The 57671-nt window shown below is 35.3% G+C and carries 36 protein-coding genes (2 of these 36 running past the window's edge); 12 read left to right on the top strand and 24 right to left on the bottom strand.

Going from position 1 to position 57671, the window contains the following annotated elements; genetic code table 11:
- The 5 genes from GKZ88_RS19180 to GKZ88_RS19160 form a co-directional block, all read left to right on the top strand.
- Nucleotides 1-2232 carry the 3' portion of a histidine kinase dimerization/phosphoacceptor domain -containing protein gene (locus tag GKZ88_RS19180; protein WP_155103929.1) on the top strand. It extends 222 nt beyond the left edge of the window, so only the last 2232 of its 2454 coding nucleotides appear in the window; its start codon lies off the left edge, out of view; it ends in the stop codon at nt 2230-2232.
- Between the two features lie 109 nt (nt 2233-2341).
- On the top strand, nt 2342-2923 hold the full coding sequence (locus GKZ88_RS19175; RefSeq protein ID WP_155103928.1) for a Crp/Fnr family transcriptional regulator: 582 nt from the start codon (nt 2342-2344) through the stop codon (nt 2921-2923).
- Between the two features lie 81 nt (nt 2924-3004).
- Entirely contained in the window at nt 3005-3880 is an 876-nt protein-coding gene (locus GKZ88_RS19170) for a pirin family protein (RefSeq protein ID WP_155103927.1), read from the top strand.
- A gap of 564 nt (nt 3881-4444) precedes the next feature.
- Complete coding sequence (locus GKZ88_RS19165; RefSeq protein WP_155103926.1) at nt 4445-7243, top strand: outer membrane beta-barrel family protein; 2799 nt, start codon at nt 4445-4447, stop codon at nt 7241-7243.
- Between the two features lie 4 nt (nt 7244-7247).
- The gene (locus GKZ88_RS19160; RefSeq protein ID WP_155103925.1) at nt 7248-8051 is read left to right on the top strand and encodes a GLPGLI family protein; all 804 of its coding nucleotides are present in this window, start codon (nt 7248-7250) and stop codon (nt 8049-8051) included.
- 352 nt (nt 8052-8403) lie between these two features.
- On the opposite strand, the gene GKZ88_RS19155 is transcribed toward GKZ88_RS19160, so the two are convergent.
- The 11 genes from GKZ88_RS19155 to GKZ88_RS19105 form a co-directional block, all read right to left on the bottom strand.
- Nucleotides 8404-9021: a pyridoxamine 5'-phosphate oxidase family protein gene (locus tag GKZ88_RS19155; RefSeq protein ID WP_155103924.1), complete on the bottom strand. Its 618-nt coding sequence runs from the start codon at nt 9019-9021 to the stop codon at nt 8404-8406.
- 119 nt (nt 9022-9140) lie between these two features.
- Entirely contained in the window at nt 9141-10124 is a 984-nt protein-coding gene (locus tag GKZ88_RS19150) for a glyceraldehyde 3-phosphate dehydrogenase NAD-binding domain-containing protein (protein ID WP_155103923.1), read from the bottom strand.
- 132 nt (nt 10125-10256) lie between these two features.
- Nucleotides 10257-11273 (bottom strand): aldo/keto reductase, encoded by a 1017-nt coding sequence (locus GKZ88_RS19145; protein WP_155103922.1) that lies wholly within the window; start codon nt 11271-11273, stop codon nt 10257-10259.
- Nucleotides 11274-11679: 406 nt separating this feature from the next.
- Nucleotides 11680-11955: a hypothetical protein gene (locus GKZ88_RS19140; RefSeq protein WP_155103921.1), complete on the bottom strand. Its 276-nt coding sequence runs from the start codon at nt 11953-11955 to the stop codon at nt 11680-11682.
- 104 nt (nt 11956-12059) lie between these two features.
- Nucleotides 12060-12962, bottom strand: coding sequence for a glycerophosphodiester phosphodiesterase family protein (locus GKZ88_RS19135; protein WP_155103920.1), 903 nt, complete (start codon nt 12960-12962; stop codon nt 12060-12062).
- Nucleotides 12963-12970: 8 nt separating this feature from the next.
- Entirely contained in the window at nt 12971-14545 is a 1575-nt protein-coding gene (locus GKZ88_RS19130) for a calcineurin-like phosphoesterase family protein (RefSeq protein ID WP_155103919.1), read from the bottom strand.
- Between the two features lie 11 nt (nt 14546-14556).
- Nucleotides 14557-15990, bottom strand: a complete 1434-nt coding sequence (locus tag GKZ88_RS19125; RefSeq protein ID WP_155103918.1) for a SusD/RagB family nutrient-binding outer membrane lipoprotein — start codon at nt 15988-15990, stop codon at nt 14557-14559.
- A gap of 7 nt (nt 15991-15997) precedes the next feature.
- Nucleotides 15998-19396, bottom strand: a complete 3399-nt coding sequence (locus tag GKZ88_RS19120) for a SusC/RagA family TonB-linked outer membrane protein (RefSeq protein ID WP_230392558.1) — start codon at nt 19394-19396, stop codon at nt 15998-16000.
- A gap of 118 nt (nt 19397-19514) precedes the next feature.
- Nucleotides 19515-20453, bottom strand: coding sequence for a FecR domain-containing protein (locus GKZ88_RS19115; protein ID WP_155103916.1), 939 nt, complete (start codon nt 20451-20453; stop codon nt 19515-19517).
- A gap of 89 nt (nt 20454-20542) precedes the next feature.
- Nucleotides 20543-21130: an RNA polymerase sigma-70 factor gene (locus GKZ88_RS19110; RefSeq protein WP_155103915.1), complete on the bottom strand. Its 588-nt coding sequence runs from the start codon at nt 21128-21130 to the stop codon at nt 20543-20545.
- A gap of 266 nt (nt 21131-21396) precedes the next feature.
- Entirely contained in the window at nt 21397-22698 is a 1302-nt protein-coding gene (locus GKZ88_RS19105) for an epoxide hydrolase (RefSeq protein ID WP_155103914.1), read from the bottom strand.
- A 682-nt stretch (nt 22699-23380) separates the two neighbouring features.
- On the opposite strand from GKZ88_RS19105, the gene GKZ88_RS19100 reads away from it, so the two are divergent.
- From GKZ88_RS19100 to GKZ88_RS19085, 4 genes are all read left to right on the top strand, one after another.
- On the top strand, nt 23381-24127 hold the full coding sequence (locus GKZ88_RS19100) for a hypothetical protein (RefSeq protein ID WP_155103913.1): 747 nt from the start codon (nt 23381-23383) through the stop codon (nt 24125-24127).
- Nucleotides 24128-24205: 78 nt separating this feature from the next.
- Entirely contained in the window at nt 24206-24415 is a 210-nt protein-coding gene (locus GKZ88_RS19095; protein ID WP_155103912.1) for a DUF2798 domain-containing protein, read from the top strand.
- Between the two features lie 194 nt (nt 24416-24609).
- Nucleotides 24610-25899 (top strand): epoxide hydrolase family protein, encoded by a 1290-nt coding sequence (locus GKZ88_RS19090; protein WP_155103911.1) that lies wholly within the window; start codon nt 24610-24612, stop codon nt 25897-25899.
- Between the two features lie 187 nt (nt 25900-26086).
- Nucleotides 26087-26599 (top strand): GNAT family N-acetyltransferase, encoded by a 513-nt coding sequence (locus GKZ88_RS19085; RefSeq protein WP_155103910.1) that lies wholly within the window; start codon nt 26087-26089, stop codon nt 26597-26599.
- Nucleotides 26600-26713: 114 nt separating this feature from the next.
- Here the strand turns inward: GKZ88_RS19085 and GKZ88_RS19080 are convergent, their stop codons facing one another.
- From GKZ88_RS19080 to GKZ88_RS19060, 5 genes are all read right to left on the bottom strand, one after another.
- Entirely contained in the window at nt 26714-27364 is a 651-nt protein-coding gene (locus tag GKZ88_RS19080) for an NAD(P)H-dependent oxidoreductase (protein ID WP_155103909.1), read from the bottom strand.
- A 124-nt stretch (nt 27365-27488) separates the two neighbouring features.
- Nucleotides 27489-30386 (bottom strand): sugar-binding domain-containing protein, encoded by a 2898-nt coding sequence (locus tag GKZ88_RS19075; RefSeq protein WP_230392557.1) that lies wholly within the window; start codon nt 30384-30386, stop codon nt 27489-27491.
- A gap of 63 nt (nt 30387-30449) precedes the next feature.
- Nucleotides 30450-32897 (bottom strand): beta-galactosidase, encoded by a 2448-nt coding sequence (locus GKZ88_RS19070; protein ID WP_155103907.1) that lies wholly within the window; start codon nt 32895-32897, stop codon nt 30450-30452.
- Between the two features lie 19 nt (nt 32898-32916).
- On the bottom strand, nt 32917-36213 hold the full coding sequence (locus GKZ88_RS19065) for a DUF5107 domain-containing protein (RefSeq protein WP_155103906.1): 3297 nt from the start codon (nt 36211-36213) through the stop codon (nt 32917-32919).
- 11 nt (nt 36214-36224) lie between these two features.
- Nucleotides 36225-37571 carry a sugar porter family MFS transporter gene (locus GKZ88_RS19060; RefSeq protein WP_155103905.1) on the bottom strand — a complete coding sequence of 449 codons (1347 nt, stop codon included), beginning with the start codon at nt 37569-37571 and terminating at the stop codon, nt 36225-36227.
- 136 nt (nt 37572-37707) lie between these two features.
- Here GKZ88_RS19060 and GKZ88_RS19055 point away from each other — a divergent pair, with 136 nt between their 5' ends.
- Both GKZ88_RS19055 and GKZ88_RS19050 read left to right on the top strand, forming a co-directional pair.
- Nucleotides 37708-38589 carry an AraC family transcriptional regulator gene (locus tag GKZ88_RS19055; protein ID WP_155103904.1) on the top strand — a complete coding sequence of 294 codons (882 nt, stop codon included), beginning with the start codon at nt 37708-37710 and terminating at the stop codon, nt 38587-38589.
- 254 nt (nt 38590-38843) lie between these two features.
- Nucleotides 38844-41297, top strand: coding sequence for a glycoside hydrolase family 9 protein (locus tag GKZ88_RS19050; RefSeq protein WP_155103903.1), 2454 nt, complete (start codon nt 38844-38846; stop codon nt 41295-41297).
- 73 nt (nt 41298-41370) lie between these two features.
- On the opposite strand, the gene GKZ88_RS19045 is transcribed toward GKZ88_RS19050, so the two are convergent.
- From GKZ88_RS19045 to GKZ88_RS19010, 8 genes are all read right to left on the bottom strand, one after another.
- Nucleotides 41371-43551, bottom strand: a complete 2181-nt coding sequence (locus GKZ88_RS19045; protein WP_155103902.1) for a TonB-dependent receptor — start codon at nt 43549-43551, stop codon at nt 41371-41373.
- 33 nt (nt 43552-43584) lie between these two features.
- Complete coding sequence (locus GKZ88_RS19040) at nt 43585-44751, bottom strand: alpha/beta hydrolase-fold protein (RefSeq protein WP_155103901.1); 1167 nt, start codon at nt 44749-44751, stop codon at nt 43585-43587.
- A gap of 166 nt (nt 44752-44917) precedes the next feature.
- Entirely contained in the window at nt 44918-47443 is a 2526-nt protein-coding gene (locus tag GKZ88_RS19035) for a glycoside hydrolase family 9 protein (RefSeq protein ID WP_155103900.1), read from the bottom strand.
- 23 nt (nt 47444-47466) lie between these two features.
- A complete protein-coding gene (locus GKZ88_RS19030) occupies nt 47467-48765 on the bottom strand; it encodes a glycosyl hydrolase family 8 (RefSeq protein WP_155103899.1) in 1299 nt (432 codons plus the stop codon).
- A gap of 20 nt (nt 48766-48785) precedes the next feature.
- Nucleotides 48786-50345 carry a glycoside hydrolase 43 family protein gene (locus tag GKZ88_RS19025; protein ID WP_155103898.1) on the bottom strand — a complete coding sequence of 520 codons (1560 nt, stop codon included), beginning with the start codon at nt 50343-50345 and terminating at the stop codon, nt 48786-48788.
- A gap of 29 nt (nt 50346-50374) precedes the next feature.
- Nucleotides 50375-51337: a glycoside hydrolase family 43 protein gene (locus GKZ88_RS19020; protein ID WP_230392556.1), complete on the bottom strand. Its 963-nt coding sequence runs from the start codon at nt 51335-51337 to the stop codon at nt 50375-50377.
- A gap of 57 nt (nt 51338-51394) precedes the next feature.
- Nucleotides 51395-53332, bottom strand: a complete 1938-nt coding sequence (locus tag GKZ88_RS19015; RefSeq protein ID WP_155103897.1) for a glycoside hydrolase family 97 protein — start codon at nt 53330-53332, stop codon at nt 51395-51397.
- A 598-nt stretch (nt 53333-53930) separates the two neighbouring features.
- Nucleotides 53931-56045: a thioredoxin domain-containing protein gene (locus tag GKZ88_RS19010; protein WP_155103896.1), complete on the bottom strand. Its 2115-nt coding sequence runs from the start codon at nt 56043-56045 to the stop codon at nt 53931-53933.
- A 223-nt stretch (nt 56046-56268) separates the two neighbouring features.
- Between GKZ88_RS19010 and GKZ88_RS19005 the strand changes: the two genes are divergently transcribed.
- Nucleotides 56269-57671, top strand: partial view of an MFS transporter gene (locus tag GKZ88_RS19005; protein WP_155103895.1) — the 5' portion only. The gene runs 133 nt beyond the window's last position; the window shows 1403 of its 1536 coding nt (coding positions 1-1403); the start codon lies at nt 56269-56271; the stop codon falls past the right edge of the window.

Below are 57671 nucleotides of genomic sequence, written 5' to 3'. Positions count from 1 at the left end.
GAAGCTTATAGTGATGGAAAACACTTGCCTGGAGATAAATTAATTGATCAAAACAATATAACAGCAGCAAAAAAAATACTTCCAAAACTAAAAGAAACAGACCGTTTAAAATTACTGCTGCATCTGGGATACCATTTCCTTTATAAAGCAGGCGAAAAAAAAGAAGATCTTCAAAATACTTTTCAATTCTTTAAACAAGCGGATCAAATAAGTGAATCGCTTGGCATACCAAAATGGCAAAGACAAAGTACCATTTTGCTTGGAAAATATTATGTTCAAACTCATAACGTTGCTGAGAGCAAAAATATCTTTTCCAATATAGTGACGGAAAGCAGAAAATTAAACAATCGGAAAACTTTAGCAGATGCGTTAAATAATGAAGGAACATACCTTCCATTGTTTGAAGCAGATAAAGAAAAAGTATTGTCAGAGGCCATGTTGCTTTATAAATCAATAGGAGAAAAAGAACTTGAAATAGAAATGCAAATGAAGTTACTTACTGTTCATTTTTGGACAGGAAAAATGGAATTGGCAGAAAAAGAACTTTTCAATTGTTTCGCTCTTCAAAAAAAAATAGGATTTAAACATCTTCATTACACTACAGCACCACTTGCTTATATCTACACTGAAAAATTTAATCTAAATAAGGCGCTATATTATTCCATTGCAAGTATTAAAACAATGGAAGCTACAAATGACCTGATTTGTGGTGATAATTTCTATTTGCGATTAGGGAACACTTACGACCACATGGGGCATATTGACGAAGCAATTGAAATTTACAAAAAAGCCTTCGAGATAGGTCAAAAAAATATTAATAGCGGAAGTTACTATAAAGGTTTTATCTTAATTAATGAATGTCTTTCTAAAAATAAAAGATACAAAGAAGCACTCAATTATATCATAAAAACAACTGAATTGTATCCTCCTAAAAATGAATTAGATAATTATCTTGTTTTGTACACTAAAGCAACAACTTATGAGAAATTAGGCAATATGTCAGCTGCTGAAAAATATTACATCCAAATGGAAAAATATGCTGATAATCTCTTGTCGCCAAAAACTGCTGTGAACGCCTGCTTCGGTTATTTATCAATGTCAATATTTTATGTAAAAAAAGGAAATTCGGTTAAAGCTAAACTCCTTGCTGACAAAGTTCTTTCGTTCAATGAAAAAACAAAGCAGAACTATCAGCCTCAAATGTTAGAGTTAGCTTTATACAAACTTGATTCTCTAACTGGAAACTATCCTTCTTCTATTAGACATCATTTAAACTATACACGAATTAATGACTCATTATTTAATATAGGAAAGAACAGGCAGATTGAAGAATTAAAAATTCAGTATGAAACTTTAAAAGATAAAGAAAACATTCAAACTTTAGAGTTACAAACCAAATTACAGGAAACTAAAATAGCGAAATCAAAACTTTTAAACAATTTGTCGATAGGATCAATTTTCCTTCTCCTGATAATTATTATATTATTATACAATCAATATTTACTGAAACAAAAAAATCATAAGAAACTAGAAATTAAAGAAAAAGAAATTAATTTTCAGAATACAAACCTGAAGCACTTACTTGATGAAAACCGATTGCTGTTGAAAGAAATTCACCATAGAGTAAAAAACAACCTTCAAATGGTAATCAGTTTACTTAATTTACAATCTTCATTTGTTGATAATGAAATAGCATTAACAACCATTAAAAACAGTCAAAACAGGATTCTTGCCATGTCATTAATTCATCAGAAACTTTTTATGTCTGAAAATGTTTCTACTATCAATATGCCAATCTATATTAGGGAATTAGTTGAATATTTAAAAGATTCATTCGATTCAAAACAGCATATTAGTTTTAAATTAAACATTGAAGAAGTCGAGCTAGATGTTACCCAAGCTGTTCCGTTAGGTTTAATTATAAACGAAGCTATTACTAACGCTCTTAAATATGCATTTCCAAATAATAGAGACGGTATAATTGCAATAACATTGCTTTCACCCACTTCGAATCAATATTTACTGACTATTCAAGATAATGGTATAGGAATTCGTTTTAATTCAAATGTCGAAAACAATAACTCATTTGGAATAAATCTAATCAAATGGTTATGTGATGACTTAAAGGCTCATTTTTCTATTGAAAACAAAAATGGAACGTTATTACAGTTAAGCTTTGAAAAAACTATTTTAATTACAAATAAAACTGATCAGGCACATCCAAAAAATTAGATTCTGTGATATCAATTTAATAAAATTGAATTTCCGTTAATTATTATTTTTTAACCTTTTTATACTGCTTCATTATCTTAATTTTACAGACGGACAAATTAATTAAATAATGTTTACACAAATTAATACTGCAATTTCAAGATATGTGAACTTTACGCAAGAAGAATTAGATATTTTTAATTCTTTATTGTCCTCCAAACAAATCCCCAAAAAAACAATTATGCTTCAAAGGGGTGAGAGATGTACTTTTGAGGCATTTGTAGTCCGAGGTTGTGTCAGAAAATATTATATCGATAAAAATGGATTTGAGGTGATTTTACAGTTTGCAGTAGAAAATTCATGGATAAGTGATATATCCTTTAGCATCTATGAAACTGAACCCAGTCAAATTTTTATAGAAACGCTTGAAAATTCTGATTTTTTAATGTTCAGCCCCGAAACAAAAGAACAGCTTTTTGAACAGGCTCCAAAGTTTGAAAGAGCCTTTCGCATTCTAATGCAACGTCATCAGGCTGTAACTCAAAATCGTTTGCTCAACAACATAACGCTCACTGCGGAACAAAAATATGATGAATTTCTTAAAGCATATCCTACGATTCCACTTCGTGTAGCACAACATTACATTGCTTCTTATCTTGGTATTTCTCCTGAATTTCTTTCAAAAATCAGAACAAGAAAACTCAAGTCCTGATTTTTAAAAATCTTGTCCCAGTTCAATGCTCAGGTATTTTTTATAAATGAAATTTGCTTTTGCAATTAAACACTTATCACTATGGACAGAAAAGATTTTATTAAAAAAGGCCTTTTGGGAACAGGAATGTTTGTGGCCTCGACTGCAGTTGCCAATATTATGAAGAATGATATCGACGAGATTAAACCCTTAGAGCCGGTCGGCTTTAACCACCTGCCCTCAGACGATACACCTGTCACTGAAAATTCTGTTCTGCATAAAGCACAATCCAGAGGACATGCCAACCATGGCTGGCTTGATACACATCAGACTTTTAGTTTTGCTTCCTACTATAATCCTGAGCGAATGCACTTTGGAGTACTTCGCGTACTCAATGATGATGTTGTAGATCCCTCACAAGGATTCGGGACACATCCTCATGATAATATGGAAATTATTTCGATTCCTCTTGAAGGCGATCTGCAGCACAAAGACAGTATGAATAATGTTGCTATTATCAAGAAAGGTGATATTCAGGTCATGAGCGCCGGTACTGGAATTTATCATAGTGAATTTAACAATAATGGAGATAAACCAGTTAAATTTCTTCAGATTTGGCTATACCCAAATAAAAAAAATGTAATTCCGAGATACGACCAGATCAGTTTGAATCTGAAAGACCGTCACAATAAATTTCAGCAGATTTTATCGCCTAACGCAAAAGATGAGGGCGTATGGATACATCAGCAAGCCTGGTTTCATCTCGGTGTCTTTGATAATAAACACAAGAGTACCTACAAAATTAAAAAAACAGGAAACGGCGTTTATGCCTTTATAATAAAAGGCAGTTTTATTGTAAACGATTCACTTCTAAATGAAAGGGACGGCCTCGGAATTTGGAACATAGAAACTCTTGACGTTCAATCTCAGAATGATCATTCAGAAATACTTTTAATGGAAGTTCCAATGACTATGTAATTAAATATTTTACATGTTCGTTCTGGAAAAAAAATGCTCCATAATTCTATGACAGAAACTGTAATTTCAAACAGTTTCTGTTTTTATTTGAGTTCATACCTAAAAATGGACCCAGAAGCACAAGACCTTTGGTTATAAAAAGAAATCTAAAAACCAAAGCAGAAGTACACACTGAAATTCAAGCAATATTGGCTAAAAAACAAGATTGTTAATAATTAATTATGTTAAAAAAAAGTAAAGTCCTTCTTTACATTGTAGTATTTTTACTTAGATTTGAACCATGTTAACATTTAACTATTATACTAACGATTACTAATTAAAATCGTTAAAATTCAAACCGCCAATAATCAAAACCTCGCAAAAAAATTATGAATTTCATAAAATTAAATCGCTATTCTTCAGCAAACCTTTATAAAAAAGTGCTATTTCAATTTCTAGTATAGAACCTACAATCTTCTAACTCCATAACCAAAACAAATCACAAAACAAGTGCATTTTATTTCTATTTCTCAAAAAATAGAATAGAACTATTATGCCTCTTTTTTAAAAAACCATAACCAATTAATGAGACAAACAATTCTATTATTATGTTGCTTTCTTTTTTTATCAACTACTTTACAGGCACAAACATCAGGTACAGTTAAAGGGTATGTAACAGATACCGTAAACAAATCTACTTTAACAAAAGCATCAGTCTCTTTGTTAAGAGCAAAAGATTCCATTTTAGTAAAATTTACCCGAGCTAAAGAAAATGGTTATTTTGAGTTGAATAATATTAAACCCGGTAAATTTATTTTACTGGTTTCTTATCCAAAATTTGCTGATTTTGTAGATCAATTTTCTATTGATTCCACAAAGTTAATCAAGGATTATGGTAAAATTAATTTGGAAGATAAAGGAAGATTACTATCCGAAATAATTATAAAAGGCAATAGAGCCGCCATGAAAATCAAAGGAGATACGTTAGAATTTGATCCAAAAGCATTTAAAATAGAACCTAATGCAAAAGTGGAAGATCTGATAAAACAATTCCCAGGAATACAAATCGATAAGGATGGAAAAATTACCGCTCAAGGCGAAACTGTAACCAAAGTTTTGGTTGATGGTGAAGAATTTTTTGGTGACGATCCCACTTTAGTTACAAAAAATCTACGTGCGGACATGGTTGATAAAGTACAATTGTACGACAAAAAAAGTGATCAAGCTGCTTTTACAGGAGTTGATGATGGTCAGAAAACCAAAACGCTGAATGTTAAGCTTAAAGAAGACAAAAAAAATGGTTATTTCGGAAAAGTAGAACTCGGAGGTGGAACTAATGATTTTTACAAAGGTCAAGCCATGTTTAATAAGTTTTGGGACAAGAAAAAACTAGCCGCTTATGGTATTTTAGGCAATACAGGACAAGTAGGATTAGGATGGGGAGATAAAGATAAATATGGGCAAAACAGTTATCAAGTAAGTGATGACGGCGGTATTTATTTTACAAACACTGGAAATGATGAATTTGACAGTTGGGATGGACAATTTAATGGTGAAGGAATTCCGGTAACTCAAACTGGCGGAATACATTTTGACAATAAATGGAACAACGACAAAGAATCTATCAATGTAAACTATAAAATTGGTGATATCAAACTTTCAGGAGATCGTAATGATATTAACCAGCAAAATTTAAGTTCTAGCAGTATTTATAATACTTCAGACAAGAGTTTTGAGAAAAACATGACTAAAAACAAACTTGATCTAACTTATGAAATTAAAATTGATACGACTTTAACTTTAAAATTAAATGTAGATGGATTATTTAAAAAGAGTAATTCAAGTGAAGCAGAAATGCGAAAAGGTACGGATGAACAAGGTAACCAGTTGAATAATTTGAACCAGACAACTACAAACGACGTTGATGATAAAATATTTAATTTTAATACTTTATTAACCAAAAGACTTAAAAAAAAGGGCCGAACATTATCTCTTAATTTAAGCCAATCAAGTACAGACAGCAAAAGTGATGGTTATTTAAATTCTAGAGCTGAATTTTTTACACCATCCGTAATTAGTCCGGATAGCACTAAAGTAGTCGATCAAAACAAAGTCAATAATATTAAGAATACAGCTTTTAAATCAAATTTAATCTATACCGAACCGTTATCCAAAAGTCTATCTCTAATTCTTAATTATGGATTCAACATGAGTAACGGAAAATCTGATCGTAAATCTTTTAATCAATCTCCAAATGGTGATTATAATGTTCTGGATTCCATCTTTAGTAATAATTATGAATTAGACCAAACGATAAATCAACTTGGAGCGATTTTTAATTACAAAAAAAACAAAACCGTTTTTAATTTTGGATCTAAATTTAGTGGTGTAAAATTTAAACAATATGATGTTTATAGAGATAGTTCTTTTGATCGAAAATTTGTCAACTACATGCCTCAAATAAGCTATCAATATAATTTTAAACAAAGAGAATCGCTGCGTTTGTCATATAACGGAAACAACGATCAGCCAACATTAGAACAAATACAACCAATACCAAATAATCAAAACCCATTAAATACGATTTTGGGTAATCCAAACTTAGATCCTTCTTTTAAAAATAATTTTAGAGGAAGTTATTATTCGTATAAAGTACTTAGCAATCAATATTTTTCGGTTAATGGATCGTATAATTTCACGCTAAATCCAATAATAAGTAATGTGATTACAAATGATAGAGGACAAAGTATTTCTCAATTTGTAAATCTAAAAGACAAAGCAGCAACAAGTTATTATTTGAATGGTAATTTTGGCAAAACAATCAAAGCCATAGACATGAACGCAGGAATTGGCTTAAGCGCTAACAAAAATATAAACTATAATTATATCAATACAAAACTGAATCAAACTAAAAATTCAACTTATTCCGTTAATTTAAACTTATCAAAGAATAAAGAAAAAAAATATAACTTGAATGCTAGCTTCGGACCTACTTACAATGTTGCTGATGCAAGCATCAACGAAAATAGCGATAGTAATGGTTGGGGCTTTAATGGAAATTTTTGGACCAGCGTACAATTGCCTTTCAAACTAGAAATTAGCTCAGATGGTAATTATCAATATAATGGAAAAACGCAAGTGATTCAGGAAAGTTTTGAACGTTTTATTTGGAATGCATCTATCACCAAAAAATTCTTAAAATCAGATAATTTAAGAGTTTCTATAACGGGACGAGATCTTTTGAACCAAAATTTAGGATTTAATCGAACTGCATTCAATGGAAATATCAGCCAAAGCACTTATACGACTATCCAAAGATACTTTATGTTCTCTGTAAGCTGGGATTTCAGCAAAATGGGCGGAGGAGAAACTAAACAAAACTAAAACTATGAAAACAATAATAAATCGCATCTTAATTTTAATAATTGCATTGATAAGCTGCAATACTTTTGCTCAAAATGACCACGTTGTACAAAGTGACCACTTTGTAGAAAATGGCGTAATCGAATTTGAAAAAAAAATAAATACATATGCTTTGATTTCAAAAAAAATCAAAGGAGAAACTGAGAGTTATTATAAATTAGCTTTTGAAAGTTATAAAAAAAACAATCCACAATTTAAAACTGTAAAAAGTACACTCAGCTTTTCAAAAAACAAAAGTTTATATAAATGGAATGAAACCAATGAAACACCAAACAACACCAGTTGGATTGCAGATGATGCAATGGCTAATTTAAAAAATATTATCGCAACAGATTTAGATACTAAAACCAGTACTACCCAAAAAAACGTTTACGATGATTTATACTTAGTTAAAGATAGTTTACGTAAAATTGACTGGAAAATTACCGATGAAACTAGAGAAATTGCGGGTTATGAATGCCGTAGAGCAAATGCTATAATTATCGATTCTGTTTATGTTGTTGCTTATTATACAATTCAAATTCCATTCTCAGGCGGTCCTGAATCTTTTACAGGTTTACCAGGAACAATTTTAGGCTTGGCAATGCCACATGAAAATATGACATGGTTTGCCACAAAAGTTACTGAAATTCCAGTTTCTGACAAAGATTTAGCTCCACCAATTAAAGGTAAACCGACTGACAATAAAGGACTAAACAAAATACTTTTGGATGCTTTGAAAGATTGGGGAAAATGGGCAAGAAAGACATTACAAGCCTACTCCTTATGACAAGCTATTAAAACTTATTTCTTACACAAAAAATAATCTAAATGGTTCCTGAGATTTTCAGAATATATCAATGGAGCCAGTAATAGAATAGAAGTCACAGAATTGCATTTATAGAATAAATGGAAAGATTAGCACCAAGAAAAAAAGAGTTAATATATTGATAAACAATATTTTAACTCTTTTTTTTTATTACTTATTCTTTTGGATATCAAGCGATGTTTTGATTAAATTCGCACCTTGTTTGTGTCTCGAAAGACTGGGGTGCAAAAAATATTTTTTCTTAGCCAAATTATGGTAGATAGAGGCATTCTAGTAAAAAATCATGTCTTTCTGTTTAAATTCATCTAAGTTCTTACTTCTTATCTAAAAGTTTTTCTTCCAGAATTTTTACTTTATTTTCCAAGTTTGCAATATATTCTTTTTGAGGCTGTAATGCTTCGTCAATCTCTTCCGTTGTGTAACGAGGTATAATATGCTGAGGGCAATTCCAGTCATATGCCTGAATTTCGAAAATCATCATTCGCTCAGGACGAAATTTATAATCTTCAGGTTTTAATAAATCATATAACTCTTGATCCTCTTCCAATTCCACAATTTTAGCTTTGGCATAGAGTTTTAATCTAGCCCGATGCGGATAGGAAACCATTATGATTGCCACATTATTATTCGTTGCAATGTTGCCAGTAGATATATACTGTTTGTTGCCAACAAAATCTACAATCCCAATGGTTTTATTATCAATGACTTTTATAAAGCCTTTAGGACCGCCGCGATGTTGTATATATGGATATTCGTTCTCTCCAAAACTCGCCATGTAAAAACTATCCCGATCTTCAATAAAATAAATCTCATTATCAGTAAGTCCATCAACAACCGAGGTTTTTTCCATACGATCATAACCGTTTCTACTTCCTTTTTTTTCTTGGAGGTCTTTAATAGCATCGGTAAAAGCTAGTTGAGTATAATTCATAACAAAATTTTTAATTGTTTAAATTTAATGATAAAACCCCACAATTATGGCGAATTATACAATCTAAAATCAAAGAAGTAAGCTCTAAAAAAAATTAGCATTGAGCACCTATCTCTTTCTTACAATTCAAGAATCTGTCTAATCATTTGATTGGTGAACCCCCATTCATTATCATACCATGCCATAACTTTTACCAAATCTCCATCAACTACTCTGGTCATTTCTAAATCTACTGTAGCAGCAAAAGGGCTTTTTATGATGTCAGTTGATACCAATGGTTCATTTGTTACGGTAACTACTTTTTCATAACGCGGCGTCAAAGCTTCTTCTGACAAAATCGCATTAATCTCTTCAGCAGTTGTATTTCTTCCTGTAACAAAAGTAATATCAGATATTGATCCTACCGGAACAGGAACCCTTACTGCTACTCCATCAAATTTTCCAGCATACTCAGGTAATGCTTTGGTCGTTGCAATAGCCGCTCCAGTAGCTGCAGGAGCAAGATTAATACCTGCCGTGCGTCCCATTCTGGGTTCTCTTTTTGAAGGAGCGTCCATTAATGTCTGCGAAGCTGTGTAAGCATGAATTGTGTTTAAAATAGCTTTTTTAATACCAATTCTTCGTCCTAAAATTTCTATGAGCGGGCTAATATTATTTGTTGTACAACTAGCACATGAAAATATGGAAACTTTGCCTTCTGCTGTATTTACGCCATGCACTATGGTCGGAGTGTCTTTTGTCGGACCTGAAATCACGACAAATTTAGCTCCTGCACTGAGATGCTTTTCTGCATCTGTTTTATTGGTAAACAAACCAGTACTTTCTATAGCTACATCTACCCATAATTCTTTCCATGGCAGCTCTGAAGGGTCCTTTTTAGAAGTATATTTTATCCTGTGATTATCAATCAGTATATAATCTCCTTCAAAAGTCACTTTTTTATCATACTTCCCATATATACTATCGTACTTTAAAAGATAAACTGCATTTTCTATACTCATTAAATCATTAATCCCAACCAATTCCAAATCAGGGTTTTCTAATATAACTTTTAGAGAAGATCTTCCAATTCTGCCAAAACCATTAATTCCAATTTTTTTCATTTTTTTTTACTTTAAATTGTTTGACTAAAAAATAGAGCGTAATTATTACGCTGATTATGATTATCATTCTTTTACTTTACTTGAGATGCAAACGAAGAATCCATACCATAATAATTCTTATTTAAATTTTTATCATTTTTTGTCTATCGGAAGCGGAGCCGCGGGATCAACTAAACCTTGATTGCGTAATTGTTTCCAAAAATCATCAGGAATTACTTCGTTAAGTGCTTCATTATCTTCTGCCAGACGCGAAGGTCTGCTTGCGCCAGGAATGGCCGCCGCCACAGCGGGATTGGCAAGAGAAAACTGCAGACCCGCAGCCTTCATACTTACTCCAAACTCATCAGCATTTTTTTTAATTTTTGCCACTTTCTCCAGAATTTGAGGAGAAGCTGGAGCATATTCAAAAGTCAAACCGCCAACCAGAACACCTGAACTGTAGGGACCGCCAACAACAATTCCTAAACCTTGCTTTGAAACTTCCGGCATAACGCGTTGCAGTGCTTTACTGTGATCCAGAAGCGTATAACGGCCTGCCAATAAAAAACCATCAGGACGAGCTCCTTCCAAACTTAATATAATTTCAATAGGCTCTACACGATTCACACCGAGTCCCCAGCCTTTGATTACGCCTTCATCACGCAGACGATCCAGCACTTTAAAAGCCCCTTTTCTTGCACTTTCAAATTTGTCCAGCCACTCGTCGCCATAAAAATCCTGAGCGACATCATGAACCCAGACAATATCCAGATGATCTGTCTTAAGTCTTTTTAAACTGCCCTCAATGGAACGCAGCGTACCATCTTCAGTGTAGTCATTTACAATTTTGTTGGGACGCCCATATTTAAATAGATCCCCCTTTTCCCCTAAATCTCTGGCGCTGATATCCTCTACCTCATCCAGAATAACACGGCCGACTTTCGTACTCAAGACATATTCTTCTCGAGGATACTGTGAAAGAACTTCACCCAGACGAATTTCTGCCAGACCGGCGCCGTAGAACGGAGCGTTATCAAAATAACGTATCCCAGCGTTCCATGCAGCTTCCACGGTAGCGGATACTTCATCATCAGGAACATTACGAAACATATTGCCCAGTGGAGCCGAACCGAAGCCTAGCTTCCCTGGAAGTATATTTTTTATTGACATAATACCTATATTTTATTATTACTATTATTTTAGAAAAACGATTATCCTTAATTAGAAACATGAAGCACTGTCGCAATATCATAACAATAAAAGCTGCTACTCCACATGTAAATTTCGACAAAAATTGAATATAAATTTATTTCGGAAACATCTTTTTTATTATAATTTATTAATATTCAAACATTTAACCCAGTATATTTAAATAAAAACAGGCTTTAGCAATTGTGTATAGGAAGTGAGGGACATTAGATGCTGTGGTGTCGATTTAATAAAATTAGATTTCCAATAATTATAATTATTTAAGAAAATCGGGGATAGTTTCGAATTTTCCTTTAAATAAAAACCTCCAAGATCAAAGATCTTGGAGGTTATAAGTTGAAATAAATTACTAAATGATTTTAAAAATCTACATTCTTCGCAGCTTCGAATTTAATTTTCGATTGTTCCTATTGATAGTAGTACGTACCTTTTTTTTCTTGACCTCATATTCTTTAATGCATTTTTCAAGTTCATTATACAATAGCTGAAATCTCGCATACAGATTATCTAACTCTGCCATACCTTGTCGGGTCTGCAAATCTTCAGATTCTTCTAATACGTCTTGAGCAATTAAAGACATAGATTCAAATTTATCAAAGGCTGCAGCCAAAATTCGATGCTCTCTAGAATTTATTCCTTGCATAATATGTTGCTTCAATATCGAATAAAATAAAAAACTAAGTCTTATCAAGACTTCCACTGAAACAGTTTTAATTTATATTCGTCAATGTTTTATTTAAAAAGTTATTATAATTTATTCAATACCTTTTCAGGATAATCCGTTATAATTCCATCCACTTTCAGTTTGAGCATATGGTCTATATCCTTATCCTCATTTACTGTCCAGGGAATTATTCGCATTTTCAAAGACCTGATAGAAGCAACTTCTTCTTTATTGAGCAGTTTATGATTAGGACTGTAAATTTCGGGCACAAAATCCAGCATCGACAGATTTTTTATAAAAGTACCTTCCCCTACAAGATAAGCAATCTTAGTGCTCGGATACATCTTATGCATCACATTTAGGACCGTCGGATCAAAAGACTGGATGTTTATTTTTTGCTCAATACCTTTATCCTTAATAACCTTCATGACCATTGCGGCGAATAAAGCAGGCTCTGGCTGTCTTTTTCCGTAATCTTCCTTTTCCGATTTGATTTCAATATTGTATCGCACAGGTTTGAGTTTATTTCTGCTGATATAATTTTCAACACTGTCAATCACTTCAGATAATAGAGGCTTATAAGTCTTCAGTTTCTGCTGTGCCGGAAAAGCTGCATTTCCTCTGGAACCGCTGTCAAACCTTTTGATACTGTCGTAAGTCATCTCAAAAAGATTATAACGCTTCTCGTTATCCTTTTTAATTGGTTTTCCTTCAAGATCGCTCATGTACTGCGCAGCCATAAATGGTTCATGCGAAACCACCACTTTTTGATCCTTCGAAATCACAACATCCATCTCTAAAACAGCCGCACCTTTTTTAACAGCACTTAAAAAAGCCGGAATCGTATTTTCAGGAAAATTGCCGCGGTCACCACGATGTCCTTGTACTTCGATGGTCTGTGTTTGCTTCATTTTTCCTGTGCCTGCACAGCTAAATACCATTAAAAACACTAGTAAAATCCCGCTTAACTTTATCGTTCTAATCATTCTATTTCTTATTTTACTTTGTCTATTCTGTAACTGGTGTTGGCTGTATGAGTCTTGCCAAACATATCAGTAGCTTTAATTTCAATAGTGTGAGTTCCCAACGAAAGGTTAGACGGAATTTCTCCTCTCCAGACATGCGTGCTTTTCTCTGGATCTGAAGAGCGTTTTCCCGGCATAAGTACCTCAGAAAGTTCCCATTCATATACCAGTTCCACATAAGAAGGATCCTGTACTTCTGCATAATCCATATCTTTCCATTCTCCCTGATCTACACGGTAAGCAACTTTATCTTTTTTACTTCCCATAAAGAAATTTACAAATACACCTGACTTCGTGTGTTTGCCTTTTGCAACTACTTTTGGAGCAAAAACTTTCATCTGATAATTCTCAGGTTTTCCAGCTACTTTGTAATCCACGTTATACTGATTGCCTGAAAAATGAATAAAAGCATATCCTTTTGGGGTACCATCTCTCATAACTGAAATCGGAATTCCCTTTTCATCCAATTTTCCTGAATACCAGTCCCCTGATGTGGTTCCGATATTATAATGATGATGTGGTTTCTCCTGAAGCCATCCCTCTTTTTTTCCTAAGAAATCCTGACGCTGCATATGTGTATGAGCCGAAAGTGAAAGTGTATTTGGGAAATCCTTCAGAAGCTCGAATAATTTCTGACGGTCTTCATCCCTAAAAGAATCATCTTTGCTGTCCGGCTCACTAAGCGGAATATGAAAAGCCAGTACAATCAGATGGTCTTTGGGTACAACTTTTAGGTCATTTTCTATAAATTTCATCTGCTCTTCGGTAAAGCCTCCCCAATAGCCTTCATGATCTCTCGGATCAGGATACAAGACATCATCTAAAACAATAAAGTGTACTTTTCCATAATTAAACGCATAATTGGCAGGACCAAAATGCGCTTCATACGTTTCATCAGCCAGATTATCAGCCTTTGCATCAAAATTAAGATCATGGTTTCCAAGGAGATTATACCATGGAATTCCCACTTTTTTGACTGCCTGAATGTAAGGATTGAACAAACTAAGATCATTTCCAACCAAATCTCCCATACTCAAACCAAAAGGAATGTTTTTAATTCCTTCTACTTCTGCAACAATTCCTCTTGTAAAAAAGTCTATCTCGTCTAGATTATAAGGCTGCGGGTCTCCAAAAATAAGTGCTGTAAAATCATCTGTTTCTTTTTGAGAAACCAATGGAAAATCAACTGATTCTGGAAGTTTTCCCGTTGGAGCTACTCCTTCAAACTTTGATTTTGGAGAGCCTTCTGGTTTGTAATTATAATAAAACTGAGGAATGTTATCAGCATTAGCCTGTATCTTATAGCCTGTTGGTTTGATTACTGCAATGACAGCATCACCTTGCAATGGAAGTTCATAATTTCCTTTTTTATCAGTCAAAACCACTTCGCGTCCATTAGTGACAGCAACATTTAAAATTCCTTTTTCTTTTTTATCCCTTTTTCCGTTTTGATTCAAATCCTCAAATACGCTTCCTTTTACCGTTGTCTGCGCTGTCAAAACACTGCAGCATAACAATGTGCTGTATATAATAGTTTTTTTCATTTTTCGAATTTTTATTTGTCCCACCACACTTTAGAGTTAATATTGTCTCCGCCGATCATCTGAACAGCTTGTTCATAATTCTGAGCGTTTTTAATCTGCTGATTATCCGGATAAGTAAATCTAGAAGGCATTATTCCTCCGTTAAGCATTGCCGTTGTAGTTGGCAGTACAGGCAGTCCTGTTCTTCTGTATTCAAACCACTGCTGATAATCGGTAAAATAAAGCGCGTAATACTTCTGAAGCATGATTCTCTCGAGTGTTCCATTATACTGCGCCTGCACATTATCAAAATAATTAGCCGGAGCCACCGCTTTTACTTGTTCTATCGCCGCTTTCACTCCTTTTACATAATGTCCCGGCGCATCAGCAATATAACCTCTCTGGGCTAATTCTGCTTTAATAAATTCTACTTCTGCATAGGTCAAAATATAGATCTGCATTGGGTTTGTTGCCTGTACATTCAAAAGTGTGGAAGCATTATATTTAAACTGCGAATCTGCTCCTGCATAGGCACTTGTAATTCCTTTAAATCCAATCGGTGCATTAGTAACCAGTGCTGTAGCGCCTGTCGCAATCAACGCTCTTCTTGGATCTTCCATCGTATTTAAATTATCGATAAAAAAAGAGGCCATTTTGATATTAAGGTTAAAATCCTGAGGCCTTCCCCATGGAGACATGTTAGGAGAAACACCTGTCACTTTTAAAATCGCTCCTTCGGCTGTTGTAGTAAATACCGGGTAAATCTCAGGATGATCAGACATATAAGCCAATTTTTCAAATGCCTTAATTTCTGTGCGGTTTGAAACTCTCAAAAGCAGTCTCATTTTTAAGGAATTGGTGAATTTTTTCCATTTTAAAACATTGTTCTGAAACAGAATGTCTTCCGCATATATCATCGGCTTGCTCACATCATAAAGTGTGTTGGCTCTTTCCAGATCAGCAAGAAGCGTTTCATAGATAAACTCCTGAGTATCGTATTTTGGGTATAAAATTCCGTCTTCTCCCCTTACCGCTTCGGTCATAGGAACCGGTCCGAAAAGATCCGTAAGATTGGCATAAACCAGAGCATTCAATGTCAATGCTACTGCCTCATAATTTCCATCGCCGGCCTTTACTGAGGCCATTCTCATTTCTCTGATATTAGAGAGCCATTTATAATAATTATTCCACGCCGAGTTCCCAATATTGTTGCTCACATCATAGCGGTGAAGCCCTCCTGTTATACTTGGAAAAGGTAGTGAAACCTGCATCAAATTGAAATCAACGTCAACACTTTGCAGAGCATTATGAGACGCAATCCCATAAATTATTGGGTTCAATAATGTCCCTGGACTTACCTCAGAGATAAGATTAGGATTATCATTAAGTTCTTCGAAACCTTGTGTACACGAAATAGTCATTCCGGTAAGCAATACAAGTATTGCTGCTATTTTTAATTTTTTCATTGTTTTATTATAAAGTCAAACTTAAATTAAAACCATAGGTTGCCGGCGAAGGCATCTGTCCTGTTTCTACTCCAGGCAGAATGGTATCTCCGTTCAGCACGGCAGTTTCTGGATCGTATATTGGAAAATCCGAAATAACCGCAAGATCTCTTCCGAAAACAGAAAATTGAACCGACTGCAGTCCTGTATTTTTAAGCCATCTTTTTGGCATGTTATATTGAAGACTCACTTCACGAAGTTTTCCATAAGTAGCATCAAAGGAATTTGATTCAATATTGGCTCTGCGGTAATAACGCACATACCAGTCAGCCGTTGCTACCTTTTTAGTATTTGGAGAATAAGATCCGTCTGCATTTTGGATTACACCATCTCCAATGATATAACCGTCTGCTCTTCCCATTTCATTAGAATTTAATTTTCCCTGCTCAGCAAGTTTATGATGCGTCATCGAATAAATAGTACCGCCATATTGCCCGTCAATGGTTACATTCATAGTAAAATTGCCAATTGTAAAACTGTTGGTCAATCCTGCTTTCCAGTCCGGACTTGCATCGCCTATGTACTGTATTTGATCAGGATAAGCAGGAAGACCTGCATTGTCATACACGATCTTGCCCTCAGGAGATCTCACAAAACCAAATCCGTAAATAGCACTTGTAGTTCCTCCTACTTTTGCTATGATAGATGCTGTTCCTCCTGTACCAATAATCTGCTGTCCGTCTATTCCTTCAGCAAGTTCCATTACTTTATTCCAATTGCGCGACCAGTTCAAAGTCGAATTCCATTTGAAATTTTTATTATCAATGAATTTTCCGCCAAGGGTAAGTTCGATACCACGGTTTCTTACTTCACCTCCGTTTAATACAGCACCGCTGTAACCTGTTGAAAAATCCATTGGGATATCAATAATTTGATTTTTAGTGCTGCTCTCATAAACCGTTGCATCAGCTGTCAAACGGTTATGAAGCATTCTGATCTCAAAACCAGTCTCTACACTAGAAGTAATCTCTGGTTTGAAATGATCATTGTATAAAACCGTTAACGTCTGTGCAGAACTTGGAAAGGCACTCTGTCCATAGTATTTTTGGGTTTTATAAGGCTCTGTATCATTACCTACCTGCGCAAAAGAAAGTCTGTATTTCAGGTAATCTATTGCTTTAGGCATAGTAGTCATTTCTGAAATAATTAAACTTGTATTTACCGACGGGTAAAAGAAGGAGTTGTTTTTTACTGGCAGTGTGCTGGTCCAGTCATTTCTTCCTGTAACATCTACAAAAATCATTTCACCATAAGACATAGAAACCAGGCCATAAAGACTGTTCATCTTTTTATAAGCATCACCAAGAGTTAAAATTGGGGCGCTTGATCCATTTGAAAGTTTATAAACTCCAGGCACTACAAGACCAGTAACTTCCGCTTCTGTTCTTCTGTATTTATAACTCATAGCGTTACCACCCGCCGAAGCAGCAAGAGAGAATTTATCTCCAAAATTCTTTTTATAAGAAAGCAAAAAGTCTGAATTGATTTCCTGTTTGTATACATCCTGTCTTTCATAAAAACCTTTCGCATATCGGTTAATACTGTAAGGTCTTTTTTGTTCTCTTGTCTGATTGTAAGTATTCAGAGCCGAACGAAGCATTAAATCGAGATTAGATGATAATTTGATATTGGCAAAAATATTCCCGACAATCTGATCACTGTTCAATGTATTGGTAGCCTCATAAGCAATCAAATAAGGGTTATCAATAAAAGAACTGAAAGGATGCAGCTGCTGAATATTTTCTTTTCCTTTCTCCCAAATTGGTCGATACCAATCCAAGTCGATGTTAGGCTGTTGGAAAATCATAAAATAAGCAATCGAACCATTATTGTAGCCGCTTGATGGAAGGTTGTCACTGTTTCGTGTATTGTAGTTCACTGAAGTACCCAGTTTGATTTTATCAGATACCTGATAATTGGCATTAACTGCCGCGGTAGTCCTGTCAAATCCGGTATTCGGCATAATCCATTCATTTTTCTGTTGTCCCAGCGAAAGACGCATTGAACCTTTATCATCACCTCCTTGAATAGATACATTATTATTTAAAGTTATCCCAGTGTTCCAGAAATCCTTACGATTGTCGTTATACGAAGTCCATGGAACTCTGCTCGCTGACTGTCCCTGAAGATTTGGATCATACTGATAAAAATTCTGTCCTGTAAAAGCAGGTCCCCAGGCACTGCTTGTACCACTGGTAGAGGTTCCGTCTTGGGAGTTACCATAAGAATAGTATTGATTCCCCTGGGCATCAGGTGAATTTCCTGTTCCTTGCCCGTATTTGTATTGGTAATCCGGCCATCGTTGGATTTTATCAAATGACGCACCTGTGCTGTAAGAAATCCCTAATCCTTTATTTTTCTTTCCGGATTTTGTGGTAAGAATCAATGCTCCATTTGCAGCACGGCTTCCGTAAAGTGCAGTTGCTCCTGCCCCCTTTAAAACGGTAACACTTTCAATATCATCAAGATTAAGATCTGAAATTCCGTTACCGTAATCTATAGGAGAATCTTCTCCCATATACGCGCTGCTTGAACCTGATGTCGTCATCTCAGCATTGACTGGCACACCATCAACCACAATAAGCGCATAATTGCCTTTCGGGCTCAGCGACCTGTTTCCACGAAGTGTAATCTGTTGTGAATTGATAGGTCCTGATCCTGCCGAGGTAATGCTTAGTCCAGCAACTTTTCCTTTTAAAGCAGAAGACCAATTATTAGATCTTGCCTGAGATAAGCTTTCTGATTTTATGGTCTGTTGGGAGAAACCAAGCTTCTTTTCCTCTCTTTTTATTCCCAGTGCGGTTACAACAACTTCATTAAGCTCGCTAGTATCCAGTTTCATTTTGAAGGTCATTATAATACTGCCTGCGCTGGCCTCCTGCGTAACATACCCCACATAAGAAATAACAAGAACTGATGAGGTACCGGAAACAGAAATACTGAAATGTCCTTCCATATCAGTAAGTGTGCTGTTTTTTGTTCCTTTTTCGAGAATTGTTACCCCTGGCATTGGTAAACCACTTTCATCAAGTACCTTTCCGCCAAGCGTCATCTGCATGCGTACGTTTTTTGTAACGGTGATGGTATTGTTGAGTTTTCTGAAAGATAATCCCGTTTTGTCGGATATCTTTGAAAGTATACCGTCTATACTTTCTTTTTCAGCATAAATTGAAATGCGCTGTGAACTTGATGAAACTTTTTCGTCAAAGACAAAAGTGAAATTCGTTTTCTGTTCAATGGCCTTAAAAAATTCAGTGATGGTCGCATCCTTAAGATTGATGCTGATTTGCATTTCCTTTCCGGGCTGTCCTGCGGCAAAACCATAAAAGGAAAGAAATAATGTGATCAATAAGTAAAGATTTTTCATCTTACTGTACTTATTGAAAAAAAATTGTAGTTTCGTATTCATTACTATTGGGCTGTGAATTTAATTTATAGTCTGTTTTTAATTGCCCGTTTCCGTTGCACCGGAAGCGGGTTTCTGTTTATTGGCTTATAGTCTTTCTTCTTATAACGATATGTTTTTTGGTTATATAATCTATTTTTAATTGTTTCAAAAAGGCAATACTTTCTAGTACATTTTCCAACTTTTCATCTTTAAATTTTCCTGAAATAGTAAGTTTTTCCAATGTCTGATCTTCAAAAGTTATATCGACGTTGTACCAATTTTCAATAATTTTAGCCGTTTCAGACAGCGTTGTATTTCTTAGCATTATGATGTTGCTTGTCCATGCAATTCTTTCGCTGCTGTCCTCTTGAAATATTTGAAAATCAGAATCTGCAGTGAGATCAGCTTCCTGATTTTTGATAATATGTACCTTTTTTCCTGTTGGCGAAGTAACTTCTACCTTTCCAGTAAGGACACTTACTTTGGTCTGTCTGTGATTATAAGAATTGATATCAAATGAAGTTCCTAGTACGCGGACCTTCACATCATGAGTCTGCACCGTAAAAGGTCTTTTCTCATCATGAAATACTTTGAAATATGCTTCTCCTGTAAGTTTTATATCACGCGAAGTATTAAATTCTTCGGAGTACGTAATACTGCTGTTGGAGTTCAGTACAATGATACTTCCGTCTTCAAGCAGAATTTCTTTTTTCTCTCCCTTCGCCGCAGTCTGCGTTATTTCTTTGGGAGAAAGGAAAATTTTTGCAGCAGAAAAGGAAACACCAAGAGCTACAACCAGAATTGCGGCTATTCTTAAAGCATTTCGGAATATAAATTTTCTAGGCTTTTTGTCATGCAGTTCTTGGAATATTTTTCCCAAAATGACATCGCCTTTTGTATCAGATAATTGATTTAAGTGATCTGATGAATGATCCTGCATCTTATCGAAAAAGGCTTCAACGGCCATTTTTTCTTCAGGTGTGCAGGTACCTTGTTCGTATTTTTTTGCCAGCAGCAAAAAGGTTTCTTTTTTCAAAATAAGTGCTTTTATATAGAAGTACCCATTTTTGAATTGAACAAGTAGTCGAAAATGCAGGCTTAACGTTTTCTTAAAACGGCAACATTTTAGTTAACATAAAAAAATATGGCCCAGTATAAAAGAAGATAATTATGTGACTGTCCATGCCCGCGAAGTTCTTTAAGAGCATTGCTGATATGCTTCTCTACGGTATGGATTGAAAGATTTAGTTTATCGGCGATTTCAGCATTCGTAAAATGATCCAGACGGCTGAGCAAAAATACTTCCCTGCATTTGGGAGTCAGCTGATTAATCTGATTCATGATGCCTTTTTCAAGCTCAACATATTCGATATCGTTTATCGAATAATTAAACGCAGGTATGCCTTCAAGAACATCAAGATGTTCCTTTTCAAATTTTAAATCTCTGATATGTTTGGCAATTTGAAATTTTACTGCCCTGAAAAGGTAGGCTTCCAAATTAAGTATGACCGTATTACCTGAATTTTTCCAAAAACTGATAAAAATTTCCTGTACAATATCCTCACAGACAGCTTCTTCTTTATAAATCTTAAAAGCATAGGAGTAAAGTTTTTTCCAATAACGATTGAAAACAACAGCAAATGCCTCTTCATTTTTTTGGAAGATTAATTTCTGTAGTTCTTCGTCAGACATTTGCAAAAGGTAGTTTTCCATAGAAGATTTGATATCGCAAATGAAAACTAACCGACAAAAAATACCTAAGAACTTAATTTAACTTTGTGTTAAATTAATATTTACAATCCTTAATTTCTCTAAATTTTGAAGTAGTAAAGACGTAATTTAAGCCTTTTATAATTTGTAATATTTTATAAATCAAAATGTTACACAAAATATAGTGCTTTTGATTTATTTGAAAAATTGGGAAATACTGCTTCCTATTTTGGTTTAAATAGAAAACAGCATTTCCCTTTTTCTTTAAATTATTTTCTCAATGATTTAAATGCTGCACGAAGCTCCTCTGTATAAAGCTGAGGTTCTTCCCAAGATGCAAAGTGACCGCCTTTGTTTACTTCATTGAAATAAATCAAGTTTTTATATGCTTTTTCAGTCCAGCTTTTTGGTGCTTGATAGATCTCTCCTGGAAATACAGTTACAGCTACTGGAATTTTAATATCATGTGTCTTTTGTTCTACCACATTAAAGTTGTTATTGTTGTTCTCCCAATATAAATTAGCAGATGAATTAGCTGTATTAGTAAACCAATACAACGAAATATCATCAAGAATTTCATCTCTTGTAAGTGATTTTTCAGCATTTCCGCCGCTATAAGTCCAATCATTAAATTTATCTAAGAAAAATGAAGCAAGACCAACTGGTGAATCTGTAAGCCCATATCCTAAAGTTTGAGGTCTTGTTACCATCATTCCGGCATATCCTCCTCCTCTGGTGTACAACTTATTCAAAGAATTAAAAGCTGCTTTTTCTTTAACTGATAATCCTGCAGGCGCTGGAACTCCGTCTTGTAATGCTTTAGCAATATCTGCTGGAACCGTTGCTGGCATATTAACATGGATTCCAATTAATCCTGCTGGAGCCTGACGAGCCATTGCATCTGCAACTACAGAACCCCAGTCGCCTCCCTGAGCAACATAATTTTTATAACCAAGACGTTTCATAAGTACATCCCATGCGCTTGCAATTCTTTCCACTCCCCATCCTGTTTCTGTTGGTTTTTCAGAGAAACCATAACCAGGCATTGAAGGTATAATTACATCAAAAGCATCCTCTGCTTTTCCACCGTAAGCTGTCGGATCTGTTAATGGCCCGATAACTTTTAAAAGTTCGAAGAATGATCCTGGCCATCCATGAGTTATAATGATTGGTAAAGCATTTTTATGTTTTGATTTCACCTGAATGAACTGAATGTCTAATCCATCAATTTTAGTTACAAACTGAGGCAGTGCGTTTAATTTGGCTTCTGTTTTATGCCAGTCGTAATCTGTTCCCCAATACTTAACAAGACCTTGAATTTGAGCTAGTCTCACCCCTTGTGACTGATCTTTTACAGTTTCCTTATCTTGCCAACGCGTCGCATTTACACGATCACGAAGTTCTGTGATTGCCTTTTCTGAAATACTAATATGGTAAGGACGGATTGCTTCTGAATCTGGTATACTCTTTCCCTGACTTTTTTGTGCAAATCCAGTTACGGTAATCAAAATAAGAGCAGCTGTACTAATTACATTTGCAAAACTGCGTCTGTTTGTTTGAATTGTTTCCATTGTTTTTAATTTTTAAATTATGTTATTGTGATTAATTTCTTCGACAAAATTATTACGATAACAGGCGCCTGACAATCAGGAAATATCTCAATCGAGCAAAGTTGATGCTCAAACGGACATTCTCAAGGCTGAAAAAATTATCAAATTACAATATTGGTAATTTCGCTAAAATCAAATAGATGGAAGTAGTGGGACTGTGCTTTAATTATTGCAGACCGAATTCTAAGAATTCAATAAATATTGCTTTATAAAGTTACTCTTTAATACAAAGCAATTACTTTAAATGAACCTCTAACTCTCTTTTTAAAAATTTTATAAAGGTATTTTCTTATGATTCTTTTTTAATCAAAATCTTTAGTCATAAATGCAACAGACTATTTACGGGCCATAGCCTTTTAAAAAACCTAATATTATGAATATCAGCATCATAATCCGATATTAATAACGTACTTTTATACTTTAATGGCCATAGCGCAAAAGCAAATCCCTCCAAAAAAAAATTAAGGAAAATCCTTTTTTTCGCCACTAAATTTGATCCCTGTTTATTATATTTTTCAGACCCAAAATATTTCAGGTTTGAAATTGTCAGGTTCACTACCCTCTTCGTCTGTTTAACCTATATTATGACTGTACCACTTGTACAGCCAAATACCTTTGTACCAGAAATTTAAAAACAAATATTATGAAAACAGTTAAACAGCACGCAGCAAATGATTTATTAGAATTTACAATTAAAGCTCATGGAGGCAGAGAAAACTTTAATAAGTTTGAAACTGTGTCGGCACGACTTATCTGCGATGGGGTACTCTGGTCAATGGTGGGGCATCCTGGATCAGTTGATGACATTTATGTGACTTCTCACACAAACAAACAATTTACTTCACATCGCCCTTTCCTTAATAAAGATTGGCACACAGCATTTACTGCTCAGCATGTTGCCATTAAGAACAGTAAAGAAGATGTTATTGAAGAACTCTCAAATCCTCGTGATTCATTTGCTGGATATACAACAGAAACACCTTGGAGCCAAATTCAGCTTGCGTACTTTACTGGATATGCTATGTGGACTTATTTTAATGCTCCTTTTAATTTTGGAGATGCTGGTTATAAAATAGAAGAATTAGAACCTTGGATAGAAAATGGAGAAGTATTTCAAAGACTTCAAGTAACTTTTCCTGAAGAGATTGCGACGCATAGTCCCGTTCAAACTTTTTATATTGACAAAGACGGTCTTATTAAACGACATGATTACAATGTAGATATTGCTGGTGGAGCCACTGCAGCACATTATTTATCTGATTATATCGATGTACAGGGAGTTAAAATAGCAACTAAAAGAAATGTATATATCAGACAAGAAGATAATACGCCGTTGTTTCCTGAACCTTTATTAGTATCAATTGACCTTAGAGAAATAAGCAGAAAATAAACGCAAAAGTATTTATTAATTGAATTTGAAAGCATCATCAAACCAATATGATGCTTCTTAATAAAATATAAAATAATCATGAAAAATAAAATTGCATTTGCACTCACTATGGGTATAATCACAACAGGAATTATATCATTCAGTCTTATTGCCATCAATCTTGGTTTTACCGAAAACTTTTTAAAGGTTTGGACAAAATCTTGGGCACTAGCCTATATCTTAGTTATACCCGCGATACTTATTATTGGTCCACGTGTACAAAAAGTCATCGATAGAAAAATAAAATAAATAGCGTTCGATAAAAACAATCCTATTATTAATTCTAAATATGCTTTCTAGACCCAAAACTTTTCAGGTTTGAAATTGTCTGGTTCAATACCCACTTCGTCTGTTTAACCTATTTTCTGATTGTAAAGACTATACTGCCAAAATACCTTTGTCTCAGAAATTTAAAATTATTAATTCATTCAAAATAAAAAACAATGGAAGCAATTAAACAGCATAAAAAAAGTTTTAAAGGTTTTTTTACTACCGGATTATTAGTCCTTATGGTAGCAACTGGTATTGCCCAGAAAAAACAAGCAGCAGATAAATCAGAAGCTATTCGTCCTTTTGAGTACCATGCAACACAAGCACAGCTTGATGATTTAAAACAAAGAATACAAAATACAAAATGGCCTGACAAGGAACTTGTTACAGATAATACACAAGGCGTACCGCAAGCTACAGTACAGGCACTTGCCAAGTATTGGGCAAATGATTATGACTGGCGCAAGATTGAAAAGAAAATCAATTCTTATCCTAATTTCATCACTACAATAGACGGAGTTGAAATCCACTTTATTCATGTGAAGTCCAAACATAAAAATGCACTTCCGATAATCATTACCCATGGATGGCCAGGGTCTGTAATCGAGCAGCTTAAAATAATTGATCCGCTTACCAACCCAACTGCTTACGGTGGAAAAGCCGAAGATGCTTTTGATGTAATTATACCTTCAATTCCTGGATACGGATTTTCAGGAAAACCTACTGAACTGGGCTGGGGTCCTGAGAAAATTGCAAAAACTTGGGTAACTTTAATGAAACGCCTTGGCTACCAGAAATTTGTAGCACAGGGAGGTGACTGGGGTGCGCTTATCACTGACATGATGGGAGTACAGGCAGCTCCTGAACTTATTGCAATCCATACCAATATGGCCGGAGCAGTACCAAACGAAATTAATACAGCTGCTTTTACAGGCGCTCCCGAACCAGCTAATCTTTCAGCTGATGAAAAGAAAGCATATGGACAGCTTTCTTTCTTCTACAAAAATGGTCTAGCATATGCACAGGAAATGGGAAATCGTCCACAGACTTTATATGGAATCGAAGACTCTCCTATCGGTTTAGCTTCATGGATATTAGATCACGATGCCAGAAGCCTTGAATTAATTGAACGCACATTTGAAGGAAAAAAAGAAGGTCTTACAAAAGATGATATTCTTGATAACATTACCCTTTACTGGCTAACTGGAACTGCGACTTCTTCATCACGTCTTTATTGGGAAAACAAGCTTGCCTTTTTTGCTCCTAAGGACGTAAAGATCCCCGTTGCAGTAAGCGCTTTTCCTGATGAAATTTATACAACACCACGCAGCTGGGCAGAAAAAGCATACCCAAACTTGTTATACTTTAATAAATTAGAAAAAGGTGGTCACTTCGCTGCTTGGGAACAGCCGGAAAGCTTTACCAAAGAATTGAGAGCTTCTTTTAAATCATTACGCAAATAAATTTAAAAAAAGCTTAAACCTATAGCTAAAAAATAAAAACTGCTCTGTCTAATGGCCCAGTATGGTCATTAGACAGAGCAGCTTTTTTGTCAATACATTCATCAAATTATTAAATACCATAGCTGTTCAAAATAAATATGAATTATATTTACCCCCTTGTATACTGCTAAGTAAATAGACACTAAAAATGATTACCATTACAGAATGCCACCCAAACCAGCTTGATTTATTATTTAAAATTGCAGTTCAAACCTACACCAACACCTACAAATATCTATGGATTGATAATGGAGTATGGTATCTTGAGAAATTTTATAAAAAAGCAGATTTTAAAAAGGAACTTTTATCATCCGATATTCATTATTTTCTCGTTTATGATTCAGAAAATATCATTGGATATTTTAAACTGAAAAATAATTTCATAGCCCCTTACTCTGAAACAGACTGTATCGAAATAGATAAATTATACCTTCTTAAGAAATATGCCGGAAAAGGAATTGGAAAAACGGTTATGAAATTTATAATTGATTTTGCTCATAAACACGACCGCCCAATTATTTGGCTTAAAGTTATGGAAGATAGTCTTGCAAAATACTTCTATGAAAAACAGGGATTTGTAATGACTGACAAAAACTATTTGGATTATCCGGCAATGAAAGAGGAATATAGATGGTTACTTACAATGATTAGAAAGATTTAGTGAATTAAGTCCGTTGTATGCAATGTATTAACTTGTCTTTAAAAAAGAATTAGCCAAGTTAATACTGCTGCATTTTCTAATAAATACATCGCAAAATAAAAACAAACAAACGAGTTAAAGTGTCTGTAAAAAGTATCTTTCTATCAAACTTGTAACTTTTGCATTTGATTTCTGGATCGCAAGTTCGATTGCTTCCGGGCCATATCCTTCTCCATCAACAGTAATTTCCTGAATATCTGTTATCCCAATAATGTTAAATACCATCTTCAGATAAGGAGTCTGAAAATTCATATGTTCGTTGTACTCCCCTTTTTCGTATCCTTGAGCTCCTCTTGAGGTTAGCAGGAATAAGGTTTTATTTTTTAGCAGACCAATATAAGGATTTGAAAGATCTTCAGTATTAAGTTTCCATGTTTCGTTTACTCTTAAAACCTGATCAATATAAGCTTTGAGAGAACTGGTAATTGTCCAATTATGCATTGGGGCTGCAAGAACAATTACATCAGCCTCTTTTAATTCAATAATAAGTTCCTTACTTAATTTTAATGCTTCAGTTTCAGCTTCTGTTCTATCGCCCTCAGGTCTAAATGCTGCCGCAATCCAAGTTTCACTCATATGTGGAACATTGGTTGATGCCAAATCTCTATAGGTTATTGGTGTAGCGGGTACTTGCTTTTTCCAAGATTCAACAAATGTATTCGCAAGTCTTCTGCTGCGTGATCTACTCTCTCGCGGACTTGAATTAATTACTAATATTTTTTTCATGAGTTTAATTTTCCGCAAAGCTAGACCGTATAGTACAGCTAAAAGTTAATGTAGTTCAAGAAATCAGTCAATTCGTATTTGTCCTGTATTATTATTCTTCAATATTTTTTTTAACGCAAATAATCTATTTTATTTTATTCTGAGCCGAATTAGGTTTAAGTTCATCAGGACTGTCTTTTGTATAGGTGTTGAATATGTCTTTTGAAGGACTTGCAAATAAATCCTTTATAAGCTCTAAACTGATTGTATCTGATGGATTAAACTTATCCGAATTCATATATTTCTGCAGTGATTTGAAAAGCTGTTTTGAAGCAGGTTTGTTTTGAACATCAGGTCCCAGATCAGCACTGCATACAATTATCTTTCCATTGCCAACCCGCGCTTCAAAAATCAAAGCTAGTCTTCGGTTCATAAACCAGGTGTCGATAGGCTGGACAAGCGGACGGAAATTTGCAGGAAAGTCTTCAAGATTCATTACTTGAGCACGATTCTGAATGTCCCACCATTGGAGATCACTGTACGAATCTGTGGGAAAATCTACAAACGCGGCACTTTTCTCCTGAATGAGCATTCCGGTAACATGTGGAGGTTTCATTTTAAACCAGGAAGTATTCCAAAAAACAGGCAAAAAATGCATTTCGACTTCTTTGCCTTTTATCACCTTTCCCGCCGCATTTAAAAATACGCTGCCTCCATTTCTAAGCACATCTTCAGCTTTGCTGTCCAGCTTATTACAATAATAAACTGATGATTCAGAAGTTTGGTCATTTTGTGGATATACCCAAAAATTCCAGTCATTAGCAAAAGAAGTCCCATTGATTTTTACTTCCAGTTTTAATTTTGATGGTGCTTTTATTTCATTAAGCCCAAAAGCAATTTTTCCCACGGGCATGCCGTTTCCATTTTGAAATGTCTGCGGATTAAAACTGCCAGAAGAAAGAATATTTCCATTCTCATTTTGTATGCTCCAGCTAATTACTGCATTGTTTAAAGGATTCTTTCCTGAATGGAAAAGTAAAATCTCAGCTTCAAAATTTTCATTCGCAGTATAGACAAATTTTGGAATTTTTGCTAAAGGCACAGTCTGATTACAGAATCGGCTGTATTCTTTCGCTGTAACATATCCTTTCTCCTGCCAAAAAGCATCCAGAACCCCAACTAACGCAGTTCCCTGACCAGGAAAATCCTGAAGTCCCAGTAATTGAAAACCTCCATAACCGGGCGTTCTCAGCATTTTCTCAATTTCATTTTTATAACACAATACCTGAAGCTTTCCCGATGCATTTAAAAAATTGCCAGCCTGATCACCCATATTGTGATCTATAAGATCCTGCTGAAACATTTCCATGTTTCTAGCCTTGTAAACTCCCTGATATTTCTGAATCTCACTGAAGTTTGGAAATACACAATACTGACCGATCTCATGCGCGACAAAGGGAACTTTGAAACCTGAAATTCCAGCACTAAAATCGGATACCGTTTCGGGCATTTTATCCCATGCCAGTCCCCTGACTCCTCCTCTGACCTGAAATTCGGCATTGGGAACAACTGGCCAGCTTCCTCCAACTGACATTCCGGTATACACTCTCCTGCTGTCTTTCTTTTTCCAAAAATCAACAAAGGCATTCAAATACGCTACCTGATTTCCTGCTGGTTCATTTCCTGCAGAAAGCATTGTAAATGATGCATAATTGCCATATTCTTTTGTCATTCTGATGGTCTCGTCGTACAGATACTTATCTATAGGCTGGCCCAGGCCAATCTTAGGGCCATGATTCGGCCAGCTAGGTCCTTCCGCCTGTAGATATAATCCTATTCTATCAGCAGCAATAAAGGCAGCTTCTGGAGGACACCAAGAATGGAAACGGACATGATTTAAGCCATAAGATTTAATTGTTTTGAAGATTTTCTCCCACGCTTCTACCGTTACTGCGGGATATCCTGTTAATGGAAATTCGCAATTATTTAGTGTACCGCGCAGAAATACAGGATTATCATTTATCAAAAATCGATTTCCTTCTATTCTGAATTCCCGCATTCCGAATTGTATTTTTTTCTCTGAGACTGCTGCTTTAGAAACAAGTTTTGCGTCCAGATTGTACAAAGCAGGATTAAATTCGTCCCATGTGAGCATTCCTTTTTCAAAAGGAAGTTCCATTTCAACAACCGTGTTTGCAAGTTCTGGTACTGTTACATTGGTGTTTATTTCTTTCGTTTGATCCGAAGCATCCGAATTAAAGCTTTTTGCAGAAAGAATCAGTTTGCCGTTGAATCTCTTCTTGGTGCTGTTAGTTATTGAAATTTTTACTTTGGCTCTTTTATTCTTTACATCTGGGTAAATCTGAATATCATCCATATACACCTCAGATGAACTTTCAAGGTCAATCTTTCCAATAATACCGTTCCAGTTTCCTTGTGTGTGATCGCTTATGCTGTGCGAATCAGGACCTACATTAATTTCTTTAATTCTGTTGTCGATACGTATAGAAATACGATTTTTCCCTGTTGAAAGATATTCCGTTAAATCGTAAGTATGAGGTGTCGTAAGGGAGTTCTGCATTCCGACCTCTTTATCATTTACCCACACTCTTGTTTCTATATGAACTCTTTCGAGATTTAGAACAATTCGTTTTCCCTTCCAATCTAAAGGGATTATGACTTCTTTTTGATACCAAGCCGCTCCAACATAATATCTTGCCGGAGTAAGCCAAAAAGGAATATGCACATTCCCTGGTTTACGGTACTTGGCGAACCTTGGAACAAAATAAAAAGAGCTGTCATAGATTGTCCCTGTCCACTTTGTAGTTAAGGATATTTCATCGCCTTTGAGATATTCTGCCATTGATCCCGGCAGTTTGATCTCATCCGTAAGTATGCGATTGTACCATTTTTCAGAAATACCTTTATCTTGTCTGTCAATTTCAAAATGCCAGCTCCCGCTCAGATCTATAGTCTTGTCGTTAAAACTGCACAGCACAAACAGAGCAACAAGTAAAGCAAAAGGGCAATAATACTTTTTCATATTCATTTAGTTTTGACCGTAAGTCAAGCTTTTATTTTTAGCTTCAATAAGGTAATTTAGACTTTAAAACTGAATTTTGTTAAATTCAATACTTACTTTATATTCAGGAATAATTTCAGGTGTTTTGATTTCGAGAAATTCTTTTGTTTTTGAGAAATCTGGCAGTACATTTTTATCCAGATATTCCAAATAAGGAGCATCTTTAAGCATTGGCATAAAATAAAAATACATTTCATTTTGCTTTAGCGCTGTTTGATATCTCTTAAGTCCAACCTGCCATGCTTCACTTGTATAGAGATTATCTGTAGCAATTTCTCCATTAAGCATACATATAGCTCTGTCACCTCTATAGTCAAATTTCACAAAGACATCGTTAAGCTTAGAAAGATCAAGATCTTTGGCATCAAGTATAAAATGACGGTCATCAAATTGAGAAATTTTAACCTGAGGCGTCACTTTCTGGGTTGTTATATTCCAAGATGCAACTATTTTTTCACTGTTTTTCAATGGACTTATTTTGGCTTCATCAGTTTTTATTAAAGCAGTTTTTGGATACATTTCCAAATCCCAAGATGCTGTGCCCGTACTTATCATGTCCAATTTATTTCCATTTTCCAGGACAAGTGCTTTGCTTATGACTGCATATTGCTGTTCTGGTGTTCCCACCAAAATTGTATGAAGCGCCTTTTCAAATGGAATAATCAGAAAGATATTGTTACCTGCAGTAAATTCAAAACTTTTTCCATTCTCTCCAGAAATCACACTATTGCCTTCACTCGATAAAGAACTGGCATTTTTTACCGTAGTTTTTATTTTTCCATTTAAAACTACCTCTGGCTTTATTCCATCTACAGAGAAAAACACGAAATAATTCTTTCCGTTATTACTGAAATTTAAAAGAGGCTGTACAGTTGCTTGTTTAAATTCTACTGATCCAAATTTCATATTAAATGGAAAAACAGCAGAAGAACCCGATTTTAAAGTAAAAGTACCTGAATGCGGAAACTGAATATTCCCCGCTGTCGAAGCAATAGCTACTTTTAAATTTTCAAGATCTTTTGTCTGAACATGGTCCTGATAATTGTGCATAAACAGAAAACCGCTTTTCCCGTCACTTCTTACTGAATAGCGAAGTGTCGCATTATTATCTGCTGTTATTTGAGCATTTGTCTGAGGAATTACAGGATAAAGGGGAGCCAGTTTTTCTCCAAAGAAATTCAGAAAATTATTCATCAGTCTCAGTTCATAAAATCCTTTGCCTGTATTTCCAAATTCCCTGATAGGTGACTGGTAATCATATGATTTATTTGAAAGACCGAAACCTTCAGAATACATATAAAATCCATTGGAAGGTGTCGTTCCGCCATGGTACATATAATACCCAAGACCATTTGAGCCGCTTCCAATAGTTCTTACCATCATCGGCAGAAAACTTTCTCCAGGAACTCTTGGCCTGCGTGAATACAAAACACTCATTCCCGTTCCGAGTTCAGCTGCTATTGAAGGATAATCTTCAGTGATATAACTCACAGGAGCGTAGTCAGGAGTTTTACGAATGTCTTTGAACAAGTAAAAGGGAGAAGGTTTTATCTTGTCTTCCCAAAAAGGAAATGCATATCCTGCCATGACTGGAATCGATCCATTATTAATGATTGTGGCAAATCCCCAGCCTGTAGCCGTATAAAGCGGCACATCCATTCCTGCTTTTTTTGCCATCGTCTTAAGGCCGTTCATATATGCCTGTCCATAATCTTTAAATTCATTTCCAGAATCATTTATGCCCACGCCCACCTGTGTGATTTTACGGTCACGTCTGGCAGTAGTGTATTCTCGTTCAGCTCCGGAATAAGTAATAGCCCATGGAGCAGCAGAATGCTGATATTCATTTTCAATCTGAATTCCAATGACAGGACCTCCATCTTTATAATAAAGTCCCTGAAGCTGTCTGCCAATTTCGTTATACAATTTTTCAGTATACTTCATAAATTCCGAATCGTTGGAGCGTACCTCAAAAGGACGCCCATAAAGCCAGTCCGGAAGCCCTCCATTGCGGATTTCTCCATGTGCAAAAGGCCCTATTCTAACAATTAAATCTATTTTATTGTCTTTGCAAAGCTGTGCAAAATGATGCAGATTAGAATCATCAGCCCAATTGAATTCTCCTTCCTTTGGCTCATGCATATTCCAGAAAACATAAGTAGCAATTACCGTTACTCCTCCTGATTTCATTTTTTTGATTTCCTGATCCCAATACTGAGAAGGATAACGGCAATAATGAAACTCGCCTATAACTGGAACAAAAGGCTTTCCATTTCGCTCAAGATAAAAGTTATTTACCTCTATTGACTCCTCGTTCTGACCTTTGCCTCCCAAATCAAGATGCCCTCGCTTTACTTCATATTTTGCTTTAGAAACATCAATTTTATAAGAGCTCTGCGCCATTACATTAGATTCAACGCAAAACGTCAATGCGATTACTGCAGAAAAGGCAAGGAATATATTCTTTTTCATAATGGTAAATTTAAAACTTTTAAAAGACAGGTTCACCTTTTTCCAGCATTGAAATATGTATCTGAACTCCTTGATGATTGATATCTTTTTTTAAAGCTTTCTGAAGATGCTCTTTTGCCTTTTCAGTATTTCCTAATCCATAGTAACCGAGTCCGAGCATATAATGACAATGAACCTTATTTCGTAAAGTCAGATCATCTTCCCAAATCAGAAGATCAGGAAGCGATACTGCAAAATAATCCAATTTTATAATCTCATCAAGATGTTTCTCGCCATAAGCAATCAAGGAATTAAAACGTTTATGTGCTTTTTCAATATCATTTAATTTTAATAATGCCAATCCCTGATAAAATATCTTATCCGGTTTTTGATCATTATAGAAGATTGCAGCTGCAGGTTCTGAATTACCTTGTTTGGCTAATGTCCAATATTCTTCTGCTATTTCATAATGCTTTAAGCCGTGGTAGGCACAGCCAAGCCAGTAAAGAAAATCGTTTTCCTGCGCTCCAGACAGTTTTCCTTCGCCTAAATTTGGCGGATACTGCAAACATTCTTTTAAAAGAATTATAGCATTATCGAACTTTTTTTTAGCCAAAAATTCTTTTGCCAGCTCTACTCTTGCCAACTGAAATTGGGCAGGAACCTTGCCTTCTCCTCCTTCCCACGGATGAAAGATACGGCTGTCAATAAGACGTATTGCTTCATTATAATTTTGTGTCTGATTGCATAATGCTGCATATTCCAGATAAAGATCGTCACGCTGTTTTACCAGATCAAAGTGCTTTTCCAAAAATGTTTTACGGACAGAAAAAGAGCGATATAAACGTTTATATAACTGATCGAGCTCCATAAGTATGCGGGCATCAGAAGTGTCAAGTTCAAATGCCTTTTCCATAAATTGGACTGCTTTTTCCTCTTCTTCCATTTTGTTGAAATAAGCCAGAGCCAGATTTCTAAATACAGTCGGAAAAGTACTGTCGTTTTCTGCTGCTTTTTCCCAACATTCTACTGCTTTAGAATACTGTCTTTTATCGTACCATAAATTCCCTAGATAATAAGGCGCTTTCGCATCGGCTTTATTTATTTTCTGCACGTATTCTAATGCAATTATGGCTTCTAACCGATTTGGAAAACAATATTCAGGAGAATGTGCAGAAGCTATTTTAAACGCAGTCTTGGCATCTTTCCCGTCAAGCGACAATGCCCACCCCATATAATAATAGGTCATGGCCGTAGTTTCACAGGTCTGTGCTCCTAGCTGAAGCAAGTGAACCGCTTCATTGTACATTCCGGAAGCGATATAATCCAGTGCAGTGATTTCATAATTATGAATTTCACCGCGCATAACCGAGTGCATTTTGTCTAAAGCCGAAGTCTTTTTCACAATCAGATATTCTTCAAAAAGACAGCCAAAATTAAACAGGTCAATTTTCAAAGAATCAGCAATTAATGCTAGAGCTTCCTTTTCTTTCCCCGACCTGCGCAACAATGCCGTTTTTAAAGTACGAGCTTTTTGATTGTGCCAATTGCGTACCAAAGATTTATCGACTTCATAAAGTGCATCTGTCAGATTACCAGCTGCCGATGAAATCTGTGCGCATGCAAAATAACCAGCGTCCTGCATAGCGGCATTCCAACATGATTTATAAAAAGCATCATAAGCCAATTTGTTTTTGCCCTGATATTTCAATGCTAATCCAAGATTGTAATGCGGTTCTCCGTCATAAGGGTTCGGATTTCGCTCAAGCTGTGTATTTATAGCATTCTGAAAATATTTTTCAGACTCTCCAAATCTTCCTCTTCTAAACAGCCATAATCCCATTGCATTGTTATTTCTTACATCTGATGCATCTCTTTTCAAAGCTTCCAGATAATAGTCTGAAGCATTATAAGTAGCATGACGGTATTGTTCCAGATGCAGTCCAGTGAGGTATAATTGTTCGCAGGTTGGAGTTTCTTCGGGTGAAAAAGCTGGTTTCGCAGGTTCAGGAACAGGTTTTACATCCTGCTTTTCCGATTTTATGCTTAAAAGTTCTTTTTCATGAATATCATATACAGAAAGTTTCAAATCTGAAATCAAGACAGTTCCAACATTTATTTCCTTTTCATAAACTAATTCTGGAGATAAAGTAAGTGTTTCTTCAAAAAAGCCTTCAAGTACTATTTTTACATTTTTTAATTCTGAAGTTGCAAAGATTTTTATAATTGCATTTTGATTATCCTTTTCTATATTCATAAGAAGATCCTTCGATGCATTTTTTACCACACCAAGTTCACGGTAAGGCAGAAAATATTGCGTAAACGTTTTTTCTTCATAAGGCTGCATCCAGCTGAAATCAGGCTGATTATCTGTATACACTCCAGCCATAAGTTCAATGTATGGACCGTCTTCATCTGTTAAATTTCTATCCCAGGCTTTTCCAAAATCTCCATTACCCCATGTCCACTGCTTTTTTCCTGGTGAAATATGATGATTTGATACATGCAGCACTCCGGCATTCGTATCATTTTCATAACCTCCAACAAAATTGAACTCCGAATTAATTGCCATATAAGAAGTTGGAACTGGTATATTTTTGTAATTTGAAATATCAACTCCTGCGGAATAATCTACTTTGTAATAAGTTCCCGTTGCAATTGGAAATGTAGAAACATCTCTTTTTCCATGATCAAAAACAGCATGTACATCTGGAGGAAAAACAGATTGATAGTGCTCATTTACTGCAACGGCTGGATTTGCCCACCATAAAAAAGTCTGCGGTATAGGAGTGGGATTATAAAGTTTTCCTTTGATTTCAAGATAAGCTTTTCCAGGATGGAGCGTGAATCCCGCCATTCCTTTCTGGTGAAACATTCTTTCGTTTTCGCTCACCCATACTGTAATGCTTCCATCAGTATTGTTTTCGATGGTATGGTCTACGGGTAAAAAAGTACTAGGACGATGATGCTGTGGCCAGTTAAATTCTATTCCGCCCGAAATCCAAGGCCCCGTAAGTCCCACAAGTGCAGGTTTAATTACTTGATTGTAATAGATAAAATGACGCTGTTTAATTTTATCATAGGCCATTTGAACCCTCCCGCCAAGCTCAGGAAGAATCATTACTTTTATGTATTCATTCTCCAGATATACTGCTTTATAGATCTTATTCTGCTTTTCGTCTTCAATTTTTTCTATAACAGGGTAAGGATAAACAGCACCACTGCTTCCCTGATACACTCTTTTCTCGAAAAACATCGGATTTTTTTCCGGTTTTCCAATATTATACGTTGGGATCGAAACTTCTTCTTCCCAAACTTTTACTGATAAATCATTCATAACTTATATTTTTAATGCGATGCCATATATTCTTCTACCTGCTCCAAAGTCTGACCTTTCGTTTCTTTGACTTTTTTAAGAACAAAAACAAATCCGAGAAAACAAATAGCAGAATAAAGATAAAATGGTCCATAAGTACCCAATTTTTCGGCAAGTATTGGAAAAGTAAAGGCTATAATAAAATAACCAATCCACAACGAAACAATAGCCACAGAAGAAGCTAGGCCCCTAATTCGATTTGGAAATATTTCTGAGATCAATACCCAAGTAACCGGAGCAAGAGAACTTGCATAAAGGGCTATAGCGATTAGAACTATTATTGAAATTAAACCGGCCGCTGCACCGCTTTGAAGCAGATATGCCAAAAGAACATAGATTATAGAAAGACCTAGTGAACCTATAAGCATTAAAGGTTTTCTGCCTAATTTATCTACCTGCCACATCGCTACGACAGTAAATATCAGATTAACGGCTCCTATTACAACGGTTTCAAAAAGCTGTCTGTCAAGATCGGCTCCTGCAGATTCAAAAATTGTCGAGGTGTAGTTAAATACAACATTTATCCCGCAGAGCTGCTGAAATACAGCTAGTCCAATTCCTAGCATTACTGCAGGACGTACTGATTTTTCAAAAACAACCGCATATGATTTTTTCTGAGTTCCAGAAAAGGACTTTTCAATATCGGCAAATGTATCTTTCACAAATGCCTCAGAGCCAATTTTTCCAAGTATTATTTTTGCTTTTTCAGGTTGTCCTGCCTGCAGAAGCCATCTCGGACTTTCTGGAAGCCAAATCAGCCCGATTAAAAATAAAAGAGACGGAATTGCGCCCAAACCAAACATCCACCTCCAGACATCCGGCCCGTTGCCTGACAAAAAGTAATTTAAAAGATTCGTAACTAAAATTCCAACAACTATGGTAAGTTGATTTATAGCTACGTTTCGTCCCCTCATAGACGCTGGGGAAATTTCCGCAATATACATAGGACTGAGCATGGAAGCCATTCCTACTCCTATTCCAGCCATAAACCTCATCAGTACAAAGATTGTCAGGTTACTGGCCATTGCCATTCCAATTGATGATATAGCAAAAATCAATGCCGAGAGCATTAATCCGGGGCGTCGCCCAAAACGGTCGGCAAGCTGTCCGGCCAAAAGACATCCAACTATGCATCCTAGCGCAAGTGAACCTGTAAGGAATCCCTCCCACCATGCATTTAATTCAAATGCAGTTTTTAAAAAAGGAAGTGCTCCAGAGATAACAGCAAAGTCAAAACCAAAAAGATAACCGCCAAGTGCAGATATAAAAGAAATTCCGAGTATATAATTGTTATTATAAAGGCTGATTTGATTGGTCATGAAAATAAAATTTTCGGTAAGTTAATAAGTAAAACAAAAATACATTTCGTTCTTGCTTTAAAAATGGATTATATATTGAAATAAATGGATTATCTTACGACTTTATTTTAATTTATATCGTAATAGTTAACTTATAATGAATAATCTACCGACAGCAAGAATTAGAGATGGTTTTCCCGGACAGACCATGATCGTTCTTTCACAGGAGCAGAAAAATAAAATTTCGCCAAATCCTTTTTTTCAAAATCTTTTCGCGTCGGCTGTGGGGTATTTTCCAAATGCCAAAAATCATGACAGATCAAGGAAAAATGGTATTCACGAGTATATTCTGTTATACTGCCTCGATGGCGAAGGATGGATTACAATTAATAGAAAAACGATAAAACTGACTCCTAATACCGGTTTTATAATTCCTGAAAATACCGCTCATAAATATGGAAGTTCTCTCACTCATCCATGGAGCATTTACTGGGTTCATTTTACAGGAAATTATGCTCAGACATTTTATAAACGATTTTCTGCCTCTTCATCTGAAGCAGTAAAAATTGCATTTGATCAAACACGAATTATAATTTTAAATGCAATAATGAAACTTCTTGACAGTGATCTTGCTGATGAAAAAACAGAACTGACCCATTTTAAATTAATAGCGTTTTTAAGTTCATTGTGTTATTCAGATACTTTAGACAAGGCCAATACAGATGACAGGATTGATCTTTCAATACTGTTTCTGAAAAAAAATATAAACAAAATACTGTCCATTCAGCAGCTTGCAATTCAGGCTAGTTATTCGGTATCAAGATATTCGGAACTTTTTAAAAACAAAACTGGATATTCTCCAATTCAATATTTCATTAAATTAAAAATCGAAAAATCCTGTGAATACCTATATTACAGCAACATGAATATTAAGGAAATATGCAAGGAAATAGGTTTTGACGATCCTTATTATTTCTCTAGAATGTTCAAAAAACAAATTGGGATGGCGCCTCTCCAATATAGAAAAACACATAGCTGATATTTGCAATTCCATTCAATCAATTATAGCAGGAGAAATTAGATAAATGATCGTAATGATAGAAACTATTTGATATGAAAATTAAACGATTAAAAGCGCATCAATTCTTCTATAATACGCTTCAAATTTGTTATTCAGATTATTAGAAGAAAACTACATTTATTAGCTTAATGGTATTATTTGATTCGTCATTAATTAACATTAGTCTATTTACATTCCTTCATAAAATATTAATCGAAATACGCTATAAAATAATGAAAAGTAAAGCTCTGATTGTTTTTGTGTTAATAGTCTTGATGCTGCAAATTAAGATGCAGGCACAAAATTTAAAACTTCATCCTAAAGGTTATTTTTCTGCTCGCGGATTAGAGGTAACCGTCTTTAACGATATATACCCGGATGGGCATCAGACAGGTGTTACGATGATTCAGCATGGGGAACGTGTTATGGCTAATGGTGATTTGAGATTAGAAATTTCACCAGGTCAATGGTCTCCTGTTCCGAAAGAAGTAGAAAAAAAGATAGATCCTGCAACAAATACCATTTCTCAAAGTTTATATTATCCTGATGAAACTAAAAATCATGTTGGTTTTAATCCGATAAATTATCCGGATTTGAAATTAAAATATAAAGTAAACGTAACGCCTACAGAAGGAAATAATTTCCGGATTACAGTTGATTTAGAAAATGAAGTTGATGCAAAATGGTTAGGCAAAATTGGTTTCAATCTCGAATTATTTCCAGGAGATTTATTTGGAAAATCGTATAGCTGTGATGGAAATTTTGGGATTTTCACTCCTTCGCCTTATGGGCCTGTTCTACCACATATTGATGGACAAAACCTTGGAACACCGCTTTGCAAAGGAAAAAAAATCACAATTGCTCCTGAAAGCGATTTATTACGATTAAGTATTCAGTCTAATTTAGAAGACATTGCTTTATGGGATGGAAGAATCAATCACAATAACGGATGGTTTATTATCAGGGCTCCTATTGCCGCAACGTCCGGAAAAAGGGTTATAGACATTACGGTTTCTCCAAATGTTATTCCAAATTGGACATACAAACCGGTTGTTCAGGTTTCACAAGTTGGTTATTATCCAACACAATCTAAGGTAGCTATTTTAGAAACAGATCCAAATGATACGGAAGTGTCTGAAATAATTTTGATAAAACATGATGCGTTTGGTAAGAAAAACATCAAAACCATAAAGCCTAAAAAATGGGGCGACTTTTTAAGATATAACTATTACCAACTCGACTTTTCTGAAGTAAAAGAAGAAGGAATGTACACGTTAAGTTATAGAGGAAATAAAACTTCTCCTTTTCAAATAAGCAAAAAGTTATATGACCGAAATGTTTGGCAGCCTATTTTGGAATACTTTTTACCTGTTCAAATGTGTCACGTGAGAGTGAATGAAAAATATCGAATTTGGCATAACTTCTGTCATTTAGATGATGCTCAAATGGCACCGATTAATCTGAATCATTTTGATGGATATGTGCAGGGACCTTCGACACTTACAAAATATAAATCGAATGAAGTTGTTCCGGATTTAAATCAAGGAGGTTGGCATGACGCCGGAGATGATGATTTACGTGTAGAATCTCAAATTGGAACCGTATGGAATCTGGCACTGATGTTAGAGGAATTTAATATTGAGTCTTATGATGCGACCAGTATTGATGAAAATAAAAGAGTTGTTGAAATTCATCAGCCTGACGGCAAATCGGATGCTTTGCAGCAAATGGAACACGGACTGGCTTCAATTTTGGGAGCATACCGTTCTATGGGACGTTTGTACAGAGGAATTATTACAAACGATTTAAAACAATATGTACTTCTTGGCGATTTTGGAGGAGTTACAGATAACAAATGGACCGAAAATCCAAATGCAAAAGATGATGATCGATGGGTTTTTACTGAAGATAATCCTGATCGGGAATTGTATGTTGCTGCCGGACTTGCCGCTTCTTATCGGGTTTTAAAAGTCTCAAATCCCAAATTAGCCACTGAATGTTTAGAAACAGCCAAAGCGCTTTACAAAACGTCTTTTGCAAAATCAAAAAGAACAGAAAATAAAATAGCTATTCTTGTTGAATTAGCACTGTCAACAAACGAAACAAGTTACATCAATCAAATTACAGATTTACAAGGAGATGTATTGAAAAATTTCGAAGATTTAGGATGGAGAGTTGGGCGAATAAAACATCTTATTAAAGATAAATCCTTTCTGGAGAAGTTGAATGCTGAGGCGCAAAAATGGGCTACAAAAAGCAAAAACAATTCCCTTACAGATTCTCCATACGGAGTTCCATACACGCCTAATATTTGGGGAGCTGGCTGGACTTTACAGGAATTTGGCGTAAAGCAATATTATTTTTCAAAATCATGGCCAAAGTTTGCAAACTATGAAGTGTATAGTAATGCTTTAAATTTTATACTTGGAGTTCATCCGGGCAATAATACAGCCTCTTTTGCATCGGGAATTGGATCTAATTCGGTGTTGGTAGCGTATGGTATGAACCGCGCCGATTGGTCTTATATTCCCGGAGGAGTAACTTCGGGAACGGCACTTATAAGACCAAACTTACCCGAACTTAAGAAATGGCCTTACTTTTGGCAACAAACCGAATATGTAATGGGTGGCGGATCTACCGATTTTATGTTTTTAGTGCTGGCCGTTCAAAAACATTTCGGAAATTAAACTTTAGTAAAAAAGCGATAAAATATAGAAGATGATTTTCTATATTTTATCGCTTTACTCCAATATATTCTGGCTATATTTTTATAGATACTGTTCCTGAAAATGTTCTTCCGTCTGATGGCCAAATCCCAGGTCCCGGGTAAAATTGAGGACGTTTTGTGAAATAATGCTCATCAAAAACATTACTGAGATTAAATTGTAATTTTATATTGTCTGTCAATCGTAGTGCAAGGTTTAAATCAAGAAGCTGATATGCAGGTACCAGACCAACGGCTCCGCTTGCAGAAGGCGTAACAATATTAAGTGCATCGGCATAACTTTCAGCTGTATAACTGTAAAGTGCTGAGAAACTAACTTGTGAATATCGAAGTGTAATTCCGTTTCTGGAAATCCAGGACGGAACACTTTCTACTTTATTGCCGTCGATATTTACATTGGTATTGCCTGATCTAACTACAGCATCCTCATAGCGGGCATCCATAAAAGAAGTTGAAGTAAACAATGATAAACTCGTCTTTTTACCCAAAGAGAAATCGCCCTGCAAAAAGAATTCAAGTCCAGCTGTTCTTGAATCACCAATATTGGTTCTGAAAATAATCAGATTGTTTGCCGAGTCCGTTTGTGCAAGCGTACCCAAGCGGTTGTTGTATTGCAAATAAAAACCTGTTACATCCCAATTTAGGTATTTCCATTTGCCTCTAAAACCAACTTCGGTATTATAGCCATAAGCATCTTTTAAATTTTTATCGCTTGCCTCGTAAATCGATTGTGGAATAATATCTTTAAAAATAACAGGCCTATAAGCTTGCGACCATCCTCCGTAAATATTGATACTTTCTGTGAGATCATATTGGGCACTTACACCAAATAACGGAAAATGATGTTCAATTTTATTTGGCAATTCTTTTTCTGAATAATAAATGGTTGTACCGGTCATATTCGTTTCACCAATTTCCATTCTAACTCCTGTATTGACTGAAAATCGCTTTGTTAAAAGCCATCGATTTTCGGCAAATAATGCTATGTTTTTTGTTTTGAAATGCAGATCTCTCCCCCAGCCCGGTGTTACAAGCGATAAATCAAAATCGGTTCCTGTTGTTCCTTTTCCTTGCTGTTGGCGGTGCAGATCGTTGTTCATATATTGAATACCTGTCGCAAGCGAACTTGTTTGTTGGAACAATTTGTAGGATTGAAGCATTCGCAACTCTGTGGTGTAACTATTAAAATGATCAATATCAACCTGACGATTATTATACTGAAGTGTAGCAGGAACAATGGTGTCGGCAATATTGGCCGGCCTGTCAAACATCACACTATTTCTTGCTCCTAAAACAGCCGAAGTCGTCAGTCTCAATTTTGTTGAAGAACTAACATTCCAATCCGCTGTTAATGACGGAATATGGATATTGGGCTGATAATAATTACGAGATCGCGTTGACATTTTTGGATCATCATAAAACATACTATCGGTTAACGGTCCAGGAATATGTGTAATGTAATTTGAATGCGTCCATTCTAGTTTAAAAGTTAGATCTTTTGATACATCATAATAAAGCGAAATTCCTTCAGCATCAAAACTAGAGTCACTATTATCTCTATAACCTGTAATCCATTTGCCATTTACCCAGGCAGAATATCGAAACTTTCCTAATGTTCCCGAAAGGCTGTTGTAAGTACTCACTAAACCGTAAGAACCGAGCGTATTGATAGTTTCAAAAGTAACTTTTTTTGAATCTGGCTGTTTACTAATATAATTGAGCATACCTCCAAATTGCGCACCGTATTGCAGAGAAGCTGTACCCCGAACTAGTTCAATACGTTCTACCGCTTCCATTGGAATATTATAGTGACTGGCAGGATAACCGTACATGTCGGAGTTGGTTATGATTCCGTCCTTACGCACATTGAATTCCCAACTACGGTGAGGGTCAAGGCCACGTGTGGAAATATTTACCTGATTACCTGTTCCGTCGATATCGTAAACAAAAATACCGGGTATTTTAGCAAAAATTTGTCTGCCGTATTTCTCTGTAATCGCACCATTTTTCTGGGTCATATCAATTACCTCATTCTTTTTACCTGAAAAAATATAGGTACCTTGTACAGGTTCAAGCCGATGAATATCAACAAGTATGCGACTGCCTTCGACAGTTACAGGAGAAAGTTTATGGGGTTTTATGGTATCTGTTGTTGTTTGTGAAAAAACAGCAGTAGCATTAATTAAGAATAGTGCAATAAGAAAGGGTTTGGTCATAGTAGGTTAGTTAGTTTTTAGAAGTTAGATTAATTATTTAAACAGCTTAGAAGCAAACTGATTCAAACATCTTCTCCACGTAAGCCACTCATGAGCTGTTTCAGGAGATTCATAATAATCATATTTAATTCCTTGTTGTTCTAACATGGTTCGGAATGCTCCAATAGATTTAGGAAAAGGGCTTGGTTCTTTTGTTCCTAGACCTAACCAAAAAAGCTTGATTTTTTTGTTCAGTGCATTACCATCTTTATATTTTCCGTCTAAAAATGTAGCAACATCAATCGTATCACCACTTGGATAATTTGCTGTACCGCTGAAACCTCCATAATAAGAAAAAATATCAAGATGATTCATCATGATTCTCATTGTTTGATTGGCTCCCATCGAAAGACCCGCGATAGCTCTATGTTCACGATTGGCAATCGTACGAAACTTAGCGTCAATCATAGGAATAACTTCAGTAATAAGAACTTCTTCAAAAATTGATTCCGGACGTTCTTTCTTATCTGAAATCTCTTTAGTTTGAGGTTTAAAGGCATAGCCGTTATCCATTACAATAATCATTGGCGTTGCTTTTTTTGAAGCAATTAGATTATCTAAAATTAAATTGGCTTTACCCTGAGATGACCAGCCAGTTTCGTCTTCAAAACTTCCGTGTTGTAAATAAAGTACCGGAAAACGTGCTTTACTATCTTCATTATAAGAAGGAGGAGTATAGATAAAACAACGTCTAAAAGCATTAGTCAGTTTTGAGAAGTAAATATTTTCATTTATAAGACCATGAGGTACATTTTTTAATTCGAAAAACTCCTGATCTCTTGACGGAATTTCTATCCCACTTCCCCATCGGCCGGCACCGTAGAAATACAAACTTCCCGGATCTGGAACTGAGGCTCCATCAATATTTAACTGGTAATAATGAAATCCTTCATCCTGCGGATTCGATTCTCCCGTCCAAACTCCCTTGTCATCTTTTTTCAGATCATATTTTACACCGCCAATATCCAGTTGGACTTTATTGGCATTGGGTGCCGAAATACTGGCACGCACGCGTCTTTGCGAATTTACTTGCGGAAATTGTTTATCCGACTGATTCATTGTTGAAGATTTAAAATCTTCAATAAACTGTGTTTCCTGACTCCAGCCTGACTGAAAATACAAGCTGGAAATTAGTATGGCAATATTTATAAATTGTTTCATATTTATATTTGTTTATGTTGTGGTTAATTTTACCGCAAAGCCCGCAAAGTTTTTTTCGTTGTGTTTATAATTAGCTTTATTAGGTTCGCAAAGCTTTGTCAATAAAAGCTTTGCGAACTTTGCGTAGATCTTTGCGCACCTTGCGGTTAAATTTTAAGCCTGTTTACTATTTTTCATTTGCCAAATCATTTACCGTATTAGCGAGAAAAACAAACCACGCTCCACCATCTATGATACACTCATTTTCTCCCCAAAAAAATGGCCAGTCATCTTTATTTTCTAAATAATCCGGCTTTAAAAAGATAAGCCCTGGTACTACTCCACCAGCAATGGTTGTAAAATCGGCACGGTTGTTTCCATAAGCTACTTTTTTAGATCTGTTTCCTACCGCATTCACAAAAGATAAATTGGAATAAGGATGACATCCAAAAATATAGTTCAATCCCTGATAAACATATTCTTTATCCATGATATCCGGATAAATTTTATGAATGTAATAATTGGTGCTGGCCCAATTAATAACCTGAGAACTTCCGCCCCATCCTCTCAATGCAATCGGAACATTATAAGGGTTTCCTGCATTTTCTTTTTCGGTTTTTTCTTTATATTTAATGACATAGCCACGCAATTTTACTTTATAATTATTATCCATAGCAGGCAAAGCCAATAAAGCCGAATTCAGATTAAATTCTATGTTTTCATCCAACGCTTTCCAGATTCTGTCTAAAAAACCCTTTTTATACTGATTATCTTTCGTACTTAAGTAAAGTTGCAACATCGCAATCATTTCGCTTCCTTTTCCCCATCTCGACATTGGACTATCATCGGGTTTTGCTTTTTTATCTATTTCCCTTGCTTCGTTTGTCAATTTAATGGCTAATGCTAAACATTTAGCCGAAAGTTCATCATTGTAGCCCTTTAATGCTCTGTTTGCTGACGCTAAAGCTCCTGCTGTTCTATAATCCAAAAATGAAGTTCGGTTTGTAAATGCCCATCTGTCATCAAGCGTTCCACTGGAAATCCCATTGGATTCATAAGGCTTGAGAGCTGGATTATAAGGAAGATTATCCGTTTCTGTAGAAGCATCACCCAAATGATGATACTGATGCAGATTAGGTACAACTATTCCTCTAACCGGATGCCCAATATTCTCGACTTGTGCCACAAGATTCAAAACGCCATGCTCAATTTGCTGTAATAAATCGGGTTGGCCATCAGGACGATGAATATCGACAAACTGTGTTTTTTGGTCAATATAAGTTTCATCTCTTTTAACTTTGAACTGTTCCCAAGATTCTACAAAACTATTGATTACGCTAACATGCGAAAAAGTTTGTATATCAAAATCGCCAGCGTCAAACCATCCGCCTACTGACATTCCCGGAATACGTTCTAAAGGTTTATATTTCGTTTCTGTAGTGGGTCCTTGCTTATATCCATCAAAATGTTCATGATTCAAAGGCGCCTGAAGACAATCGTCTAAAAATGGTTTTCCATGCCAAACTCTGTAAGCTTCATTGACTTCCATGTGGTCCATTTGAACCGGAAACCAGACATCCATTGTAGGATGCCATACATTAGCATAAATATCATCTTCAATCTGAAAAGTATTGGTTTTCTGATCTCCATATTGAATGTAATAAAGTCCTTTTTCTTTAACAGTGCTAAAATCAAACTGAGCATAATTATATCTTAGATAATTCCCCCAAAGCTTGACATCGCCTTTTAGTTTTTCTACAAATTTTCCGTCTTCATTAAGTTTAAAAATTGACGCTGTGGCTAATGCTTTATCATTTTTGTCGAGTTCGATGACGGCCACTTTCTTTTGGTTTGGCATATAACCCACCTGAGAAAATCCAATTACGGGTTCTCTTTTCCAATTCGAAATTGCATTAGGTTCTACATACCAAGTCAGCACTTTTCCTGTTTTGTTTGAAGGAAGCATACTACGCGCTATAAACCAACCATTCTGACCCAGATTTCTTCCATCAAAAAGCAGAACTTCCTGATCTTCGGATTGGATTTTTACTGTACGTTCCGGGTTTTCAGGAGCAAGGCTTAAATTCTTACCCGATGCGAGTGGTTGTGTCACTATAAATTCATTTCTTCCGCGATCGTCAAATGTCGTATGTCCTGCAAACTGTGGAATTTTTTGAGATAAAGGCTGAATTTCAGTGTTACCTGCAGGATATCTCGGAAAAGTTTCTGCTCTTCCATCAACCATATAATTACTTTCGACGTAAGAGGCAGGCAAAAATTCCATATTAAATCCTGCTCTTCCTTCTAATTTCTTTGGAATCGGTTTATCCAATAAAACAGTAATAACAAATCCTTTTCCTTTTGAAGTTACTACAATTTTGGAATCAAAATCAAACTCTTCATAACGCAATGTAACTTCAATGGTATTGTTTGCCTTATCTACTTTTCGACTCGTCATTTTTGGGATTAAATCCCACTGTTCCGGAGTGTTTTGAAGTCTGATTGCCCCTCCGGTCACAGTTCTAACACCATGATGAATGAACTCTATTCCGGCTGTTTTTTCGTCAAAAAACATTCCATTATATTCATTGCTAAAAACCAGAACATTCAGGCCAGTAGTTTCAAAATAGTCCTTTTCATTTAATTTTAAACTCTGAGAAAATGAAATATTCGAAAAACTAAACAACAAAATAATAACTGCATACTGTTTCATATTTTTATTTTTAAGTTTAAAATTTATTTAACTGCCGGATTTATGATTTGATAATTACCACTGAGATGCATTAAACTAAAGAGATACATCAATCCATCATAATAGGGATCAAAATAGCCGTCCTCATAAGGTTCTAATTTGGCATTCCAGACCGCATGAACAAAATCGATACTTTTTTTGTCTTTATTTACTAATGATGCCGTAGCCGAGGTTGCTACTAAACCAATAGAATGTCTCAGTTTTTTAACCGTACCAGCTTGCAGAATAAAATCAGGTTTAGAACCATCCAGATTAAACTGATCTTCAAAAGTGTCTAATCCTTTCGATCTTAGGAAATTTTGAAATTTTGAAGCATATTCTTCCTGCCACTTTTTGTCTTTTCCGTACCAAGTATAATCCATTGCAATATTCATAGGAACGCGCCAGGAATCGTATCGAAATCCCGGTGGCATCCAGGGTGTGGGATGTGGTTCGCCAGTAAACTCGGTATAATCTGAATTTAAGCCCGTTACCGGATGCGTTGCTTTATGCAGAAATTCACGAGAAACATCGGCGCATTCTTTATAAAACTGTTCGTGGCCATCTTTGGCATATAATGCCCAGATTTCGTAAAAAGCAGGAACATGATAAGAAGGATCTGTCCAGTTATAACCACCGCCTTCGGGCACGAATGAAATTTGCTTATGTTCGGTATTTATAATATTATGGACATTGCCTGTGCCGTCTTTTTTCCACATATTATCCAATATTCTTCTGGCTTCTTTGTAATAATCTATCCCTGTAGAATTACCCCATTTATTGGAAGCAAAAAGCAAACTCGTGATATAATACAATTCTCCATCTGAAGCAGAACCGGCCGAATTTTGTTTTTTGGTTTCCGGATTTACACTCCAGGCAAAATAACCTTCTCGTGGACCTTCCTGATGTTGCATGTATTTAACCGACCATCTCCAGATTCGGTCAAAAACTTCTTTTTTATTGAGCTGAACGGCAATCATCATTCCGTACGACATTCCTTCCGTACGAGCATCTTTATTTTTAACATCCGAAACATATCCTAGCGAATCCCCTTCTTCAAAATAAACTTTGTTAGGGCCTTCAAAAACATCATAATAAGCTTTAGTCAATTTCTTGTCTATTTCAATCTGACTATACCCTGCTTCCTTAAAAAGATTGCGGTATTGAGGTGTTTTAGATTCTGATTTTTCTGTCTTCCTTTTATTTTGACTGATGGCTAGAATGGGTAGAACCAAGCCAATAAGCAGTACCAAAAAGTGAAATCTAACCAGAGATTCACTTGTAAAATTTTTATCTATTATCATTTTTTTTCTTTTTTATCTTTTTAATGATTAATCCTAAACCAGTCAAAATCTGCATATCCGCCAGTATTTTTTGTGGCATAATTAAATAAGCCAAAACGATAGCCCATAAAATGTGGCAACGTATATTTCATTTTTAAAGTTTCTCCTATCGGATTCCAAACTTTCCCGTCTAAACTGTAGAAAAAATTAGCTTCGTCTTTTTTATTCGTAAAATCACAATCAATTTTGAAATAAATCTGATTTTGAAGTAAAGGAATTCGCTGTATTTCAATCGGTTTATCTTTGATAGTACTAACCATTACGATTACTTTTTGATCGTTTTCCATTTTCACTCCTACCAATCCGTACTCTTTTTGTAAAGCACTTAATCCGGCGAAATCGCCTTCTTTCATTTTTGAAACATCCAGCAAAACAGAAGCTTTACTCGTTGGCCCAATAGTGCGCTGTGTAAGTGTATTTCTTGCCTGCAGAAAATCAGTATCAATTCTTCCTGTCTTAAGTCGGAGAAATCCTTTTCTTTCTTTTAAAGACCAAAGTGCATTATCCGGATTGTGATTCCATTGCCAAACTAACGGAAGAGTTTCTTGCCCTTTCTTTCTATCAAATTCATCAGAAGCGACCAAATTCGGAATCAAACTTTTATTGGCCGGCAGGTCTAGTATTTCAGGAACTTTACCATTTTCACCTAATATTGGCCAGCCATTCTCCCATTTCACGGGAACTAAATATGGAATTCTGCCAACAGCACCAAAATCACGAAACAGATAAGAAAACCAGCGTCCATCAGGAGTATCGATAAGTCCGCCTTGCGCAACACCTAAATCCTGTAAACCTATTTTTCCTTCCCAAGGACCTGTGATATTATCTGCTTTATGTATAACCACAGTTCGCATTCCGTCTTTCGGCCAACAGATATTAAATAAATAATATTTTCCTTTAATTTTGAATAATTGTGAACCTTCAGCTCTCAGCATAATATTATTTCCTGCGGGTGCACTGGCATTTTCTATAATGATTTTTTCAGGAACATTTTGTTTGATTCCGGTTAAGTCATCGTTTAGTTCAACTAATTTGATTTGACCTGTTCCGTAAATCAAATATGCTTTTCCATTGTCATCAAAAAAAAGAGAGTGATCGTGATAAGCGGGTTGAAAAGAAACTTTTTGCCAATTTCCTTTCTCGATATCTTTTGTTCTAAAAATATAGGTTTCACCTGTTGTTTGGGCAAAAGTCGTCACATAGTAAGTGCCGTTGTGAAAACGTAAACTGCTCGCCCAAGAACCTCTGCCATATGTACTTTTAGCTTCGGTTAAATTTAATTCCGGTACATCTGCCAAAGTATCATAGGCATAATTAATCAGTTTCCAATTGACCAGATCTGTAGATTTCATAATAGGCAGCCCCGGACTCATGTGCATCGTTGTACTGCTCATGTAATAATTTTTCCCTACCCGAATAATCGAAAGATCAGGCACATCGGAAAAAATAAGTGGATTATTTGCTTTTTTTTCCTGTGCAGAAACAGTAGTTTGAATCATCAAAATACAGAAGGCAAAAATGAAAGTAATTCTATTTTTCATGGTATAAAAAAATTAGATTGAGATACTTTTTACTTGATTTCGTTTACGCCTTCCGTAGTCTGTATTACTTTCTGAATCGTGCCATCTTTATTATAATGCATATAATCGACGCAAATTGAACGTCTGTAGCTTCCACCAGTTGGCAAGCTTCCATTATGATAGAAAAAGTATGATTTGCCTTTATAGGCAATAATACCTGGATGTGTGGTAAAACTATTGGGTACATTTTCCTGTATAATTCCCTGATAAGTCCAAGGGCCTGTTATACTTTTAGCCGTGCAGTATTCTATCATTTCTGGTTTTGTTCCTGCACTGGCATAAACCAGATAATAAAGTCCTTTTCTTTTGTAAACCCAAGGTCCTTCGATATAATTTTTAGGTTTGAAAGTAGTAATGGCTCCATCTACTTCTGTCATGTTCTTTTTAAGTTTTATCCACTTACAGCTTCCATTTCCCCAAAATAGATACGCTTGTCCATCATCATCGACAAATACAGTAGGATCGATATCATCCCAGGCATAGGTCATATCGGTAGTCATTTCATTAATGATAAGCGCTTTGCCAATGGCATCTTTAAAAGGACCTGTAGGACTATCTGAAACTGCCACGCCTATTGCCGCACCGCCAGCACTTACATCACTCTTTTTATGAAACGTAGAAACAAACCAATAAAATTTTCCGTTTCTCTCGATACATTGCGCGGCATAAGCATCGCCCGTAGCCCAGGAAAATGTGCTTGGTGAAAGCAATGCTCCATGATCTTTCCAGTCTTTCATATTGGTTGTAGAAAAGACATGCCAGTCGGCCATTTTGTAATTCGTATCCTGCTCTGTTGCGACATCGTGTCCCGTATATAAATACAAAGTTCCTTTATGTACAATAGGTGCCGGATCAGCAGTGAAAATATCTTTAATGATCGGATTTTGCGCTTCCATTTTTATTGCCGACAGACAACATAGCAGTGCAAATAAAATTTTGGTTTGGTTTCTCATTATTATGGTTTTTGGTTTGGTTTTATAGTTATAACATGTATTATTTTTTAATTGAAACTACTGATTTATTGGAGTCAACGAAATTGCAAAGCCTCCTCTACGAAGCAATTTCACCTCAATGGTACTGTTCTTATTTACTTCCAAAACTTGAGAAGAAAACGCTTTATCGTGTTTTCCATCTGCAATAACAACGGCACGATAATCAATCCCTTCATCTAAAAAATCCAGTTTGATTTCTTTTGTAAGCTCTTCACGTTCTGAGGCACTAATTCCGCCAATGTACCAAGAGCCTCCTTTTCTACGCGCCATTATCACATCTTTGCCTGGATAACCATCGATAAGTTTGGTTGTGTCCCACGTAGTTGGAACTTCTTTTAAGAAGTTTTTCGCCTCGTCAGGTAATTGGTAATATCCTTCAGGCCTATCTGCAAAATGTTGGAAAGGAGACTCAAAAAGTACAGAAAGCGCCAATTCATGTCCATAAGAAGTATGATGCGGAAATTGAGAATTGGTAAAAGTCACAGGAGTATAATCCATTGCTCCTACTACATTTCTTGTAAAAGGTAAAATGGTATTATGCTCAGGTGCTGTGGTCGAAAATTCTGGGCCATTGTTGTACCATTCAGCCCCACGTACCGCTTCATAAGTCATTAAATTAGGATACGTTCTTGACCAGCCTCTTGGTACAATACAGCCGTGAAAATAGACCATCATTTCAAATTGGGCCGCATCTTCCAGAATATCAAGATAATATTGAATCATATCCTGTTTTTCGCTTTCGAAAAAATCAACTTTAACTCCGGCTACACCTAATTTTTTAAGTTTTGTAAATTCTTCCACTCTGTTTTTATGCGTCAGCATTCGGTCTTTTGGCGTCGAAGGCACCCACGTATGATCTCCTCCCGAATTATACCACATCAAAGGTTTTATTCCTTTAGAATGAATATAGTTCAAAGCATCTTCCAGATTACCGCCATTCGCCATGGTATCCCATTCCCAGTCTAAAAGCGTATAGGGCCAGTTCATGTTTACGGCTAAACCTGCAAATTCACATACGGTCTTAAAATCTTTAGTTCCGTGATTGCTTGACCAGTAATTCCAGGAAACTTTTCCTGGCTTTATCCAAGCAGTTGTTTTAAAAGCAGTAGGAGTCGATACATCCTCGATTAAAGTACTTTCTACGATATCAGATAAACTTCCGATAGTAATTACCCTCCAAGGTGATTTCCACGGAAGTGAAATTTTTGGTTTTGATTCACCTGTTCCTCTGGCATCTTGTTGATCGGGAAAAGTAAGTTTGTACGTATCAATATCTTTTATATTGCTCAATTTTGTGCCGCAATAACTGCGATTTAAATCTGCTTCATGCAACAGAAACCAGCATGATTTATCTGATGCATCAAATAGTGCGGGATAACACCATTCTTGCTGTAAAATTTTATCATCACTGCTCGAAGCATACAATCCTTCATTGGCAGGATTCCATTTTTCTAGCCATCGTTTACTTTCTTTTGGTATTTGATAAGCAGTGAATTCATCATTAATACTATAAGAGCCTTTTTTCTCTGGAAATTCATATCGAAAGGTAATGCCATCATTATAGGCTCTAATAATAAGATTCAATCTGGCTTTATTCGGATTTTCAAAAGAAACCGTTATTTCGTTGGCCGTGTTTTCGCGTATTGATTTCTTGCCGAATGGAAGTTCATAATGATCTTTAATCAATCTCGGTTTTGTTGCTTTTAAAAAACGAAGTGCTGTAGAAAAATCCTGATCGCTTCTCGAAAGTCCTAAAGTTATTTTCGGAATTATTTCTGAAAAAGTATTAGCTGTCTGATAGGATACTTTCAAATACCATTCACCTTTCGCATTCGAACCAGCGGTATGCAGAACAGTTGTAATTTTTTGATTTGGTGACTGCAAAATGATATTTTGCGACCAGCTCTGTGACAAGTTTACTAAAACAAAAAACAGTACAGTAATTTTTAATTTCATGATTTTAAATAATTCGATTAGTACTATTATAAATAGTATAGAGTTATGAAAAAGCCGAAAGGGATTAAGCTTCCGGCTTTACGATTTAAAAACTAACGCACTTAGTTATAAATAGATTCTGTAAAATAACACTTATAACACACTATTCACTTTTTAAACCAATTCTTATCTTTCAATATTTAATGACCCAACAATAAAAAAATTATAATCTTTAATTATAATCCTGACTTTATTTTCTTATTCAATAGCTCTCCTAAGTTTAATGTGTTTATGAATTTGCAAATAGTCCAAAAACTATAACCATAATTTCATTTTATGAATAAGTGTATTTATTACAAATATAAAAAAATAAATCAAAACACAACCGGTTGCGTGTTAAAAACTTTCTATTATTAATAAAAAATATGCTTAAAAATAATAGTTTATAGATTTTTTAATTTAAAAAATTAAGATATTCGTATTACACCAATCCGTTTGATGCTAAACTTTACAGATTTACAACTGATATTAAGAATTCTTTAGATAACTCATAAAAGAAAAACATAAAACATCTTCCGTAATACACTATTAATCAGCAGTATTCATATCCCATAATTTATTAAAAATTATTTTTTATTTGATTAAATACTGCATCGATTTGTGTTTCTGGCCTTTTGCAAGCTCTGTTTACACAGATATAAATGAAGGTTTCATTTTCAACAAAGCGGTTTTCTAATATTGGAAGTTTACTTTCTTTTGTAGATCCAGCAATGAGAATATTAGGCAAATAATAACTTTGCAATTCACTTGTTTTACTAACAGCTTCTTTTCCCGAAAGAGCAACTTCAAAATAATTATTCGTGTAATTCAGCATTAAGTCGAGCCAATTGTAATATTCCATAGGTGCTTCCAAAGCACTAACTTTTATATTATTGAGCATATTTTGCGCCGTTTTTGCATACATCTCATTAGAATAATAATGCCCTAATGCAAATAAATTATGAGCAAAAATCGAGTTGGAACTCGGGATAACATTGTCTGCAACTTCCATTTTTCGTGCAATTAAATCTGCTGAAGTACGAGAGGTAAAATAAAAAAGACTCGATTTTTTATCCTGAAAATGTTTTATAGCATAATCCGTTAATTGCTTCGATTTGTTCAGCCATTTTTCATCAAGCGTAATTTGATACAGCGCAATAAAAGCATCTATAACACTTGCATAATCTTCAGAAAAACCAGAAATACTGCTTTTGCCTTCTTTATAGCTATGATTCAAACTTCCATCTTTTTGTAATTGGTTGTCCACAATAAACTTTGCACTTTTTAAAGCGATTTCCTTGTAATGCGGATTTTTAAATGCTCTATAAGCAGACACATAGCCCTTCAACATTAAAGCATTCCATGAAGTCAATGTTTTATTGTCTACATGTGGTCTGGGTCTTTTGTTTCTCGCTGATAAAAGTATTTGCTTCCAGTTTTTTATTTTAGAATCTAATTCCGTTAAGGTCAATTTATTTTTGACTGCAAAATCTTTATCTCCTTGCGTTTTATACAAAATATACTTTCCATCTTCCCATAAACCATTTTCGCTAATATTGTAATAATTCTGAAAAAGTGGAAAATCTGATTTTAACAACTCTTGCAATTCATCCTTTTTCCATGTATAATATGCTCCTTCTTCTAATTTATTTGCTTTGTTTTTGCTATCAGCATCTATAGAAGAATAAAAAGCTCCGTTTGAAGCCATGAGTTCTTTTTCTACAAAATTCAGCGTCTCATATACTGTTTTTTTATAGCTTTCATTTTTTGAAATCAGATAGGCGTCTGAATACAAACTCACTAATTGCGCATTATCATACAGCATTTTTTCAAAATGAGGAATATGCCATTTTGCATCGACAGAATATCTGGAAAATCCTCCCCCAACAGCATCATACATTCCGCCATTTGCCATTTTTGTGAGTGTATTGTCAACAAAATTTTGAATTGATTTATCATTATTCTGAACACTGTAACGCAACAAAAATTGCAAAGAAGCCGGCATCGGAAATTTGGTTTCGCCAACTAAACCTCCATCTTTAAAATCTAAATGTTCTTTCCATAATTTTACAGCAGCCGAAATTTCAGTTTTATTAAAATTGGCATCATTATTATTGACAGCAACTAATTGTGATTCCTTAATTCCTTTTACTAACTTATCAGCATACTCGCTTGCCTTATTTGGATCTTTTTTATACAAATTAGAAATCTCGGTTAAAGCTTTTATCCATTGTTCTTTTGTAAAATAAGTACCGCCAAAAATTGGTCGGCCATCTGGAAGCGCAATACAATTTAACGGCCATCCGCCTTCGCCAGTCATCAATTGTACCGCATTCATATAAATCTGGTCAATGTCGGGACGTTCTTCCCTATCTACTTTTATGCTGATGAAATTGTCATTCATTAATTTGGCAACCGCCTCGTTTTCAAAACTTTCTTTTTCCATAACATGACACCAATGACAGGAAGAATATCCTACCGAAACGATAATAAGTTTATTCTCTGTTTTAGCCTGATCTAAAGTTTCTTTATTCCATGCTTTCCAATTTACAGGATTGTGCGCGTGCTGCAAAAGATACGGACTCGTCTCATTGATCAAATCATTCGTATATTTATGATATTCTTTATCATCCTGTTTTTTATTGCAACTTAAAAAAAGACAGTAAACAAGTAGTAAACGGTAGAGAATACGCATAAAAAAGAAAATGTAAAAGTGAGTATAATGATTTGAATTTTAGAAGCTTTTGAAAACTAATGAAGCTAAAATAGCAATTTATATTTAAAAGATTTATGGAAACAAAAGAATGCTTCAAATGTTCTATTAAAGGCTTCAAAAGTGACAATCATATTTCAACTTTCGAGCTATTTTTACAGATAGCATTTTATTCAAATTATAAAGAAGGGAAATTTTTTGACAGATGAGAAAACTCAGTACTATTTTAACTATAAACCAATTCACTGATAGAAGCAAAAAACAATACGTAAGTATTAGTAAGACATCTGAAAAACTTTCTGTAACAGAAAAAATAGGATACGGTTTAGGAGATTTTGCAGCAAATTTGATTTTTCAGACTCTGCTTACCTTTTTAGCTTTCTTTTACACCGATGTTTATAAGATTCCTGCCGGAAAAGCAAGTATTATTATCTTTACTGGAGGTTTTATTGGTGCATTCTTTAATATTTTTATGGGTATTATTGCCGATCGTACCCAGACAAAATGGGGAAAATTCAGACCCTGGATATTATGGACTGCATTGCCTTTTGGAATTGGTGCTGTTCTTACTTTTCTAACTCCCGATTTTGGAGAAAATGGGAAGATAATCTATACTTTACTGACTTACTTTTTTTTAGTTTTGATTTATTCTGCAAATAATTTGCCTTATGTTGCCTTAAGCGGTGTTTTAACAGGTGATATGAAAGAAAGAAATAGTCTTTCCTCCTACCGATTTGTTGCTGTATTAATTGCTCAATTCATAATTCAGTCCCTTTTATTGCCCTTAGTTTTAATTTTCGGACATGGTGACAAAGCAGTCGGTTTTAAAAATACGATTATCCTATTTTCTGTTATAGGAATACTTTGCTTTCTCATTACTTTTTTTACCACAAAAGAAAGAATCGTCCCTACAAAAAATCAAGAATCTTCAGTAAAACAGGATTTTATTGATTTGTCTAAAAATAGTCCCTGGCTCGTTATGCTGCTGGTTACAATCTTAGTTTTTATAACCTTGTCCTTAAAAGGCGGGATGTATGTATTTTATTTTAAATATTATTTAGACCCTGCTGCGCAAACCTTATTTTTGAATAATATTGGTTTTACAGCATTTATTCATGATCTTAACAATTCATTGATATCAATGGGATTAGTCGATTTTCAGTGGCCAAAGGATGCTGCTACTTCTGCATTTAGTCTTTTTAATGCGGGCGGAATTCTTTTTATGATTTTGGGTATTTTATTTTCGAAACCACTTGCAGATTCCTTTGGAAAAAGAAATATTTATATCAGTTTTATTTTTTTGTCTACTATAAGTCTGCTCCTTTTTAATTTTTACAGCCGAACAGCCATTGAAATCGTTTTTCTGACCCAATTAGCACACGGATTTATTTACGGGGTAACAATTCCTTTATTGTGGGCGATGATCGCTGATGTGGCTGATTACAGCGAATGGAAAAACCATCGAAGAGCAACTGCTACTGTTTTTTCGGCGATGCTTGTTGGATTAAAAATCGGAATCAGTATTGGTGGTGCATTGGGTGCTGCTTTTTTATCTAAATATGGTTATGTAGCCGAAGAAATCAATCAGGTACCCGCAGCAGTTGAAGG

The sequence above is a fragment of the Flavobacterium sp. LC2016-01 genome (assembly GCF_009711135.1).
In the GTDB taxonomy this organism is placed as follows: Bacteria; Bacteroidota; Bacteroidia; order Flavobacteriales; family Flavobacteriaceae; genus Flavobacterium.
The sequence above is the reverse complement of the archived record's forward strand: the minus strand, read 5'-3'. Positions and strand labels throughout refer to the sequence as shown.

What these genes read in the sequence shown, in the direction of transcription:
- GKZ88_RS19065 (WP_155103906.1), bottom strand. Translation starts at nt 36,213, where the DNA reads ATGAATGATTTATCAGTAAAAGTTTGGGAAGAAGAAGTTTCGATCCCA.
- GKZ88_RS19160 (WP_155103925.1), top strand. Translation starts at nt 7,248, where the DNA reads ATGAAAACAATAATAAATCGCATCTTAATTTTAATAATTGCATTGATA.
- GKZ88_RS19100 (WP_155103913.1), top strand. Translation starts at nt 23,381, where the DNA reads ATGAAAACAGTTAAACAGCACGCAGCAAATGATTTATTAGAATTTACA.
- GKZ88_RS19060 (WP_155103905.1), bottom strand. Translation starts at nt 37,571, where the DNA reads ATGACCAATCAAATCAGCCTTTATAATAACAATTATATACTCGGAATT.
- GKZ88_RS19075 (WP_230392557.1), bottom strand. Translation starts at nt 30,386, where the DNA reads ATGAAAAAGTATTATTGCCCTTTTGCTTTACTTGTTGCTCTGTTTGTG.
- GKZ88_RS19085 (WP_155103910.1), top strand. Translation starts at nt 26,087, where the DNA reads ATGATTACCATTACAGAATGCCACCCAAACCAGCTTGATTTATTATTT.
- GKZ88_RS19130 (WP_155103919.1), bottom strand. Translation starts at nt 14,545, where the DNA reads ATGAAAAAAACTATTATATACAGCACATTGTTATGCTGCAGTGTTTTG.
- GKZ88_RS19010 (WP_155103896.1), bottom strand. Translation starts at nt 56,045, where the DNA reads ATGCGTATTCTCTACCGTTTACTACTTGTTTACTGTCTTTTTTTAAGT.
- GKZ88_RS19135 (WP_155103920.1), bottom strand. Translation starts at nt 12,962, where the DNA reads ATGATTAGAACGATAAAGTTAAGCGGGATTTTACTAGTGTTTTTAATG.
- GKZ88_RS19035 (WP_155103900.1), bottom strand. Translation starts at nt 47,443, where the DNA reads ATGAAACAGTATGCAGTTATTATTTTGTTGTTTAGTTTTTCGAATATT.
- GKZ88_RS19090 (WP_155103911.1), top strand. Translation starts at nt 24,610, where the DNA reads ATGGAAGCAATTAAACAGCATAAAAAAAGTTTTAAAGGTTTTTTTACT.
- GKZ88_RS19020 (WP_230392556.1), bottom strand. Translation starts at nt 51,337, where the DNA reads ATGAGAAACCAAACCAAAATTTTATTTGCACTGCTATGTTGTCTGTCG.
- GKZ88_RS19165 (WP_155103926.1), top strand. Translation starts at nt 4,445, where the DNA reads ATGAGACAAACAATTCTATTATTATGTTGCTTTCTTTTTTTATCAACT.
- GKZ88_RS19015 (WP_155103897.1), bottom strand. Translation starts at nt 53,332, where the DNA reads ATGAAATTAAAAATTACTGTACTGTTTTTTGTTTTAGTAAACTTGTCA.
- GKZ88_RS19125 (WP_155103918.1), bottom strand. Translation starts at nt 15,990, where the DNA reads ATGAAAAAATTAAAAATAGCAGCAATACTTGTATTGCTTACCGGAATG.
- GKZ88_RS19175 (WP_155103928.1), top strand. Translation starts at nt 2,342, where the DNA reads ATGTTTACACAAATTAATACTGCAATTTCAAGATATGTGAACTTTACG.
- GKZ88_RS19150 (WP_155103923.1), bottom strand. Translation starts at nt 10,124, where the DNA reads ATGAAAAAAATTGGAATTAATGGTTTTGGCAGAATTGGAAGATCTTCT.
- GKZ88_RS19110 (WP_155103915.1), bottom strand. Translation starts at nt 21,130, where the DNA reads ATGGAAAACTACCTTTTGCAAATGTCTGACGAAGAACTACAGAAATTA.
- GKZ88_RS19140 (WP_155103921.1), bottom strand. Translation starts at nt 11,955, where the DNA reads ATGCAAGGAATAAATTCTAGAGAGCATCGAATTTTGGCTGCAGCCTTT.
- GKZ88_RS19055 (WP_155103904.1), top strand. Translation starts at nt 37,708, where the DNA reads ATGAATAATCTACCGACAGCAAGAATTAGAGATGGTTTTCCCGGACAG.
- GKZ88_RS19025 (WP_155103898.1), bottom strand. Translation starts at nt 50,345, where the DNA reads ATGAAAAATAGAATTACTTTCATTTTTGCCTTCTGTATTTTGATGATT.
- GKZ88_RS19170 (WP_155103927.1), top strand. Translation starts at nt 3,005, where the DNA reads ATGGACAGAAAAGATTTTATTAAAAAAGGCCTTTTGGGAACAGGAATG.
- GKZ88_RS19070 (WP_155103907.1), bottom strand. Translation starts at nt 32,897, where the DNA reads ATGAAAAAGAATATATTCCTTGCCTTTTCTGCAGTAATCGCATTGACG.
- GKZ88_RS19105 (WP_155103914.1), bottom strand. Translation starts at nt 22,698, where the DNA reads ATGGAAACAATTCAAACAAACAGACGCAGTTTTGCAAATGTAATTAGT.
- GKZ88_RS19045 (WP_155103902.1), bottom strand. Translation starts at nt 43,551, where the DNA reads ATGACCAAACCCTTTCTTATTGCACTATTCTTAATTAATGCTACTGCT.
- GKZ88_RS19040 (WP_155103901.1), bottom strand. Translation starts at nt 44,751, where the DNA reads ATGAAACAATTTATAAATATTGCCATACTAATTTCCAGCTTGTATTTT.
- GKZ88_RS19050 (WP_155103903.1), top strand. Translation starts at nt 38,844, where the DNA reads ATGAAAAGTAAAGCTCTGATTGTTTTTGTGTTAATAGTCTTGATGCTG.
- GKZ88_RS19120 (WP_230392558.1), bottom strand. Translation starts at nt 19,396, where the DNA reads ATGAAAAATCTTTACTTATTGATCACATTATTTCTTTCCTTTTATGGT.
- GKZ88_RS19080 (WP_155103909.1), bottom strand. Translation starts at nt 27,364, where the DNA reads ATGAAAAAAATATTAGTAATTAATTCAAGTCCGCGAGAGAGTAGATCA.
- GKZ88_RS19030 (WP_155103899.1), bottom strand. Translation starts at nt 48,765, where the DNA reads ATGATAATAGATAAAAATTTTACAAGTGAATCTCTGGTTAGATTTCAC.
- GKZ88_RS19155 (WP_155103924.1), bottom strand. Translation starts at nt 9,021, where the DNA reads ATGAATTATACTCAACTAGCTTTTACCGATGCTATTAAAGACCTCCAA.
- GKZ88_RS19145 (WP_155103922.1), bottom strand. Translation starts at nt 11,273, where the DNA reads ATGTCAATAAAAAATATACTTCCAGGGAAGCTAGGCTTCGGTTCGGCT.
- GKZ88_RS19095 (WP_155103912.1), top strand. Translation starts at nt 24,206, where the DNA reads ATGAAAAATAAAATTGCATTTGCACTCACTATGGGTATAATCACAACA.